Annotated in this window: 52 protein-coding genes (2 of these 52 cut by a window edge); 25 read left to right on the top strand and 27 right to left on the bottom strand. The window is 34.7% G+C overall.

Features of this window, described 5'->3' with window-relative positions:
* Nucleotides 1–514, top strand: the end of a protein-coding gene (locus ACRDEC_RS06495; protein WP_431497524.1) for a helix-turn-helix domain-containing protein. Its footprint begins 638 nt before the window's first position; 514 of the gene's 1,152 nt are visible here — the last part of the coding sequence; its start codon lies beyond the left edge, outside the window; the stop codon is at nt 512–514.
* 461 nt (nt 515–975) lie between these two features.
* Here the strand turns inward: ACRDEC_RS06495 and rho are convergent, their stop codons facing one another.
* Nucleotides 976–2,712: a transcription termination factor Rho gene (gene rho, locus ACRDEC_RS06490; protein ID WP_431497523.1), complete on the bottom strand. Its 1,737-nt coding sequence runs from the start codon at nt 2,710–2,712 to the stop codon at nt 976–978.
* Between the two features lie 185 nt (nt 2,713–2,897).
* Here rho and ACRDEC_RS06485 point away from each other — a divergent pair, with 185 nt between their 5' ends.
* From ACRDEC_RS06485 to ACRDEC_RS06470, 4 genes are all read left to right on the top strand, one after another.
* Nucleotides 2,898–3,308 (top strand): DUF4293 family protein, encoded by a 411-nt coding sequence (locus tag ACRDEC_RS06485; RefSeq protein ID WP_431497522.1) that lies wholly within the window; start codon nt 2,898–2,900, stop codon nt 3,306–3,308.
* Nucleotides 3,309–3,746: 438 nt separating this feature from the next.
* Nucleotides 3,747–4,409, top strand: coding sequence for a response regulator (locus tag ACRDEC_RS06480; RefSeq protein ID WP_431497521.1), 663 nt, complete (start codon nt 3,747–3,749; stop codon nt 4,407–4,409).
* Nucleotides 4,410–4,427: 18 nt separating this feature from the next.
* Entirely contained in the window at nt 4,428–4,712 is a 285-nt protein-coding gene (locus ACRDEC_RS06475; protein WP_431497520.1) for a hypothetical protein, read from the top strand.
* 12 nt (nt 4,713–4,724) lie between these two features.
* The gene (locus ACRDEC_RS06470) at nt 4,725–6,473 is read left to right on the top strand and encodes a tetratricopeptide repeat-containing sensor histidine kinase (RefSeq protein ID WP_431497519.1); all 1,749 of its coding nucleotides are present in this window, start codon (nt 4,725–4,727) and stop codon (nt 6,471–6,473) included.
* Nucleotide 6,474: 1 nt separating this feature from the next.
* Here the strand turns inward: ACRDEC_RS06470 and ACRDEC_RS06465 are convergent, their stop codons facing one another.
* Nucleotides 6,475–6,969: a metallophosphoesterase family protein gene (locus ACRDEC_RS06465; RefSeq protein ID WP_431497518.1), complete on the bottom strand. Its 495-nt coding sequence runs from the start codon at nt 6,967–6,969 to the stop codon at nt 6,475–6,477.
* Nucleotides 6,970–7,017: 48 nt separating this feature from the next.
* On the opposite strand from ACRDEC_RS06465, the gene ACRDEC_RS06460 reads away from it, so the two are divergent.
* Together ACRDEC_RS06460 and ACRDEC_RS06455 are read left to right on the top strand one after the other, a co-directional pair.
* Complete coding sequence (locus ACRDEC_RS06460) at nt 7,018–8,145, top strand: cysteine desulfurase family protein (protein WP_431497517.1); 1,128 nt, start codon at nt 7,018–7,020, stop codon at nt 8,143–8,145.
* A 3-nt stretch (nt 8,146–8,148) separates the two neighbouring features.
* The gene (locus ACRDEC_RS06455; RefSeq protein WP_431497516.1) at nt 8,149–9,042 is read left to right on the top strand and encodes a glycerophosphodiester phosphodiesterase; all 894 of its coding nucleotides are present in this window, start codon (nt 8,149–8,151) and stop codon (nt 9,040–9,042) included.
* Nucleotides 9,043–9,070: 28 nt separating this feature from the next.
* On the opposite strand, the gene ACRDEC_RS06450 is transcribed toward ACRDEC_RS06455, so the two are convergent.
* From ACRDEC_RS06450 to lpdA, 5 genes are all read right to left on the bottom strand, one after another.
* Nucleotides 9,071–9,355, bottom strand: coding sequence for a GlsB/YeaQ/YmgE family stress response membrane protein (locus ACRDEC_RS06450; protein WP_431497515.1), 285 nt, complete (start codon nt 9,353–9,355; stop codon nt 9,071–9,073).
* Nucleotides 9,356–9,540: 185 nt separating this feature from the next.
* Entirely contained in the window at nt 9,541–10,014 is a 474-nt protein-coding gene (locus ACRDEC_RS06445) for a YybH family protein (protein WP_431497514.1), read from the bottom strand.
* Nucleotides 10,015–10,173: 159 nt separating this feature from the next.
* Nucleotides 10,174–12,084: an SPFH domain-containing protein gene (locus ACRDEC_RS06440; protein WP_431497513.1), complete on the bottom strand. Its 1,911-nt coding sequence runs from the start codon at nt 12,082–12,084 to the stop codon at nt 10,174–10,176.
* Between the two features lie 357 nt (nt 12,085–12,441).
* Entirely contained in the window at nt 12,442–12,828 is a 387-nt protein-coding gene (locus ACRDEC_RS06435) for a cupin domain-containing protein (protein WP_431497512.1), read from the bottom strand.
* Nucleotides 12,829–13,163: 335 nt separating this feature from the next.
* The gene (gene lpdA / locus ACRDEC_RS06430; RefSeq protein WP_431497511.1) at nt 13,164–14,552 is read right to left on the bottom strand and encodes a dihydrolipoyl dehydrogenase; all 1,389 of its coding nucleotides are present in this window, start codon (nt 14,550–14,552) and stop codon (nt 13,164–13,166) included.
* Nucleotides 14,553–14,789: 237 nt separating this feature from the next.
* On the opposite strand from lpdA, the gene ACRDEC_RS06425 reads away from it, so the two are divergent.
* The 5 genes from ACRDEC_RS06425 to purL all read left to right on the top strand — a co-directional run bounded on the left by ACRDEC_RS06425 (nt 14,790) and on the right by purL (nt 24,297).
* Complete coding sequence (locus tag ACRDEC_RS06425; protein WP_431497510.1) at nt 14,790–16,004, top strand: RsmB/NOP family class I SAM-dependent RNA methyltransferase; 1,215 nt, start codon at nt 14,790–14,792, stop codon at nt 16,002–16,004.
* A 132-nt stretch (nt 16,005–16,136) separates the two neighbouring features.
* The gene (locus ACRDEC_RS06420) at nt 16,137–17,243 is read left to right on the top strand and encodes an endonuclease (RefSeq protein WP_431497509.1); all 1,107 of its coding nucleotides are present in this window, start codon (nt 16,137–16,139) and stop codon (nt 17,241–17,243) included.
* A gap of 50 nt (nt 17,244–17,293) precedes the next feature.
* Entirely contained in the window at nt 17,294–18,460 is a 1,167-nt protein-coding gene (locus tag ACRDEC_RS06415; RefSeq protein ID WP_431497508.1) for an endonuclease, read from the top strand.
* Nucleotides 18,461–18,646: 186 nt separating this feature from the next.
* Nucleotides 18,647–20,488: an endonuclease gene (locus tag ACRDEC_RS06410; protein ID WP_431497507.1), complete on the top strand. Its 1,842-nt coding sequence runs from the start codon at nt 18,647–18,649 to the stop codon at nt 20,486–20,488.
* A 119-nt stretch (nt 20,489–20,607) separates the two neighbouring features.
* On the top strand, nt 20,608–24,297 hold the full coding sequence (purL, locus tag ACRDEC_RS06405) for a phosphoribosylformylglycinamidine synthase (protein ID WP_431497506.1): 3,690 nt from the start codon (nt 20,608–20,610) through the stop codon (nt 24,295–24,297).
* Between the two features lie 63 nt (nt 24,298–24,360).
* Here purL and ACRDEC_RS06400 read toward each other — a convergent pair whose 3' ends face one another.
* The gene (locus tag ACRDEC_RS06400; RefSeq protein WP_431497505.1) at nt 24,361–24,660 is read right to left on the bottom strand and encodes a hypothetical protein; all 300 of its coding nucleotides are present in this window, start codon (nt 24,658–24,660) and stop codon (nt 24,361–24,363) included.
* A gap of 1 nt (nt 24,661) precedes the next feature.
* Nucleotides 24,662–24,946: a hypothetical protein gene (locus ACRDEC_RS06395; protein ID WP_431497504.1), complete on the bottom strand. Its 285-nt coding sequence runs from the start codon at nt 24,944–24,946 to the stop codon at nt 24,662–24,664.
* Nucleotides 24,947–25,216: 270 nt separating this feature from the next.
* On the opposite strand from ACRDEC_RS06395, the gene ACRDEC_RS06390 reads away from it, so the two are divergent.
* Nucleotides 25,217–26,080, top strand: a complete 864-nt coding sequence (locus ACRDEC_RS06390; RefSeq protein ID WP_431497503.1) for an EamA family transporter — start codon at nt 25,217–25,219, stop codon at nt 26,078–26,080.
* 42 nt (nt 26,081–26,122) lie between these two features.
* Here the strand turns inward: ACRDEC_RS06390 and ACRDEC_RS06385 are convergent, their stop codons facing one another.
* Nucleotides 26,123–26,707 carry a dual specificity protein phosphatase family protein gene (locus ACRDEC_RS06385; RefSeq protein WP_431497502.1) on the bottom strand — a complete coding sequence of 195 codons (585 nt, stop codon included), beginning with the start codon at nt 26,705–26,707 and terminating at the stop codon, nt 26,123–26,125.
* A gap of 3 nt (nt 26,708–26,710) precedes the next feature.
* On the bottom strand, nt 26,711–28,636 hold the full coding sequence (locus tag ACRDEC_RS06380) for an LTA synthase family protein (protein ID WP_431497501.1): 1,926 nt from the start codon (nt 28,634–28,636) through the stop codon (nt 26,711–26,713).
* A gap of 132 nt (nt 28,637–28,768) precedes the next feature.
* Between ACRDEC_RS06380 and ACRDEC_RS06375 the strand changes: the two genes are divergently transcribed.
* On the top strand, nt 28,769–30,193 hold the full coding sequence (locus ACRDEC_RS06375) for an L-serine ammonia-lyase (RefSeq protein WP_431497500.1): 1,425 nt from the start codon (nt 28,769–28,771) through the stop codon (nt 30,191–30,193).
* Between the two features lie 196 nt (nt 30,194–30,389).
* Here ACRDEC_RS06375 and ACRDEC_RS06370 read toward each other — a convergent pair whose 3' ends face one another.
* From ACRDEC_RS06370 to ACRDEC_RS06350, 5 genes are all read right to left on the bottom strand, one after another.
* Complete coding sequence (locus tag ACRDEC_RS06370) at nt 30,390–32,330, bottom strand: KUP/HAK/KT family potassium transporter (protein WP_431497499.1); 1,941 nt, start codon at nt 32,328–32,330, stop codon at nt 30,390–30,392.
* A 109-nt stretch (nt 32,331–32,439) separates the two neighbouring features.
* Nucleotides 32,440–33,123: a response regulator gene (locus tag ACRDEC_RS06365; RefSeq protein WP_431497498.1), complete on the bottom strand. Its 684-nt coding sequence runs from the start codon at nt 33,121–33,123 to the stop codon at nt 32,440–32,442.
* Nucleotides 33,116–34,228 carry a sensor histidine kinase gene (locus ACRDEC_RS06360; RefSeq protein ID WP_431497497.1) on the bottom strand — a complete coding sequence of 371 codons (1,113 nt, stop codon included), beginning with the start codon at nt 34,226–34,228 and terminating at the stop codon, nt 33,116–33,118. The genes ACRDEC_RS06365 and ACRDEC_RS06360 overlap by 8 nt, the downstream gene beginning before the upstream one ends.
* 147 nt (nt 34,229–34,375) lie before the next feature.
* Nucleotides 34,376–34,702: a hypothetical protein gene (locus tag ACRDEC_RS06355; protein ID WP_431497496.1), complete on the bottom strand. Its 327-nt coding sequence runs from the start codon at nt 34,700–34,702 to the stop codon at nt 34,376–34,378.
* Between the two features lie 139 nt (nt 34,703–34,841).
* Nucleotides 34,842–35,273, bottom strand: coding sequence for a nuclear transport factor 2 family protein (locus tag ACRDEC_RS06350; RefSeq protein ID WP_431497495.1), 432 nt, complete (start codon nt 35,271–35,273; stop codon nt 34,842–34,844).
* Nucleotides 35,274–35,373: 100 nt separating this feature from the next.
* On the opposite strand from ACRDEC_RS06350, the gene panB reads away from it, so the two are divergent.
* Genes panB through ACRDEC_RS06330 form a run of 4 tightly spaced genes read left to right on the top strand, consistent with a single transcriptional unit; the run spans nt 35,374 to nt 39,009 of the window.
* Nucleotides 35,374–36,192 carry a 3-methyl-2-oxobutanoate hydroxymethyltransferase gene (gene panB / locus ACRDEC_RS06345; protein WP_431497494.1) on the top strand — a complete coding sequence of 273 codons (819 nt, stop codon included), beginning with the start codon at nt 35,374–35,376 and terminating at the stop codon, nt 36,190–36,192.
* A 21-nt stretch (nt 36,193–36,213) separates the two neighbouring features.
* Nucleotides 36,214–36,909, top strand: a complete 696-nt coding sequence (locus ACRDEC_RS06340; protein WP_431497493.1) for an RluA family pseudouridine synthase — start codon at nt 36,214–36,216, stop codon at nt 36,907–36,909.
* Between the two features lie 29 nt (nt 36,910–36,938).
* Complete coding sequence (locus tag ACRDEC_RS06335) at nt 36,939–38,267, top strand: aldehyde dehydrogenase (protein ID WP_431497492.1); 1,329 nt, start codon at nt 36,939–36,941, stop codon at nt 38,265–38,267.
* Between the two features lie 13 nt (nt 38,268–38,280).
* Entirely contained in the window at nt 38,281–39,009 is a 729-nt protein-coding gene (locus ACRDEC_RS06330; protein WP_431497491.1) for a hypothetical protein, read from the top strand.
* Between the two features lie 71 nt (nt 39,010–39,080).
* Here the strand turns inward: ACRDEC_RS06330 and ACRDEC_RS06325 are convergent, their stop codons facing one another.
* A complete protein-coding gene (locus tag ACRDEC_RS06325; protein ID WP_431497490.1) occupies nt 39,081–39,962 on the bottom strand; it encodes a hypothetical protein in 882 nt (293 codons plus the stop codon).
* A gap of 109 nt (nt 39,963–40,071) precedes the next feature.
* Between ACRDEC_RS06325 and ACRDEC_RS06320 the strand changes: the two genes are divergently transcribed.
* On the top strand, nt 40,072–41,106 hold the full coding sequence (locus ACRDEC_RS06320) for a formimidoylglutamase (protein ID WP_431497489.1): 1,035 nt from the start codon (nt 40,072–40,074) through the stop codon (nt 41,104–41,106).
* A gap of 87 nt (nt 41,107–41,193) precedes the next feature.
* On the top strand, nt 41,194–42,444 hold the full coding sequence (locus ACRDEC_RS06315; RefSeq protein WP_431497488.1) for a DEAD/DEAH box helicase: 1,251 nt from the start codon (nt 41,194–41,196) through the stop codon (nt 42,442–42,444).
* Between the two features lie 75 nt (nt 42,445–42,519).
* On the opposite strand, the gene ACRDEC_RS06310 is transcribed toward ACRDEC_RS06315, so the two are convergent.
* The 4 genes from ACRDEC_RS06310 to ACRDEC_RS06295 all read right to left on the bottom strand — a co-directional run bounded on the left by ACRDEC_RS06310 (nt 42,520) and on the right by ACRDEC_RS06295 (nt 45,983).
* Nucleotides 42,520–43,017 carry a CAP domain-containing protein gene (locus ACRDEC_RS06310; protein WP_431497487.1) on the bottom strand — a complete coding sequence of 166 codons (498 nt, stop codon included), beginning with the start codon at nt 43,015–43,017 and terminating at the stop codon, nt 42,520–42,522.
* Nucleotides 43,018–43,152: 135 nt separating this feature from the next.
* Nucleotides 43,153–43,797: a pyridoxamine 5'-phosphate oxidase gene (gene pdxH / locus ACRDEC_RS06305; RefSeq protein WP_431497486.1), complete on the bottom strand. Its 645-nt coding sequence runs from the start codon at nt 43,795–43,797 to the stop codon at nt 43,153–43,155.
* Nucleotides 43,798–43,820: 23 nt separating this feature from the next.
* Nucleotides 43,821–44,726 carry a ribonuclease Z gene (locus ACRDEC_RS06300; protein WP_431497485.1) on the bottom strand — a complete coding sequence of 302 codons (906 nt, stop codon included), beginning with the start codon at nt 44,724–44,726 and terminating at the stop codon, nt 43,821–43,823.
* Between the two features lie 84 nt (nt 44,727–44,810).
* On the bottom strand, nt 44,811–45,983 hold the full coding sequence (locus ACRDEC_RS06295; protein WP_431497484.1) for a proline dehydrogenase family protein: 1,173 nt from the start codon (nt 45,981–45,983) through the stop codon (nt 44,811–44,813).
* A 96-nt stretch (nt 45,984–46,079) separates the two neighbouring features.
* On the opposite strand from ACRDEC_RS06295, the gene aroB reads away from it, so the two are divergent.
* The 5 genes from aroB (at nt 46,080) to ACRDEC_RS06270 (ending at nt 50,319) form a co-directional block, all read left to right on the top strand.
* Nucleotides 46,080–47,147: a 3-dehydroquinate synthase gene (gene aroB, locus ACRDEC_RS06290; RefSeq protein WP_431497483.1), complete on the top strand. Its 1,068-nt coding sequence runs from the start codon at nt 46,080–46,082 to the stop codon at nt 47,145–47,147.
* A 56-nt stretch (nt 47,148–47,203) separates the two neighbouring features.
* Nucleotides 47,204–47,380, top strand: coding sequence for a hypothetical protein (locus ACRDEC_RS06285; RefSeq protein WP_431497482.1), 177 nt, complete (start codon nt 47,204–47,206; stop codon nt 47,378–47,380).
* 53 nt (nt 47,381–47,433) lie between these two features.
* Nucleotides 47,434–48,831 (top strand): arginine decarboxylase, encoded by a 1,398-nt coding sequence (locus ACRDEC_RS06280; protein ID WP_431497481.1) that lies wholly within the window; start codon nt 47,434–47,436, stop codon nt 48,829–48,831.
* A 103-nt stretch (nt 48,832–48,934) separates the two neighbouring features.
* Complete coding sequence (locus ACRDEC_RS06275; RefSeq protein WP_431497480.1) at nt 48,935–49,906, top strand: deoxyhypusine synthase family protein; 972 nt, start codon at nt 48,935–48,937, stop codon at nt 49,904–49,906.
* A gap of 5 nt (nt 49,907–49,911) precedes the next feature.
* A complete protein-coding gene (locus tag ACRDEC_RS06270) occupies nt 49,912–50,319 on the top strand; it encodes a DNA primase (protein ID WP_431497479.1) in 408 nt (135 codons plus the stop codon).
* A 54-nt stretch (nt 50,320–50,373) separates the two neighbouring features.
* Here the strand turns inward: ACRDEC_RS06270 and ACRDEC_RS06265 are convergent, their stop codons facing one another.
* From ACRDEC_RS06265 to ACRDEC_RS06240, 6 genes are all read right to left on the bottom strand, one after another.
* On the bottom strand, nt 50,374–50,706 hold the full coding sequence (locus ACRDEC_RS06265) for a ribonuclease Z (protein ID WP_431497478.1): 333 nt from the start codon (nt 50,704–50,706) through the stop codon (nt 50,374–50,376).
* Nucleotides 50,707–50,715: 9 nt separating this feature from the next.
* On the bottom strand, nt 50,716–51,642 hold the full coding sequence (locus ACRDEC_RS06260; RefSeq protein ID WP_431497477.1) for an aspartate carbamoyltransferase catalytic subunit: 927 nt from the start codon (nt 51,640–51,642) through the stop codon (nt 50,716–50,718).
* A 1-nt stretch (nt 51,643) separates the two neighbouring features.
* Entirely contained in the window at nt 51,644–52,180 is a 537-nt protein-coding gene (pyrR, locus tag ACRDEC_RS06255; RefSeq protein WP_431497476.1) for a bifunctional pyr operon transcriptional regulator/uracil phosphoribosyltransferase PyrR, read from the bottom strand.
* A gap of 360 nt (nt 52,181–52,540) precedes the next feature.
* Complete coding sequence (locus ACRDEC_RS06250) at nt 52,541–53,914, bottom strand: T9SS type A sorting domain-containing protein (protein ID WP_431497475.1); 1,374 nt, start codon at nt 53,912–53,914, stop codon at nt 52,541–52,543.
* Between the two features lie 307 nt (nt 53,915–54,221).
* Complete coding sequence (locus tag ACRDEC_RS06245; protein WP_431497474.1) at nt 54,222–56,453, bottom strand: T9SS type A sorting domain-containing protein; 2,232 nt, start codon at nt 56,451–56,453, stop codon at nt 54,222–54,224.
* Between the two features lie 77 nt (nt 56,454–56,530).
* Nucleotides 56,531–57,671, bottom strand: partial view of a T9SS type A sorting domain-containing protein gene (locus tag ACRDEC_RS06240; RefSeq protein WP_431497473.1) — the final stretch only. Its footprint extends 1,382 nt past the window's final position; 1,141 of the gene's 2,523 nt are visible here — the last part of the coding sequence; the start codon falls outside the window, past its right edge; its stop codon occupies nt 56,531–56,533.

Below are 57,671 nucleotides of genomic sequence, written 5' to 3'. Positions count from 1 at the left end.
TTTTATCCTTACTTGTATCATACTGCTCATGTTCAAGCCGAAAATATTGTATGGATTAAGCCATTTGTATAGAGATAAGAGTACTGTTGAATTAAAAAAAGAGGAAGAGACGTTTTCAAAGACTTTTGAATTATCTCCTGTAAAGAGTAAAGAATATAAAGACAAAATTGAATTACTGATCCATGAAGAAAAGGCCTTTCTCATCAAAAACTATTTACTGAAAGACATGGCCCATGATTTGAATATTCCCCTGCATCATTTATCGCATGTTATCAATAAAGAATTCGGTACCAATTATACCAGTTTCATCAATAATTGCCGTATAGAGTATATCATCCGGCACCGATATGATGCCGAATGGTCACAATTTTCACTGGAAGGTATTGGAAATGAGGCAGGTTTTAATTCCAGAAATGCCTTTTTTAAAGCATTTAAAATTGCCACCGGAGAAACTCCTTCTGAATATTTTAGAAAAAAAAGCGATAACTGTTCAGCATCATTACGAAGGCCATAAATTCAATATCGCCAAAATCTCCATGATAATTTTAGGGGTTACATTGGCCTGTTTCGTTTAATTGGGCGTGATCTCGTTGGAAATAACGAGACTGTATCTTTTCTTCGTTCCTCAAAAAAGGATATCGCCTCTACCCCTCACGCAGCCTTTTGTAAAAACCACAAACCACTTTCCTAAACTTGTCATTCCGACGAAGGAGGAACCTCCACAATCCACTTCCACAATCCCAGCATAATCTCAATAACCAATATACCACTCCCAATCTTTTTTAAAATTGCCACGTCGTTCCTCTTCGCAATAACAAGAACAAAAAGGGGGGCTATCAGGGCTAGGAATTTTCTTTTCAATTAATGTTGTATCATTTCCAGTTACCACCAAACAAAAAAGTCCCAACTTTAATGAACTGCCCCCAAATTAGTGTCTAACTTTTTGGGTGCAGTCTAAAATAATGGGGATTTTTTTTAGTCATTCATCGAAATCAAGAATTCTTCGTTGTTTCTGGTTTTCTTGAATCTATCGTTTATAAATTCCATAGCTTCTACAGGGTTCATATCTGCAAGATATTTACGCATAATCCACATGCGCTGTATCGTTTTTTCATCCAATAACAAGTCGTCACGACGTGTACTTGATGAAGTCAGATCAACTGACGGGAAAATACGACGGTTGGCTATTTTTCTGTCTAATTGCAGCTCCATATTACCTGTTCCTTTGAATTCTTCAAAGATCACTTCGTCCATTTTAGAACCGGTTTCTGTTAATGCTGTTGCGATAATACTTAACGAACCACCGCCTTCAACATTACGGGCAGCACCAAAGAAACGTTTAGGTTTTTGCAGTGCGTTTGCATCTACACCACCACTTAAAACCTTACCGGAAGCCGGCTGAACTGTGTTATAAGCACGGGCTAAACGTGTGATCGAATCTAATAAAATTACCACATCATGTCCGCATTCTACCAAGCGTTTGGCTTTTTCAAGTACTATATTGGCAATTTTTACGTGTTCTTGCGGTTCTCTATCGAAAGTTGAAGCTACCACTTCCCCACGCACACTGCGTTGCATATCTGTAACCTCTTCAGGGCGCTCGTCAATTAATAAAACTAATAGGTATACTTCAGGGTGATTGGCAGCAATTGCATTAGCAATATCCTTTAAAAGCATTGTTTTACCGGTTTTAGGCTGTGCTACAATCATACCACGCTGTCCTTTCCCGATTGGTGAAAACAAATCGATAATTCTAGTAGAGATTGAGCTTCCTTTTTCTGCTAAACGGAATTTTTCTGTTGGGAAAACCGGAGTCAGGTGCTCAAAAGATACCCTGTCACGTACCACTTGAGGATCATGACCGTTGATTTTTAGAACTTTAACCAATGGAAAATATTTTTCTCCTTCTTTTGGAGGACGAACCACTCCTTTTACGGTATCTCCTGTTTTTAAACCAAATAATCTGATTTGTGATGTTGACAAATAAATATCATCAGGTGAAGCCAGATAATTATAATCTGAAGAACGAAGAAATCCGTAACCGTCAGGCATCATTTCTAAAACACCTTCACTTTCAATAATTCCTTCGAACTCGTAATCCGGTTCTCTGAAGTTATTATTCTTCTTGTGTTTTGCGTTCGGGTTATTATTTTGTTGGTTTGGATTTGTGTTAGGAACCGCTCTTTGATTAGTCTGATTTGGGTTTTGAACAGCGTTTTCGTTTCCTTGAACTGGAGCAGCTTCTACAGCTATTTCCTCGGTAGTTTCTACAGTTGCAGGCTTATTCTCTGTCTTATTGTGAACTTTATGTGATTTGTCAACCTGAGTGACATTATTTTCGTCTTTTTTAAACCTGATTACTTTTGGAGGACGCTGCTTTTGATTTGGAGCAACTGGTTTTGGTGTTTCCTCAAAAGTTATTTCTTGTTGCGGAACCTCTTTTTTTACAGGAGGTGTATCGTTATTGCTTGCTTTCGGTGGTTTACTATCGCTGATTCTGGCTCTTTTTGGCTTTTCAGCTTCTATTTTATTACTGATTTCAGGAGTAATTTTTTCGGGAGCAATTTTTTCAGGATTTGCCGCCTGGTAATCTAAAATTTGATAAACTAATTCATCTTTTTTAAGTGTTTTGAATTTAGCAATTTTAGCAACTTTAGCAATTTCTTGTAGCTCTGTGAGCTTCATTTCTTTTAAAACAGAAATATCAAACATAAATAGATGTTTATAGTATTAAGTTAATTTGGATGATAGATGTAAATGAGATTTTTTTTGAAACTTATGTTCCGAAGTATGAAGTGCTTACGGATTGTTATTGCAATATTACAAATTTTATTTAAGTAAACAATAGTTTTTTATGAAAAGAAAATATATTTTTGTTACATAATACTACTTTAATAATGATTCAGAGAATACAAAGTATATATTTACTGGTTGCAGTAATAACAACGGGCGCTTTGCCATTTGTTTTCCACCTATGGAAGCTTGAAAGCGGTGTTGTTTTTTATTTTATGCAAAGTATGCTGTATACCGTTCTTTTTGGGTTAAGTACTACCCTATCCATTTTGAGTTTATTATCATTCAAAAAAAGACAAAATCAATTTGTGATGAACAGATTGAATATAATATTGAACTTAATTTTACTAGGATTATTTGTGTATCGAACGCTAAACGTATCTGGAGAAACGGAAGTTTCCGAGAAGGGTATTGGGATGTTTCTTCCTATCGTGACTATCTTTCTGTTAGTTATAGCTAACAGAGCCATTAAGAAGGACGAAGATCTCGTAAAATCTGTGGATCGATTAAGATAAACCTTTCATCTTAGTTTATTAGTGCGAGAAAAAACCATTCCTGATTTAGGAATGGTTTTTTTGTTCCAAATGGTTTAAAGAATGTGTTTATACTGTAGATTTAGTTAATGCAGACGATTAACATACTACTTCATTTATTAATTATCAGGAAGAATTTGAAGATCTAAATGGGATTTTTAACGTAACTTTTAACCTCAATGTCAAAACAACAAAAAACCAACAACTCACTTATCATCTAATTATTTAATTTACAATATTTTATAAAAAAAATAACGGAATAGATTGTCTTTTTTTATTTTTGTTAATACCAATTTGCAATCTTCTTTTTCTCTTAAAAACAATTGTTTTCTAACTGAAATTAGTGAGGAAAAAATCATTAATTTTAGGTATTTCAAGTAACTTTATATTCTACTACATTTGAAACATCTTTTAGTCGATATGGAAAATAAAATAAAAATACATTTAGCAGATGACCATCAAGTACTTATTGATGGGATGCTAGCCGTCTTAAAAACAAACAACGATTTTGAAGTTGTTGGATTTTCATTAAATGGAGAAAATCTGGTAGACAGAGTAGCAAAAAACGGTACTGATATTTTAGTGATGGACATTAATATGCCTGAAAAGGATGGTATACAGGTACTGAGAGAGTTTAATGAAAAAGGATTTACCTGTAAAGTCATTATTTTATCAAGCTATGACGATGCAAAACTGATCAAAGAAGTCATCAAACTGGGAGCCAGTGGTTATCTGACTAAACAATGTGCTGGTGAAAACATCATCGATGCCATAAAAACAGTTGCTGATGGCGAGCAGTATTTCTCTTCAACCATAAAAGACAAGATTTTTAATATCTTCACTAACAATTCTCAAAATCATGCGATGAATCCTGAAGAAATTATTTCAAGTATAACTGCCAGGGAATTAGAAATATTAAATCTGATAAGTCAGGAGAAAAGCGGAAAAGACATCAGCGAAATGCTGGATATCAGCGTGAATACCGTTGAAACTCATCGCAAAAATTTGATGAAAAAATTAAACGTAAAAAGTTCTGTGGGATTAGTGATATTTGCTGCCAAACACAACTTAATTGAAAATTAACATTTAAATCCAAATATTATGACTTACGACATGTTAGGAAACTACTCTTTTGAACAAATGAATGCTTCTGATTTTAGAGCTGCATTTGAAATCCCAGATAACTGTTTTTATAACTTAACAGAAGCCAGCGGGGAATATACTATTGCAATAAAATTAAATCCGGGTGAAAAAGAGCCTTCAACCAGTTTTAAGAATGAAACAGCAACCGTGTCATTTATAAACAATACAATTGACACTATTTTCGAGCAATACGAAAAATCCGGTGCTGTAATCAGAAAACCAAGAGTGGTGATTAATGAATAAATTTTTATTTTCTTGAAAGAATTCGTAATCTTATTTTTAGTTACAGGTAATTTCTGTTTTGGCTTTCAAACCCCGAAAGCCAAAACAGATTCTATCTCTATATATTTAGAGAGCAATAATGCTGTTAAGGCATTTAATTATGTACGCGAAAAATCCGATTATTATCTAACAGATAAAAAATATGATGCCTACTGTGACATCATGATAAAAAAATCAGAATTATTCAGGAAATTTAATGACAATGAAAATGCTTTAAAAACGTTATTTGAAGCAAGAGATATAGCTGAGAAAAATAAATTATTAGCCGAACAGGTTTTGGTCTACAGAGCAATCGGTAATATCAATGGCAGTATATTTGAATATACCAAAGCTAAAAAATACCTTCATAAAGCTAAAAAAATAGCCGAACAACTTGGAAATAACGAGCTCATTTTAAAGTCATACCAGGGATTACTTAAAATCCATTATGATACTCAATCAGACAGTATTGAATATTACTTAAAAAAAATTGATTATTACAGTAAGAAATCCGGCAGTTTAATTGACAAGTACAATAATTACAGTAATTTTTCTAAATATTATATTGCGAAAAAAAACGACGAATTAACCAAGAAGTATTTAGACAGTACTATTGTTTTAGCCCGTCAAACCGGAAATAAGGACTACATCGCCACAACAAATAGCGACTTCGGTGTTTTTTATATGACAACCGAAAAAAATTACCGGAAAGCCATCCAGCAATATTTTGAAATTTTAAAATTATATCCTAAAATGGATAACCAGCAATTGGTGGGAGCTGCTTACCTGAACATTTCATACGCTTATGAAAAGTTAGGTGATTATAAGAATGCTTTGATTTATAATGAGAAATATATTGATGCCATTGAAGGAATCTCATCAGGAAGATTTGAAAAAATCAATCAGGAAATCGAAACTAAGTATGCTATTAATAAAGTAGAAAGCGAGTTTAAGGAAAAAGAGAAACTCATGTCTGAAAAACAGGCCAGAAATCAAAAAATATTATTATTATTTGCTTCCTTATTTATTCTCGCAGGCTTTATTTTTTATTTTTATTATCAAAACTTACTGCTAAAACAAAAAAACAGGCTTAAAGACATCGATAGTAATTTACAATTTAAAATTATCAGTGCCACGCTTGATGGCCAAGATCAGGAAAGAAATAAAATTTCAGGGATTTTGCACGATCATGTGAGTGCTCTTTTATCTTCTGTTGGTTTGCATTTATCAGCCTTTGAAAGCAATTTAAACAAAGATCAAATTGATGATTTAAAAAAGACCAGAACTTTACTCAAAGACGCTCACGATAAAGTAAGGGATCTGTCTCATGAACTGGTACCACCACTTTTAGTGAAGCTTGGACTGCAATTCGCTCTAAAAGATTTATGCGAAAACAATTCCAATTCGTTAATCAAATTTGAATTTTTCTCCACTTTACCAAAAGACAGACGGTATAATCCTGAATTTGAAACCAAAATGTATTTTATCGTTTCAGAATTACTCAACAATGTCATGAAACACAGTAATGCATCAAAATCTAAATTAAGTCTGGAAGAATTAACCAACAAGCTACACATCACTATCGAAGATAACGGTAAAGGATTTGAAGCAAAAAATATCAGTAAATCAAATGGTTTCGGTATTACTCAAATTCGTGCTCGGGTAAAAAACATGAATGGTGATATGAAAATTAAATCGAAGCTTAACGAAGGAACGAAAATCATGATAAAAGTAGATCTCTAAATCACTTTTTCCCTAATTCAATGATTTCCAAATCCTGAATTTTATCACCATCAATCGTAAATCTCAACATTGTTCTTACCGTGTGAAAACCACTTTTTCCGGCAGCTCCTGGGTTCATGTGCAGCAAATTTAATTTTTTATCAAACTGAACTTTTAGAATATGTGAATGACCGCAAATAAACAATTTTGGCGGATTCATCTGTAATTCTACTCTAATATTTGGATTGTATTTATTAGGATAACCGCCAATGTGGGTAATCCAAACATCAACATTTTCACACATAAAACGATTGTGCAGCGGAAATTCCAATCTGGCTTTTGCATCATCAATATTGCCATAAACGGCCCTAAGAGGCTTTATTTTTTTGATAACATCAGTAACTTCGAGGTTCCCAATATCACCTGCATGCCAAACTTCATCAGCCATAGCAACATATTTTAAAATAGCTTCGTCGATATGACTATGAGTATCAGACAATAAGAGAATTTTCTTCAAAACAGTAAATTTATCTCCAAATATATAAAATTAGTATCTTTGCCAACGATGAAAAAAGTATATCTGGATAACGCATCCACAACACAAATCAGAACCGAAGTGGTTACTGAAATGGCCAGAGTTTTATCGGAAGATTTTGGAAATCCATCATCAACCCACTCTTTCGGAAGAAATTCAAAAAATTTAATCGAACTTTCACGTAAAAGCATTGCTAAAAACCTGAATTGTTCGGCTCAGGAAATCATTTTTACTTCTTGTGCTACCGAAGCTAATAATTTTATTATTCAATCTTGTATTAAAGATCTCCATGTAACCAGGATAATCACCAGCAAAATTGAGCATCATGCCGTTTTGCATACCATACAGATACTTCAAAATCAAAATAAGATTGCTGTTGATTATGTCAATATTTTACCTTCAGGAGACATTGATGTGGTTCATCTTTCTGATTTACTTTCTGTGGAAGGAAAAACTTTAGTCAGCCTGATGCACGTTAACAACGAAATCGGAACTGTTTTAAACTTGGAAAGAATTGTCAAAATCTGCAAGCAATACAACGCTTATTTTCATACTGATACCGTTCAATCTATAGGAAAAACACCTTTTAATTTACAGGAATCTTCAATTGATTTTCTGGTGGCAAGCGCACATAAATTTCATGGTCCAAAAGGAGTTGGGTTTGCCTTTATTCGAAAAGGAATCGTCTTAACTCCATTATTACTTGGTGGTGAGCAGGAAAAAGGCCTAAGAGCCGGAACCGAAAGCGTGCATAATATTGTAGGAATGTCAAAAGCATTGGAATTGTCTTATTCCACTTTAGCTGAAGAAGAAAAATACATTACCGAACTTAAAGATTACACAGTTTCACAGCTTCTGGCACATTTTCCGGAAGTGAAATTCAATGGAAAACCTACTGAAACCTTTTATAACATCCTGAATGTTATTTTACCTTTTTCAGAAGATAAAACTTCGATGATATTATTCAATCTAGATATGAAAGGTATCGCTGTTTCCCGTGGAAGTGCCTGTCAGTCAGGAAGTATAAAACCTTCTCACGTTTTGGCAGAAATCTTAGACGCTGAGGATTTAAAAAAACCAAGTTTACGTATTTCATTCAGTCATTACAATACAAAAGAAGATATAGATTATCTAATAGAAAATTTAAAACTGATATAACCGATGAAAAACTTTCTTCCCTTTGCGTTGTTGTTCTGTATACATTCCTTTTCTCAGGATTTTGATATTGAAGGGCACAGAGGTTGCCGGGGACTAATGCCTGAAAACACTATTGAAGCCATGAAAAGAGCAGTAGATTTAGGTGTTACCACATTAGAACTTGATGTTGTTATTTCCGCGGATAATCAGGTGTTTCTTTCGCATGAACCTTTTTTATCACACGAGATTTGCCTGGATCAGAATGGGGATGAAATTTCGGAAGTAAACGAAAAAAATTTCAATTTATATCAGATGGATTACAATGAAATCCGTCAATGCGATTGCGGTTCAAAAGTACATCCCAAATTTCTTAATCAGACGAAAATTAAAACTTATAAACCCCTTTTAGCGGAAGTTATTGACAGCGTTTCGGATTATATCAAAAAGAAATATCCCAACAAGATTATTTATTACAATATAGAAACCAAAAGTGCTGTGGAAGGTGATGCTGTTTTTCACCCTAAACCGGAAACATTTGTCGATTTGCTTTTGAAAGTTATTGAAGAAAAGAATAGTAGCGACAGGGTTTTTATCCAGTCATTCGATGTCAGGACCTTGCAATATCTGCATAAAATAAGACCTAAATTTAAAACCGTTTTATTAGTCGAAAACAAACTTTCTATTGAAGAAAACCTAAAATTATTAGGGTTTATTCCGAATGTTTATAGTCCGGAGTTTGTTTTATTGGCTCCGAAAGCGATTCGGTATCTGCACAAAAAGAAAGTAAAGGTAATTCCGTGGACCGTAAACGAAACGGATGATATGAAAAAAATGATTGATTTAGGAGTTGACGGTTTAATAACAGATTATCCTGATCGGTATTTTGATATACAATCCAACAAAAAACCCGAAAAGTAGTCTTCGGGTTTTTATATATCTATAGCTGTTATTGTGGGCTTTGATCTTTAAAGAAGTTGGGCGCAATAAACTTTTTCCAAACATACAGAATCAATAAGGCTCCGAGGATTGCCCAAATAAGGCCCCAGCCTAATCCAGATCCTCCTGCGCTTTCAAATCCTAACGAATTCCCGACAAATCCGCCTATTACAGCTCCACCAATTCCTATTAGTGCCGTCACAATAAATCCTCCGGGATCTTTACCAGGCATAATCAATTTAGCAATTCCTCCTGCGATTAGGCCAAAAATAGCCCACCAAATGTAAGTCATCATAATTAATTGTTTTTAAGGTTATTACCTCAAATATAAGAATTTATTTATACAAAAAAGCCCCTTAAAACCCTTTTATAAGTCCATACTTTTTACTAAAAGTATAATGTGCCTAATTTTAAATATAAAAAAATCCGCGTTGCGTGAACAAAACGGATTATACATTATCGTTAAAGTCATTGTTAGTCTTATTTCGGGCAAGGCAGATCCGAATTATAACAATCACGGTACAATTTCCATACCCCATCCTCTTTCTTAAAAATCTCTATCGATTTTCCACTGTCAATAATTTTTCCTTCTTTGTCAGTCATAGTCCATTCTTCCTCAGCAGCCAACGCTTCTGCATTGCCCCAGACATCAATAGTTTTCATTGAGAATTTAGGGACTCCGGCCTTCATCCATTGACCAAAAAGCTTTTGAATATTTTCTCTCCATGCTATTGATTTTCCGTTAGGCTGCATGAATTTTGCATCTTTCGTATAACAATTTGCCAGACCAACTGAGTCACCTTTATTAAAAGCATCCACGAATACTTTACCTCTGGCTTCTATGCTCGCTTTAGCTTCTGCCGAATCAAATTTCTTTTTGGAAGAATTTTTACAGCCTAAAATTAAGAGAACAATAAAAACCAAAAGAATACCGATTAACTGATATTTTTTCATAATAAATAATGATTAAAACGTTACTAATAAAAAATTAAAGTACTGAATTTAAATGTATTACAAATATAATTCATTTATTGCAGATACATTATGAAATCTGTTTCGGCAAAAAAAATCCGCTCTGTTTTCACAAAGCGGATATCTTCTGTTCCTAAAAAATTACTTCTTTTTAGGTTCCGTTTTTTCACTATTGGTATCCATCATTTCCATCAGTTTCATACCTAGAAGACCACTGATACCGCCTTCAGAACCATTGGCTCCGGTAATTAATATTTCAGGAATTACTTTGATGTTTCCTTTACCGATTTCTTCTGTAATTTTGTACTTCGTAAAGTTGTCACCACCCATTGCAGAAACCTGTAACTGATAAGCTTCAGCAGTAGATTTACCGATTGCCATAATCTTTTCAGCTTCTGCTAAACCTGTTTTAGAAATTCTTTCCGCTTCGGCACTTGCTGTTAACTTAGTAGCTTCCGCCTGTGCTCCTGCTCTTGCTTTAGTTGCTTCGGCTTCGGCGTTAGCACGCATTTTAGTAGCTTCGGCTTCGGCATTTACATTCAATTTAAGACTGGTAGCATCACCTTCAGCTTTCTTAACTGTCGCATCAGCTGTTCTTTGTGCAATTTCAACACTTTGAGAAGCTCTAACGATTTCTTTCTGCATATCGGCAATTGCCGTTTCCTTTTCCATACCCTGACGTTGTTCCTGCGCCATTTTTTGTGTTTGGTAAGTTTTTTGCTCTTCTTCTGCAATCTTACGATCCGTTAGCGTTTTCATCAGTGAATCCGGAGGAACAATATCACCAATTAAAGTATCAACAGCGTTTACATTGTACTCATCCAAAACCGTTTTAATATGGTTTTTAGCCGATTCCTGACGCTCTTTTCTCGTACTTAAGAAAGAAATTACATCACTGTCTTGAGCTGAATTTCTGAAATAATTACCGATTGTTGGTTCCAAAACCTGAGAAACAAGATTATTCATACTTCCAAAACGGGCTATCACTTTTGGTGCTTCATTTGCTGGAACATGAATAATTTGTGCCACATCTAAATTGAAAGGGAAGCCATCTTTTGAGCGTACTGTAATTGTAGAAAGATTTTTATCTAAATCATGAGATTCGCTTCTTGCGTTAGCCCAATTTAAAACCAGATTCGTTGTTGGAACAGCTTCCAATTTTGTAGTGTATTTATTCAAAGCATATTTTCCGGGTCCAAAAGGTTCCATCCATACACCACGCTGACCTTTGGACACAATATTACCGTGTTTGAAAGTATCTCCAGTAACATCCAATCCGTCTTCTCCGATATAAGAAATCACAACACCAACATATCCAATTGGTACATCTGTCATTGGGTTTTGTTCGATTTGAATAGCCCAAATATTAATATAATAAGACCCCGCCAACATCACTTGTGGTTGTAAGCCTCTATTTCCTCCTTGATTTAAGAATTCATCACAATCCTGAAAATTGTTATGCCCCTCTATATATTTACCGGCAATTTGTCCTATAGGAATAGGCTCACCGTCAAGAGCTGTTACGATTCCAATCATATTTTCGAAAATCTTAACTTGTTCAGCAATCACAATCTCGAAAAGAAACGTATTAATACGATATGAACCTGTAGTAATGAAAGCTGTTTGACGCCCTTTTTGCCCACCATTATCCAGAAAAGCAGTAGCATCCTGAAAATTATCGGAACTCACTTTTCTTGCTAAAATTCTACCAGTAGGTATTTCTTTACCATCTTTACTTAATACCAATCCGATTTTTCCCTCCGGAATAATGGTAAAAGAAGTCATATCGACAGAATACTGCCAAATCCACATACCCCAATACAAACCTGGGGCTAATGTTTGTGCTTGGAAACCTGCTTCTCCTCTAGTTGCTATAATCCTACCATCCGGTAAAGATTTATTAGATCCAAAAAGCACAAATTTTTTGGTTATTAATCCAATTTTATCTTCGGGAACAATTACCATTCCAAAGAAAACCCGTAATACAAATTTGTAAAATAAGATGGATAATACAATTAAGATAATCCACCAATAAGAAGTAATTTCATTCATAGTTTTTAAATTTTTTCTTCAAAAGTAATATGAATATTACCTGCTAAAATGAAAAAAAATTAAAATTAACACTTGTTAATTTTAGCATAAAACTTTCAAAAAAACTCGATTTTAAAGCACTGAAATTGTCAATTTCTGACACTATTTTTTCTTTTGTCAACTATGATTGGTATTTTGGATTTTAACAATTTAAAACTGGATTTGCTTAATTTTGGATTAGGATTGAATGAAATTTTAAAAGTAGTGTTTCAATTTAACTTTACATTTACTTTATATGAGAACAAAAAAACCGTTTTGCTTTCACAAAACGGGCTCTTTACAATTAGAAATACTAATTCATTTTAATGTCTGAAAATGTTATTTTTTAGATTTTCCATGTTTTATCTCAGTAACTACCATTCTTATTGTGGTCGTTCCGATATTTTTTGCCATATGTGTCACAGCAGGAATAAAAAGAGCATCACCTTCTTTAAGGTCAATAGCAACAGGCGCTTTACCTTTGTCGGTTATCTCAATTTTTCCATCAGTTAAAGCACAAGCAACATGATCAGGATGATGATGCCAAACCGCTACATCTCCTGGAGCAAATTCAATTTGTATTACTCTTACTTTTTCATTATTAAGGAGTATTTTTTTATAAACATTTGGCGCTGCCATTACTGGATCCTGTGCATATGTATTACTACATAACATCAAGAACAATCCAACTAGAAAAATTTTTGAAATTAATTTAATTACTTTCATACCTGTACGATTTAATTATTTAAAAAAAGATTTGAATAACATCTACTTTTATTGAAAAGCCAATGTATTTACAATTTGAAAAACACAATCGTTTCTCAATTATTTAAAGTAATAATTTGTTTTTGGAGACTTCAAGTTTTTCTATTTTGGAATTTCAGAAGCTAGTACACCTCTTTTTTTTAAAGAAGGTAAATTTACAAAAAAACAAATCAAAAAGAGCATGGATTTTGAATTAATTAAACATAAATAGCTAACTACCAGTAATTTATATTAATTTCATAAAAAAAACGTCCCGACAAAATCGGGACGTTTTTCATATATAAAATTTGTAATAACTACAAGTGGATTACCTCACCATAAGCATCTGCAACGGCTTCCATTACCGCTTCACTCATCGTTGGGTGTGGATGAATAGCTTTTAGGATTTCGTGTCCAGTTGTTTCTAATTTACGTGCTACAACCGCCTCAGCAATCATATCAGTAACACCAGCACCAATCATGTGACAACCTAACCATTCGCCGTATTTAGCATCGAAAATAACTTTTACAAAACCATCAGGAGTTCCCGCAGCTTTTGCTTTACCCGAAGCTGAGAATGGGAATTTACCCACTTTGATTTCGTATCCTTTTTCTTTAGCTGCTTTTTCAGTTAAACCAACAGAAGCAATTTCAGGAGTTGCATAAGTACAACCAGGAACATTACCGTAATCGATTGGATCAACATGCATTCCAGCGATTTTTTCAACAGTATTAATACCTTCAGCAGACGCTACGTGAGCTAAAGCCTGCCCAGGCGTTATATCACCTATAGCGTAATAACCAGGGATATTCGTTTGATTGTAAGCATTTACTAAGATTTTATCTTTGTCAGTAGCGATACCTACTTCTTCCAATCCGATTCCTTCAATGTTCGTTTTGATTCCAACAGCAGAAAGTACGATATCAGCTTCCAGGATTTCTTCCCCTTTAGCCGTTTTTACAGTAGCTTTAACTCCTTTTCCTGAGATATCAACTTTTTCAACAGAAGCATTTGTCATCACTGTAATACCAGATTTTTTTAGAGAACGCTCAAATTGTTTAGAGATATCTTCGTCTTCAACAGGAACAACATTTGGCATAAACTCCACAATAGTTACCTGAGTTCCCATTGCGTTATAAAAACTGGCAAACTCTACTCCTATCGCACCTGAACCAACGACAATCATCGATTTTGGCTGTTCTGCCAGTGTCATCGCTTGTCTGTATCCGATAATTTTTTTACCATCTTGCGGCAAGTTTGGCAATTCACGAGAACGTGCTCCTGTAGCAATAATAATATGATCAGCAGCATATTCAGTTACTTTACCATCAGCAGCTGTAACATCAATTTTTTTACCTGGTTTTAATTTACCAAAACCTTCAATAACATCGATTTTATTTTTTTTCATTAAGAACTGAACACCTTTGCTCATACCTTCAGCTACACCTCGAGAACGAGAAACTACAGCTGAAAAATCTTTATCAAATTCTTTTACTGTCAATCCGTAATCAGAAGCATGTTTCAAATATTCAAAAACCTGAGCTGATTTCAATAATGCTTTCGTAGGGATACAACCCCAGTTAAGGCAAACACCTCCAAGATTTTCTTTCTCGATAACTGCTACTTTAAACCCTAATTGCGAAGCTCTGATTGCAGTAACATAACCACCTGGCCCACTTCCTAAAACAATAATATCGTATTTCATTTGTATGTATTTTTCTTAATTATTTCAGCGTACGAAAATAAGCAAATATTAAATAGTAGTGAAATATTCAATGCTTTTTTTATGGCGTTTTATCGGGCTGTCCGCTATATCTTTTCTGTTTCGTTTGTTATCACACGAAACAAAAAAGGATGCCGCTTCCATCCCGAACGCAAAAATTGACACATATCCTTCAAAATTTGTCTTTATATTGTACCTTTGCACCTCAATTTTTTTAACATGAGATTACATAGAAACTTGGTTTACACCACAATTGACTCTTTAAACGCTATTTTTAACGAAGGTGAATATGCTGATAAAGTAGTGGCACGAGCATTGAAAAAAGACAAGCGTTGGGGAAGCTCCGACAGAAAATTCGTTGCTGAAACCATCTATGAAATCGTACGTTGGAAACGTTTGTATTCAGAAATTGCAGAAGTAAAAGAGCCATTCGATCGTGATAATATCTGGAGAATGTTTGCCACTTGGGCGGTACTTCGCGGTTATCCAATTCCTGATTGGCGTCAACTGGAAGGAACTCCGGAAAGAAAAATAAAAGGACGCTTTGACGAATTATCAAAAATAAGAGCTATCAAAGAATCTATTCCTGATTGGATGGATGAATTAGGCGTAAAAGAATTGGGTGAAAAAGTTTGGGCTACCGAAATTGCAGCACAAAACCAACAAGCAAAAGTAATTTTAAGAACCAATACCCTTAAAACTACAAGAGACAAACTGCGTGCCATTTTAATGGATTTGAATATCGACACTGACACTTTAAAAGATCAGCCTGAAGCCTTAGTGCTTAAAGAAAGGGCTAATGTTTTCTTAACGGATGCATTCAAGCAGGGATTCTTTGAAGTACAGGATGCTTCTTCGCAGCTGGTAGCTCATTTTTTAGATGTAAAACCAGGTATGAGAGTCGTTGACACCTGTGCCGGTGCCGGTGGAAAAACACTGCACATTGCCTCGTTAATGGAAAACAAAGGCCAATTGATTGCAATGGATTTATATGAAAGTAAATTAAAGCAATTAAAATTAAGAGCTAAAAGAAACAGTGCTTTCAATATTGAATACAGAATTATTGATACTACTAAAGTTATCAAAAAACTGCACGAAAAAGCAGACAGAGTCTTAATTGATGCACCTTGCAGTGGTTTAGGTGTTTTGAAAAGAAACCCAGATGCAAAATGGAAACTGCAGCCGGAATTCATTGACAATATCCGTAAAGTACAAGCCGAAGTTTTAGAAAACTATTCTAAAATCGTAAAGCCGGGAGGCAAACTGGTTTATGCTACCTGTTCGGTCTTACCCTCTGAAAATCAGGAACAAATTAAGAAATTCTTAACCACTGAAATTGGTAAAAACTTTATCTTTGTAAAAGATGTAAAGATACTGGCTTCGGAGTCTGGTTTTGACGGGTTTTACATGGCTCAGCTGGAAAGAAAAGCATAAAACATAGTATTTTTCATACGTAAAGGGGCAATAAAATCAAAATTCATTAAAATTCTAATGCATATTAGAATATTAGTGTAAGTTTGCGGCCCTCAAAATTTTTAAAATACAAGCAATTAAAAAAGTATTACGATGAAAAAAATCTACATTGCATTTGCATTCCTTATTGTTTCGTTAGGATTTGCACAAAGCGGTGCTCCGGCGGCCCCTTATTACAACGGTTTCAACTGGACACTTACAGGAACTTCATTAAAAAGTGCCTTATCAACTAAAATTATAAACACACATACTAAATTTTTAACATACAGTAATGTGTGGGATTCTGATAAAATTGTAGATCTGGATCCAAACGATGGTACAAACACAAATGTGCTTTTGTTATATGGTTTCAGTGCCAATATGTGCCCAGCTTCAACTTCTGATGATAATGACCATAGAAGAAGAAATAAAGACAGTAACGGAGGAGGAACTTCTTGCGAATGGAACAGAGAACACACCTATGCAAAATCATTAGGAACACCTGCTTTAGATGATGGTGGTGCAAGTGATGCAGGAGAAGATGTTCATCATTTAAGAGCTGCAGATGTTCAGAGAAATGGAGCCCGTGGAAACAGAAAATTCGCGTCAGGAAGCGGTAATTCAGCAAATGTAGGAGCCGATTGGTATCCTGGTGACGAGTGGAAAGGTGATGTAGCCAGAATGATGATGTACATGTATTTACGTTATCCAACACAATGTTTACCAATTAATGTTGGAACAGGTACTACTGTAGCAACTGATACAAATATGATTAATCTATTCTTACAGTGGAATGCTGAAGATCCGGTTTCTCAATATGAAGACAACAGAAACACTTATATTGGAAATGCTTCTAATGCTTACGGACAAGGTAACAGAAACCCTTTTATTGACAATCCATACTTAGCGACTGTAATTTGGGGAGGTCCGGCAGCCGAAAATCGTTGGCCAACTATATTCTTGTCAACTGATGATTTCAATTTAGCTTCAAATGTCTCTATTTATCCAAATCCAACGAGCGATAATAAAGTTAACATTGAAACAAATTCAATTATTGATAACATTGAATTAATTGCTATCAACGGTCAAATAATCCAACAAATTAAAAACCCAAAGTTTGAAAGCAACCTATACACTTTAGATAACTTACCAAAAGGGTTCTATTTTGTTAAAATTTCTTCTGAAAACACAAATACAACTAAAAAAGTTATTGTTAATTAATATAATGTTTTATTTTTGACGCCCCATTTCAAAATTTTTTAAAAAATAAAATGAAAAAATTCTACTCAATTATTGCAATTCTTATTGCATCAATAGGTTATGCTCAGATTCCTGCCGGATATTATAATGCGGCTACTGGAACAGGTTATCCATTGAAAACACAATTAAAATCTATAATAACCGCTGGTCATGTTGACAAAGGTTACGGATCCGGCAGCAGTCAAACCAATAACGGTCTTTGGTCAGCGTACGGAACAACAGACAGAGACAATGGAATTGGTTATGAAAATGACAATACTATTGTTGACATTTATTCTGAAAACCCAACAGGTGTAGATCCTTATAATTTTAATTTCAATACAACTGTAGGCCTTAATGCAGGACAATGCGGTACTTATTCTGGAGAAGGAGATTGCTATAATAGAGAACACTTAATCCCACAATCGTATTTTGATAATATTGGGACTGCATTTATGAAGCACGACGTTCAGCACGTATATCCTACAGATGGAAAAGTAAACGGAATGCGTAATAATTATGGTTTTGGTAAAGTTAGTACAGCCAGTTATACATCTCAAAACGGATCTAAACTTGGAACAGCAAGTAACTCAGGATATGCGGTAGGTTATTCTGGAATTGTTTTTGAGCCTATAGATGAATTTAAAGGTGATATAGCACGTGTTTTCTTTTATTTTGCTACTCGTTATGAAGATCAGATGGATGATTTTTACGGGTCAGTAACAGATGCTCAAGTTCCATGCAGAGTAATGTTTGACGGTTCTATAAACAAAGTATTCAGTCCGACATTCTTAAATATATTATTAACCTGGAATGCTCAGGATCCTGTAAGTACTAAAGAAATTGTACGAAACAATGCGGCTTATGTACACCAAGGGAATAGAAATCCCTATATTGATAATAATGCTTATGTTACAGCAATTTGGGGTTCACCTACTTTAGCTGTCGAAGATTTCGATTTGCTTTCAAACATCAATATTTATCCAAACCCTGCAAACGATCACCGTGTGAATATCGAAACGCTGGCTGAACTTGATGAAATCCAGTTAATCAGCGTAAACGGACAGGTGATGCAACAGATAAATCAGCCAAAAGCAAATCAGAATGTTTATACGTTGGAAAATTTACCCGAAGGATTTTATTTCCTCAAGTTAAACTCTGATAATCAGACAATTGTTAAAAAGATTGTTATCAACTAATTATAAAGCGGCAAATTTGCCGCTTTTTTTATGCCTAGTTTTATGTAAACGATTAATTGTCAGCGATCAATAGCATAACAATTAATTAATATTGTCTAAAAAGCAGTTGTTTTGTTTCTGAATATTTTTGCAAGAATTTTAAAATTTTACTCAAAAAAGAAATACTAACCAACAAACAATAACTACATGAAGCTAAGACTACTATTTCTCGCACTGTTATTTTCAGTTGTTTCATTGGCCCAAATCCCTTCAGGCTATTACAACACAGCAACAGGAACCGGTTATACTTTAAAAACCCAATTGTACAATAAAATAAAAGGACATTCCGATAAAGGATATGCAGGACTTTGGACAACTTTTGGCACTTCTGACAGAGACAATCAATATGAAAATGACAATACAATAATCGATATCTATTCTGAAAATCCATCAGGCGCGGATCCTTACGAATATACCTATAGCACTGATCAATGCGGAACATATAGTGTTGAAGGAAATTGTTATAACAGAGAACACATTGTTCCTCAATCTGTTTTTAACGAATCTGCCCCAATGGTATCCGATGCGCATCACATTACTCCTACGGATGGAAAAGTAAACGGAATGAGGGCTAATTACCCTCATGGAAAAGTGGCAACTGCAACATGGACTTCTTTAAATGGAAGTAAATTAGGCTCCAGTGCTGTTTCTGGATATTCAGGTACTGTTTTTGAACCTGTAAGTGAATTTAAAGGAGATATTGCCAGAATGTATTTTTATTTTGCCACTCGCTACGAGAATACCGTTGCAGGTTACTCCTATGCTATGTTCAACGGAACAAGCAATCAGGTTTTCACCAATGCTTTCAGAGATATGTTGTTGGCATGGCACGCTCAAGATCCTGTGAGTGCCCGCGAAATAGCTCGTAATAACGCCATTTATGTACGTCAGGGAAATAGAAACCCTTATATTGACCATCCGGAATATGTAAATGCTATTTGGGGAACTGTGACTCCTCCTGCTGATACTCAGGCGCCAACTGCTCCAACAAATTTAGCAGCATCGAACAGCACTCAAACAACGATTAATTTAAGTTGGACAGCTTCTACAGATAATGTCGCTGCAACCGGTTACAATGTATATATGAATGGAAGCCTGAAAACATCCGTTACTTCAACAAGCACTACGATAACAGGATTAACTGCTGCAACAACCTATTCTTTTTATGTTAAAGCCAAAGACGCAGCCGGAAATATTTCTGCTTCAAGCACAACAACAAATGCTACAACGACAGCTGCAACATCAGGCGCAACCGATTTGTATTTTTCAGAATACTTAGAAGGTTCTTCAAACAACAAAGCTATTGAAATTGCAAATACAACCGGAAACTCAATCAGTCTTTCTGTTTATAGCATTAAAAAACAAACCAATGGTGCCGGAGCATGGAGTACCGGATTAACATTGTCTGGAACAATTGCAAACGGAGCAAAATTTGTTCTTGTTAACAGTCTGATTTTATCTGCATGCTATCCAACGTCATCTGCTAATGTTTCAACTTCAGCAACAGAATTAGCTTTTAATGGAAATGATGCTCTTGGCTTATTCAAAAATGGCGTTCTAATTGATATTATTGGAACATTTAATGGAGGAACAGCTGATTTTTCAATAGATGAAACCTTAAGAAGAAAAACAACCGTTACAGTTCCCAAAACGACATTTAACAAAACAACTGATTGGACAGTTTATACAACTGATACTTGTTCAGGTATTGGAAATCGGTCGAGCCAAAAGTCAGAAATCAAAAAAATAAGTATTGAAAATGATTTCAAAGTATACCCAAATCCATCTAACGGGCAAATCACAATCGATTTTGATACCGAAAGCAACAATAATTCGATTGAAATTTACTCCGTTCTTGGAGAAAAAGTATTTGAAACACTAAATAACACGAGCGCTTCCATTACGATTTCCAATCTGAAGACAGGAATATACTTTATAAAACACCTCAAAAATTCTAAAACAATTATTAAAAAAGTAATAATTAACTAAAAATAAAGCGGCAAAATTGCCGCTTTATTTTTTTAATGCTAAATTTGCACTTTCAATACAACAACACACCCGAGGCGAGCCGAACTGTATGGAGCGCAGCGGAATAAAACTACACAACAATGATTTATTTCTTCGGAAACCAAACCAACGCGGTTTTTGCAGTACACACGAGCGAAAACGAATTGGCGAAGCAATCGCAAAACGGACTATCAACAGAAGATATCAACAAATTAAACTGGCTTTTTGGCAACGCACATAAAATAGAAAAATCCGTAATAACGGATTTTTTTGTTGGTCCCCGTGCCGCTATGGTAACGCCTTGGAGCACTAATGCAGTTGAGATTACCCAGAATATGGGAATTTCCGGTATCATCCGAATTGAGGAATTTGAAAAATCGCCTTCTGAGTTTAGTGATTTCGATCCAATGATTTCACAAAAATATGCGGAATTAAATCAAGACATTTTTACCATCAATATTCTTCCTGAGCCTATTTTAGACATCGAAGATATTGCAGCTTACAACAAACAAGAAGGTTTAGCTTTAAGCCCGGAAGAAGTAGATTATTTGAATAATCTTTCTGCTAAATTAGGCCGAAAATTAACCGATTCAGAAATTTTCGCTTTCTCACAAGCCAATTCAGAACACTGCCGTCATAAAATTTTCAACGGTACCTTCGTTATAGATGGAGAAGAAAAACCTACTTCTTTATTCAAATTAATCAAAAAAACATCTCAGGAAAACCCGAACGATATTGTTTCGGCTTACAAAGACAATGTTGCTTTCGTAAAAGGGCCAAGAGTAACTCAATTTGCTCCAAAAACGGCCGATAAACCTGATTTTTATACCGAAAAGGAATTTGATTCAGTACTTTCATTAAAAGCAGAAACTCACAACTTCCCTACTACCGTAGAGCCTTTCAATGGAGCTGCAACAGGTTCTGGAGGAGAAATCCGCGACCGTTTAGCTGGCGGACAAGGTTCCTTACCATTAGCAGGAACTGCTGTTTACATGACTTCCTATTCCCGATTAGAAGGAAATCGACCTTGGGAAGAGAAAATGAATGAAAGACCTTGGTTATATCAAACACCAATGGATATTTTAATCAAAGCTTCTAATGGAGCTTCAGATTTTGGTAATAAATTCGGACAACCGTTAATCACAGGTTCTATTTTAACTTTTGAACACGAAGAAAACAACCGTAAAATAGGTTACGATAAAGTAATCATGCAAGCTGGTGGAATTGGATACGGAAAATTAGATCAAGCCATTAAAAAGAAACCGCAAGAAGGTGATAAAATTGTGATTCTTGGTGGCGAAAATTATAGAATTGGAATGGGTGGTGCTGCCGTATCTTCTGCTGATACAGGTGCTTTCGGTTCCGGAATCGAATTAAATGCCATTCAACGTTCAAACCCCGAAATGCAAAAACGTGCTGCCAATGCTATTCGTGGTTTGGTAGAAAGCGATAACAATCCTATTGTGTCTATTCACGATCACGGTGCAGGAGGACATTTAAACTGTCTTTCTGAATTAGTAGAAGAAACCGGAGGATTAATTGACTTAGACAAATTACCTGTAGGCGATCCTACCCTTTCGGCTAAAGAAATTATTGGAAACGAATCTCAGGAAAGAATGGGATTGGTTATAGGACAAAGTGATATTGATACATTACAGAAAATTGCAGACAGAGAGCGCTCTCCAATGTACCAGGTTGGAGATGTAACTGCCGATCACCGTTTTACTTTCGAATCAAAATCAACCGGATTGAAACCCATGGATTATGCTTTAGAGGATTTCTTCGGAAGTTCCCCTAAAACAATCATGACCGACAAATCAATTGCAACTAACTATTCAGATTTAGGTTACACAACTGAAAACATACCCACGTATTTAAACCAAGTTCTTCAATTAGAAGCTGTTGCTTGTAAAGACTGGTTAACCAATAAAGTAGACCGTTGTGTGGGTGGACGCGTTGCCAAGCAGCAATGTGCCGGCCCGTTACAATTACCTTTGAATAATGTTGGAGTTATGGCTTTAGATTTCAAAGGGAAAGAAGGAATTGCCACAACAATTGGCCACTCTCCTATTTCTGCATTAATTGATCCTGTAGCAGGTTCAAGAACGGCTATTGGAGAAGCATTATCCAATTTAGTTTGGGCTCCTTTAAAAGAAAATTTAAAATCAGTTTCATTGTCAGCTAACTGGATGTGGGCTTGTAAAAACGAAGGTGAAGATGCAAGATTATACGAAGCGGTAAAAGCATGTTCTGATTTTGCCATCGAATTGGGAATCAATATTCCGACAGGAAAAGATTCGCTTTCCATGAAACAAAAATACCCCAATGACGAAGTAATTGCACCAGGAACAGTTATTATTTCTGCTGCAGGAAATTGTTCTAACATCACTAAAGTGGTAGAACCGGTTTTACAACGAAACGGAGGGAATATTTACTATATCAATTTATCTCAGGATACTTTCAAATTGGGAGGCTCTTCTTTTGCACAGGTTTTAAATAAAATCGGTACTGAAGTTCCAACAATTAAAGATTCTGAATATTTCAAAAAAGCATTCAATATTCTACAGGATTTAATCAAAGAGCGAAAAATCAAAGCGGGACATGATATTGGAAGTGGCGGTTTAATTACCACTTTATTGGAAATGAGTTTTGCTGATGTAAATTTAGGAGCTTCTTATGATTTATCTTCTTTAGGTGAAAATGATACGGTTAAAGCCTTATTCAACGAAAATATTGCAGTGGTTTTCCAAGCGGATGCTTCGGTTGAAAGTGTTTTTAATCAACATAATATCAAAATTTTCAACATTGGTTCAGTTGTGGAAGGAAATACCGTTTCAGTTAAAAACAATGATAACGAATTTACTTTCGATGTTTCCGAAACAAGGGATACATGGTTCAAAACATCTTTCCTTTTAGATTCAAAACAAGCGAAAAACGGTACTGCAGCAGCACGTTACCAGAACTATAAAAATCAGCCACTAAACTATACTTTCCCTTCTTATTTTGATGGAAAAGCACCGGTTATAGACCATTCAAAACCAAAACCGAAAGCAGCTATTATCCGTGAAAAAGGAAGTAATTCTGAGCGTGAAATGGCAAACGCAATGTTCTTGGCAGGTTTTGATGTAAAAGATGTCCATATGACCGATTTAATTTCGGGTCGTGAAACACTTGAAGATATTCAGTTTATAGGAGCTGTGGGAGGATTCTCAAATTCTGATGTTTTAGGTTCTGCCAAAGGTTGGGCCGGAGCATTTCTATACAATGAAAAAGCAAACACTGCTTTGAAAAACTTCTTCAAACGCGAAGACACCTTATCTGTGGGAATCTGTAATGGCTGTCAGTTGTTTATGGAATTAGAATTAGTTAATCCTGAGCATGAATTACACGGTAAAATGCTTCATAATGAAAGTCATAAACATGAAAGTATTTTTACATCTGTAACTGTTCAAAAAAACAATTCAGTAATGCTTTCAACATTAGAAGGGACTACTTTAGGTGTTTGGGTTTCTCATGGAGAAGGTAAATTCCAATTGCCATACTCAGAAGACAAGTACGAAATTGTTGGAAAATATGGTTACGAAGGTTATCCAGCAAATCCAAACGGTTCTGCTTTTAATACCGCTATGATGTGCGATAAAACAGGACGCCATTTGGTAACTATGCCTCATATTGAGCGCTCTACTTTTCCTTGGAACTGGGCGCATTACCCAGATAACGGATATAAAGACGAAGTAACACCATGGCATGAAGCTTTTGTAAATGCCAGAAAGTGGATTGAAAATAAATAATCCGGAATTTCTATACTATTAAAAAAGCAATCCTTTCATTATTTCGAAAGGATTGCTTTTTTATTATACGCCTCTATTTATTTTAGCCGAAATCAATCCTGTTACAATATTTGAAGCCGCAAAACTAAATAGGCCTGAAGCTATCATACCTTGCCCGGCAAATATCGTGTCATTTTCAATGGCATTATTAAAAACCGTTCCGCTTGCTACACCAATTCCAACTCCAAGAACTACCAAAATAAGGTATTTCCAAGGATCAGGTCTTGGTTTCCAAGGATCTGGCTGTGGTTTTCTTGGTCCACGCCACCATCCGGGATACTTTGTCCCACACCAGCCCATAGCTGCAAAAAATAAAGTTCCCATCTTATTCTCTTCCTGCCTCCATACCCATCGAAATCAGCCCTGTTACAACATTTGAAGCAGCAAAACTAAATAACCCGGAAGCTATCATACCTTGTCCGGCAAATACTGAATCATTTGCAATGGCATCGTTAAAAAACATACCGCTTGCTATACCAATTCCAATTCCGATTACTGATATTACTGCAAATTTCCACCATGGTTCCGGATCCGGTTTTTTTGGCCCACGCCACCATCCTGGATATTTTGTTCCACACAAACCCATAGCTGCAAAAAATAAAGTTCCCATACTATTATTGTTTAATTAATGCCTACTCTAGCTTTTCGGCTTACGCTTATTAATTTAACAAATCTAAAAACAGTAGAATTCATTTTAGTGAGGGAATACCTTATACTTATAGGGTAAAATCACCCTTTTTCTCTTAAAATTCCTTAATTAATATCGCTCACATACTTTCTGCTTAAGTGCTTTTTTTGTATCATTGTGCCGTTTTTGTTTACTATTAAAGAAAAGCTTTTAAAACTTATAAAAGATAAATAACCCTAATCAAACTATGCCATGCTCTATGTAATCCTCAGTATTATCTGCAGTGTCATGGTTGGTGTTTTACTAAAAATAGCCAAGAAGAATGACCTTAGTTTTTACCAAATCATTACATGGAATTATGTATTTGCTCTGTTCCTGACTTATATTGTTTACAAGCCGGAATATAACGTTGACTTTAGTTTATCAACTGGAGCAATCCTTCTGACGCTTTGCTTTCTGCTTCCCGTCATTTTCATTTTCCAGGCAAAAGCCATCAGATACAATGGAATCGTCAAAACAGATATCGCCCAAAGATTATCGTTGTTTTTATCCATAGTTGCTTCTTATTTTATTTTTCAGGAAGAATTCGGCTTCTATAAAATCATTGGGTTATTATTTGCCTTTACTGCTATTTTTTTTACTCTTTATAAGAAGAGTAAAGCAGATACAAAAAAGAAAAACAAATGGCATTTTCTCTTACTGGTCTTATTTGGTTTTGGAATTATTGATGTTTTATTTAAGAAAATCTCATCGTTAAGTGAAATGACATTCACAGAAGTGCTTTTTTTCATTTTCTTTGGAGCATTAACCATTTCTGCTACAATCTCAGGTTATTATATTCTTAACCGAAAAGAAAAATTCGGTTTGAATAATATCCTTTGGGGATTGGGTGTTGGTGTGCTCAATTTTGGCAACATTTCATTCTATATCAAAGCACATCAGGCACTTTCAGCTAATCCATCAACTGTATTTGCAGGAATGAACATGGGCGTAATTTTATTGGGAAGCTGCATTGGAATTTTTGTTTTTAAAGAGAAAATGACCCAATTAAATTATGTAGGGATTGTACTTTCCATCATTTCCATACTTTTTATTACTTACGCACAGTTACACTAAATTTTAGGATACAAAAAAAGCCCAATTAAGGGCTTTTCCATTTTATTTTTGTGTTTCTTCCGCTTTTTCTTTTCTTGTTTTATAATTATGAAGAAAATCTCCTTTTGGTTTTCCCAGATCGAATGAACTGAATTTAGTTAGAAACCTCGTGCTTGTTCTGGCTTGGTCTCTGTTCATATTTTCATATTCAATTCGGTATAATGCAGAATACATCTCTGCCCGCCCAACTCCATGATAGCAATGAATCAAAACAGGATAATTATCTTTATTATCCATAATTTTAAAAAAAGCATCCAAATTATGCTGCTGCGGAACCTGATCTGAACCGTTATTGAAGTAATTTACACCCGGTATTTTAGCTACTGCCACTTTTTCTGCTGTCAATTCTGTTGGAATCTCAGGATTATTTACCAAATCTGCCGTTCCCGGAAAACGCAAATCTACAATACTTTTGATGTGGTATTTTTTTACATAATCAGCAATTTCATCCGGAGGGATTACACCGCTTTTGTATACTTTTCCTTCAGTAATAGTCTCAAAATTGTGGTTGATATTCATGTCATAGACATATTTTCCACCAAAGAAAGCCACAATTAAAAGTACCAATATTCCTATTTTCTTTTTCATATTCTATTTTTTATAATACAAATTCTGATCAATAATTCTCTTCATATAGTCCTGAACAAAAGCTTCACAAGCCTTACCTGATTCAATCATTTCTTTATTCGGTTTTGCAATCAGATTCTTCTCCAAACCTTTGTCATTTTTATTATAATAACCGGTAATCTTCTTTCCGTCAAAAGTACAAATATAATTTCCTCTTTGAAATTGGTATTGATTTCCGTTAAAATTAATCGCATAAGGAACAATCTTTTTATCCCCTATCAAACTTCTTCCCCAACTTCTGAAAGGCTTATCATAACCCACTAAATCTAATACTGTCGGATAAATATCGATTTGTTGTGCCAAATCATGTACTTCTCCTTTTAAACTTCCGTCTGGTTTGTAAATCAAAATTGGCACTGCCTGACGGTTAATAATCTTATAATATTCATCATAGGCAGTAATATTTCCATGATCTGCAGTAATGATAAAAATAGTATTCTTAAACCAAGGCTGTTTTTTTGCCGATTCGAAGAATTTTTTAAATGAATAATCCGTATAACCTATACATTGGTGCATTGGTATGGTTCCTTTAGGAAATTTTCCTTCAAATTCTTTAGGAACAATATAAGGCTCATGAGATGAAATCGTAAAGATAGTACTGAAAAAAGGAGCTTTCTTCTTATCTAAAGTCTGCTTCATGAACTGCAGGAACGGCTCGTCCCAAATTCCCCAAACACCATCATATAAACTGTCATTATTAAATTCTGTTTTTCCGTAATAATGATCAAATCCTAAAATATTTCCAAAACCAAGAAAACCCATAGAACCGTTTGGAGCACCGTGAAAGAAAGAAGTATCATAACCCATTTCTTTCAGACAGGAAACCAAAGATTGTATTTTCTGTTTAGGATAAGGTGACGATGTAAAAGCATCTCTAAATGACGGAATACCTGCTACAATAGATGACATTCCGTGAATAGACTTGCTTCCGTTAGCATAGGCATTAGTATAAATCATACTGTGCTGTGCCAGCGAATCGATAAATGGCGTATAGCTTACAAAATCCTTTATCGTAGAATTAGGATTGAATGCGCCCAAGTATTCCCTCCCAAAACTTTCCGTAATAATCAATACAACATTCGGAGTAGTTTTCGGGTTATTATGGTACTGTTTTATAGGCTGAAAGTTTTCTTCCACCATTTTTTCAGGAACAATATTGATCTTTTTGAAACTTGTTTTTCCAATAGTTCTGATAATTGAAAAAGGAGTATTCAAAACAATGTCTGCATGCTGTGGTTTCGAAACATATCTGTTAGCATCAATTATATTTAATGGTCTTGTGCTTTTTTTGAAATCACCTCTAATACCTCCTACCGCTAAAGTAGCAAAAACTAAAACACCAATAAAAGAAGAGATAGAATAAGCTGGTTTGCCATTGGGTACTTTCTCTGCAACTTTAACTTTTTTATACAAATAAACCCAAAAGAAAGCCAACACAAAGAACAACACATATACATGCCAGTAACTCACAATAAAACGGAAAAACATATTTCCTTTATTGGACTCATTCTTAATGATATCCATGAAAGCTACAGTCGTTCGAGCGTAAGTAAACTTATAATAGATAAAATCTACAAAGTTTGTCGCGTACGCTATCAAGTTGAATGTAAAATATATATAAAACAGAAACTTCTGATAATTTTTACTGGTGTTTATCCAAAAAGGAAAGATGGAACAAAGAAGAAATAAAGCATTTACATAAAGTATTGCCGTAGTATCGAAAACCAATCCGTGGTACGCCAATATCAAGAATTCGGTAACCGAATCCACCTTCAATAACTTGCTGTTGTATATAAAGAATCCTATTCTTGCTAAAAAGTAAAACAAATAGGCTAATAAAAATCTGTAAAAAAGAACTTTATATTCTTGTAACCTGAAGTATCTAGACATTGAAATTTTGTTTTGAATGCATTTGTAAAAGTAGAAAAATATAATCTTTGGAAGTAATTTTAATACATAATATTTCTTCCCGATTTATAAAACAAAAACTATATTTGTCCTAATTAATTACACTGTAAGTTTATGGAAGAATGTATTTCGGTTTTTGATATGCTCAAAATTGGTGTTGGACCTTCAAGTTCCCATACGCTGGGACCTTGGCGTGCTGCAGAGCGTTTTTTGAAAGAATTAAAAGAAGAAAGCATTTTAGATAAAATTACACGTGTAAAAGTAGACTTGTATGGTTCGCTTTCCTTAACAGGTACAGGCCATGCCACAGACCTTGCCGTAATGCTCGGCTTGAGCGGTCAGGATCCGGAATATATTCCTGTACAGGATATTGACGGTATCATAAAAAACATCCGTACAAGCCATAAACTCCATTTAAACAATGAGTTTCCTATTGATTTTACTATCGAAACAGATATCGTTTTCAACAAAAACTTTCTGCCTTTTCATGCTAACGGACTGACATTTACAGCGTATGCTCCGGGTAAAACATACGAATCTACTTTTTATTCCATCGGAGGTGGATTTGTAGTGAAAGAAGAAAGAGATAACGCTAAAAAGAAAACAGAAATAAAGTGTGCTTTTCCTTATCCTATCAACCTCGCTTCTGAACTGCTGGTATATTGCCAGGAACAAAACAGAAAGATATCGGAAATTGTATATGACAACGAAAAATCAATGCGTTCCGAAGAAGCTATTGACCATGAGTTAATGCGTATTTGGGAAACAATGCTGGAGTGCATGTACATAGGCTGTCATAGTGAAGGAATCCTTCCGGGCGGATTGCATGTACGCAGACGTGCATTCGATATGCATCAGAACTTAATCGGACTGGCTAATTATTCGAATCCGCAGGAATGGCTCGAATCTATCCGAAAAACAGAAGTAAAATTCCGTCAGATATTAAAATGGGTAAGCTGTTTTGCTTTGGCAGTTAATGAAGTGAATGCTTCTCTAGGCCGTGTAGTTACTGCTCCAACAAATGGTAGTGCCGGTGTAATTCCTGCCGTTTTAATGTATTATATGGTGATTGAAAACCACGAAGCCGATAAAAACCATGTCAAGCAATTTTTAATGGTCGCTGGAGAAATAGGAAGTATCTTCAAAAAAGGAGCTACCATCTCTGCAGCTATGGGAGGCTGTCAGGCAGAAATAGGTGTTTCCTCAGCAATGGCTGCTGCAGCGCTTTGTGAAGTAATGGGAGGAACTCCGGAACAAGTTTTAATGGCTGCAGAAATTGCTATGGAACATCATCTTGGACTAACCTGTGACCCTATTGGAGGTTTAGTGCAGATTCCTTGTATTGAAAGAAATACGATGGGTGCCATAAAAGCCATCAATGCAGCTGAATTAGCAATGGAAACCGATCCTAAGAATGCTAAAGTGCCTTTAGACAAAGTAGTCAATACCATGTGGCAAACAGCCAAAGACATGAACAATAAGTACAAGGAAACTTCCGAAGGAGGTCTTGCTATTGCCGTAAATATGGCCGACTGTTAATTTACTTATCAACGAGTAATCAAAGATTAGAAACGAGTAAACGTTACTAATCTTTGAATAAACAATTCTAAATAACAAAAAGAGATACTTTAGATTCATACATCAAAGGAATTTTCGAATGAGGAATCTGTTTGCGAAAAATTAAGTGTCGAATATAAAGTTGATGCTAATACAACTATTTTTTTCATGATATGCTTTAATTTTCTCTTCTGCACAATTCACGGCTGGAAGCCGGACTATAAATCATTGGAACATTCTCGATAGCGACATCGCTTTTATCTAAACCGAAAGCTTTTTCGTCAGAAAGGGACAAGCGTTTCAGCCAGAAGTACGAAGTCAGTAACCAACCATCTTTCAGTTCAAAATCATTTTCTACGGAAAGGAATTTCTCGATAATGATAAATTTGAAATCCGGTTCTGCATTGTATTTAGTGGAACCGTCCGGACGAATGTGCAGGCTGAGTTCTTTTCTTTCTACCAACTCCTGAACGATTTTCTTGAAATACAATTCGACCTTCGGCTGTACTCTAAAACCAAGATTTAAAATCACTTTGATTACCTTATCATCTACTATTTCTACGACTTCATAATTTAAAGTAAACGGATCATTGACTCTATTGATGTGTAAGAACCAGTATACATCGGCTCTTTTAGGTTTTTTAGCGAAGATGGATTTCATGATCTTCTCTTCTATCTCGTATGTTCTGTCTGCTTTGGATAAATAAATCAGATGGGTTGAATATTTTGGAATGGTATCGTCTTCACTCAGTTCGCTTAACAAAGGCGTTTGTTCAATTAAATTGGTAAATTTCAGGAAGCGATTGTTGATTTTTCGGGAATAATACCAAACGTACATCACCATGAAGATGAATAATTCGAAGAATAAAAACATCCATCTTTCTTTTATTTTAACCACATTGGCAATAAAAAAAGAAATTTCAATCACTGAAAAGACAAAGAGCATAATGGCAACCCATCCCATTTTCATTTTCTTGATGAACAACAAGTAATACGACAATAGTAACGTGGTCATTAACATCGCAATCGTGATAGAGAATCCGTAGGCTGCTTCCATATGTGCCGAGTTCTTAAAGTACAGAATCATTAATATACAACCCACCCAAAGTATCGTGTTTACAGAAGGAATGTAAATTTGCCCTTTGAGGTTTGTTGGGTTTTTTAAAGCCACCCTTGGCCAGAAATTAAGCGAAATTGCCTCATTGATTAAAGTAAATGAACCACTTATTAAAGCTTGGGAAGCAATAATAGCCGCCAATGTTGCAATTACAATCCCGATGATTAAAAACCACTGTGGCATAATGGTGTAAAACGGATTTTTTCCTCCTAAGAAATCGGCCCCCTGATGCATAAGCCAAGCTCCTTGACCTAAATAATTGGTAATTAAAGCAGTCTTTACGAAAATCCAGGTAATGCGAATATTGGATCTTCCGCAATGACCTAAGTCACTGTATAAAGCTTCAGCTCCTGTTGTACATAAGAATACAGCTCCTAAAAGCCAAAAACCATGAGGATATTCGACTAATAATTTGTAGCCGTACATTGGATTTAGTGCTTTCAGAATATCCGGATGATGTACAATTTGGGAAACACCCAAAACCAAAAGCATTGTAAACCAAACTACCATTGCAGGACCAAAAATAGAACCTACTTTTTGTGTTCCGAAACGTTGAAAAATAAACAATCCGGAAAGAATGGCAATTACAATAGGAACGGTAGGCAAATTAGGAACTATTGTCTCCAGTCCTTCCACAGCTGAAGCTACGGAAATTGGTGGTGTTATAATACCGTCAGCCAATAATGTGGTTGCACCTAAAATAGTCGGGATAACCAGTTTTCCTTTTCCGAAGCGTTTCACCAAGGCATACAAGGAAAACACGCCGCCTTCTCCTTGATTATCAGCTGACAATGTAAGAAAGATGTATTTGAAAGTTGTTTGGAAAGTTAAGGTCCAAAACACACAGGAGATTCCTCCATACACTAATAATTGGGTTATCTGCCTATCTCCTACGATAGATTTCATTACATATAGCGGACTTGTTCCGATGTCACCATAAATAATACCGAGAGCAACTAAAAGAGACGCGGCACTGACTTTTTGTATGGTTGATTTATTCATTTTGTATTTAATTTTAAATTTAATTTGAGTTCACTTTAGAGCATAGAAAAGCCGGATCACGATGAAATGGTTATTCGTAATAGCAATTATTTTTTATGTGTGTGATTAATTATCCGGAATTGAAGCGGTAGCCTACACCCGATTCGGTTAGTATGTATCTTGGATGATTGGGATCGTTTTCTATTTTTTTTCTTAGTTGTGCTATGAAGACTCTTAAATATTGTGTTTGGTCAAGATAACCCGGACCCCAGACTTCTTTTAGAATATATTGGTGTGTAAGCACGCGTCCTTCGTTTTTAATTAATAATGACAATAAAGAATATTCGGTAACTGTGAGTTTGAGTACCTCATCATTTACTTTAACAATCCTTGCAGAGAAATCAACAGTTATAGCATCAAATATAACAATAGGTTCGCTGGAAGTTCCGTTCAGGTTACGCAAAGCTGTTCTTATCCGGGCCAGTAATTCCTGTGTACGGAAAGGTTTTGTCAAATAATCATTGGCACCATTATCCAATGCTTTTACGATTTCGTTTTCAGCACTTTTAACCGATACAATTATAATAGGATTCAGGTACCATTCTCTAAGATGAAGTAATACGTTTTGCCCGTCATCATCAGGCAATCCTAAATCAAGTAGAATCAGATCCGGCGGATGATTGGCCGCGAAGAGTAAACCTTCTTTGGCGTTAGAAGCGAATGCCGTTTTATAGCCATTGGATTCCAGAGTAATTTCCAACAGTTTTCTGATTTGGCTTTCATCATCAATCACTAAAATGGTGGCATTATTCATTGCTTATCGAATTAGTTTGCATTACTGTTGCCGGAAATGCGATGGTAAATACGGCACCTCCTTCTTCTTTACTTTCCAGAAAAACTTTTCCTTTTTGAGCTTCAACAAATCCTTTCACTATAGAAAGTCCAAGACCGGTTCCTCCTGTTTTTGACTGTTGCAAACGATAGAATTTATCGAAAACCTTGTTGATTTCTTCTTCTGGAAAACCGTCTCCATCATCGGCAATGACTATTTTACAAGTCATTACCTCATCTTCTTCTAATTCGAAATTTACTTCAGGATTGTACTCAATTTCTATTTCAATTAAAGCACCTTTTGGAGTATATTGAGAAGCATTGAAAACCAAATTGTAAATGATCTGTTCTGTCAATCCATAATCCAGCTTAAATAACGGAAGGTAATCCGCTATTTTAACTTTTATCCTGTGATGGATTAATTCTTCTTTCAGATTATCCAAAACATTGTAAACTAATTCTTTTACATCACACCAGTCCATTTTTGGCTTAATATAACCTGATTCCAAACGTGACATATTTAATAGATTTTCTACCTGATGGTTTAACCGTAATGAGGCTTTTTCCATTTCAGACAAAAGCTTTACATGGTTCTCTTCTGACAAATGAGTCGATTTTTCCTGAAGCGTTCCCACGGCTCCCATAATAGTAGCAATAGGAGTTCGCAATTCATGTGATAAGGAATCCAATAGTGTGTTGTACAGCTTCATCGTATGCAGTTTGGCTTCTTTTGCATGAGCTAATTGGTTTGCCTTTCTTATCTTATACGTTAAAACGGCATTGATCAGTGCAATAATAAAGAAAAGGAGAAGTAATAATGTATCTTTCGCAGTTTCGACATGCAAAGTATAATAAGGTTTGATAAACAAGAAATCCATGATTAGAGCACTCAAGACAGCCGCAAGTAAAACTGCATAAATATCAAGGAATATTGCCAATATCGAAACCAATACAAGCAGCAAATAACCAATAACGGTATAGTCCAGGTAGCTTCTCGTAAATAGAAACAATACCGATACAATACCCACGGAAAGGACGCTAAATACGTATTGGTTTTTAGTTCCGGTATGTTGAATTAACTTTTTCAATTTCTTAGGACTTAATTACACTGCAAAGTTAAATCATAAGTTGTAAGTATTTTATAATATGAAATAGCGTAAGTATAAAGATTTTATAAAGAAATCACTCCTATCTTACACACGATATAGATCTGCAAATAAAAATTGTATATAAAGTTAAGCTACATTTTTCAAATTTAATTTTTGATTGTTAAATTCTTCTATTGTCTTGTTGTTTAGAGTAGAATGCTTGCGTTTTCTGTTGTACCGAATTTCAATATATTCAAATAAATCGAGCTTCATTTCTCCTTTAGCTTTCAGTAAATAAGTATTCGGATAAATGTAATTATTCTTATAATTGAATTTATGTTTAACAATTTTGTTATTCAAATCCTCATAACTATACTCTTTTAATGAATCAGGTATTTCTTTAAAATTTTGTGATATAGATAAATTAAAGAAAAGCAGACAGCTACATAAATTGAAAATTGGAAATTTTCCCATAAAATATTGAGCTTGTATTTTTATGTTCTTTTTCGAAGTGAGGCTAACAACCTTTCGAATCTTTTATTTTATAACGAATAAAGTCTTATAAATATAACTAAAGCAGCAAAAACAATAAAATAGCGCTAAGTAAAAAAAACTACTTCCGTCTTGTATCAATAATATAAATGATTTTCCAGGTATCGTTTTCTTTAAAAAGTGTAAACGCATTTACTCCAGAGTGGCTTAGTTTGCCATTAATGTAGAATTCATAAGGTGTCCAGGCGTGAGCCATTGCGCCATCAATTTGAATAGTATACCCAAAAATCTTTTCTTCAAACTTTAAATCCGGAGGAAATTGAGCAAATGATTTATAAAATTCCGATGTCTTTTCTTCTGCAAGCCTGTTGCTTTTTACACCTTCAACAATAGATTGCAGAATCATTTTGTCATGACAAACTGATTTAATCTTGACAGTATCTTTTGCGTGAAAACCATCAAAAAAAGTAGTTATAGTTTTTTTAATATCAGTCTGTTGTGCATTTCCATTTAAACTAAAACAGAAGATCAGTAACAATGTAATTTTTCTCATAATTGCAAAATTTAAAAACTCCTTTATTGGTGTGAATAATCTAATTATTGTTACACATTTATAGAATTTGTAGTACTTTTACACTCTAAAAATTTGAGCTATGTCAACTGCAAAGAAAGATTACAAAAGAATTACAACAAAATCACTAATTGATATGAAAGTCAATGGTGAAAAGATTTCAATGCTGACTGCATATGATTTTACTATGGCGAAAATTGTTGACACGGCTGGTGTAGATGTAATATTAGTTGGAGATTCTGCCAGTAATGTTATGGCCGGACACGAAACAACCTTACCTATTACATTGGATCAAATGATTTATCATGCTTCTTCAGTAGTCCGCGCTGCAGAAAGAGCCTTGATTGTTGTCGATTTGCCTTTTGGTTCTTACCAATCGGATTCGAAAGAGGCCTTGCGTTCTTCTATCAGAATTATGAAAGAAAGCGGAGGACACGCTGTGAAACTGGAAGGCGGAAGCGAAATCAAAGATTCGATTAAAAAAATATTAAATGCCGGAATTCCAGTTATGGGACATTTAGGTCTTACACCACAATCCATTTATAAATTCGGAACTTATACTGTTCGTGCCAAAGAAGATGCTGAAGCCGAAAAACTATTGGAAGATGCCAAAATGCTGGAAAGAATTGGTTGTTTTGCCCTGGTTTTAGAAAAAATACCAGCACATCTGGCGCAAAAAGTAGCCGAAAGCATTTCGATTCCTGTTATTGGAATTGGGGCTGGTAGCGGAGTCGATGGCCAGGTTTTGGTTTTACATGACATGATTGGGATGACGCATGAATTCAGTCCGCGTTTTTTACGCCGCTATATGAATTTGTATGAAGACATGACCAAAGCCATTGGAAATTACGTAACTGACGTAAAATCGGTTGATTTTCCTAATGCTAACGAACAATACTAGTTTGCAGACAGCAGATTTAAGATGGCAGAAAAAATAATTTCGAATAAAAACAACCTACAGGTTCTTCACGAAGACAATCATATTATTGTTGTAAATAAACGTGTGGGCGATATAGTTCAGGGTGATAAAACCGGTGACAAACCATTATCTGACGTCGTAAAAGAATACCTCAAAGACAAATACAGTAAGCCCGGAGAGGTTTTTCTGGGTGTTGTACACCGATTGGACCGGCCTACAACCGGCATTGTGGTTTTTGCACGAACCAGCAAAGCGTTGACCCGTCTGAATGATTTGTTTAAAAATCGTGAAACCCAAAAGACCTATTGGGCTGTAGTCAAAAATCAGCCTCCTAAAAAAGAAGACAATCTGACTCATTTTCTTAAAAGAAATGAAAAAAACAATACTTCAAAAGCTCATATAAAAGAAGTTCCTGAGAGCAAAATAGCCAGTTTGGATTATAAAGTAATAAAGGAGCTAACCAATTATTTTGCCCTTGAAATCAATCTCCATACAGGAAGACACCATCAAATCAGAGCGCAATTATCTGCTATCGGATGTCCTATAAAAGGCGATTTAAAGTATGGTTTCGACCGAAGCAATCCTGACGGAGGTATTCATCTTCATGCCAGAAAATTGAATTTTATCCATCCTGTAACTAAAGAAAATATAACAATTACGGCTCCGGTTCCCGACGATGCAATTTGGCGCGCCATTTAATTTTATATCTTTAGAAAAAAAATATTTTTATGAGAAACTTTCCTTCTGTATCTGAAAGAAAAGAAGTCTTGAAAAAACTTCTGAAGAACGTTATCATTCACGAGGAAGAAATACTTGAAGCTTTGTACAAAGACTTCAAAAAACCAAAATTTGAAGGGGTTATTTCGGAAACAGCCTATATCATTTCCGATTTAAAAAACACAATCAGCAATATTGATTCCTGGGCAAAGCCAAAAAGAGTTTTTCCATCCTTGCTCAATTTCCCTTCATCTGATTATATTTATAGCGAACCTTACGGAAGAGTATTGATTATTGCGCCCTGGAATTACCCTTTCCAATTAACTTTTTCTCCTCTTATTGCTGCTGTTGCTGCTGGAAACAAAGTAACGGTTAAGCCCTCGGAACTTACACCTTACACATCGGCAATTATTTCTAAAATTGTAAGAGAAACGTTCGACATAAAGCAAGTGGTTGCTGTCACTGGTGATTATACCATCGCTCAGGATTTACTTCAAAAACGATGGGATTATATTTTCTTCACAGGAAGTGTTGCTGTTGGAAAAATTGTTGCTAAGGCTGCAGCCGAAAATTTAACGCCGGTTACTTTAGAATTAGGTGGAAAAAACCCATGTATTGTAGATGAAACGGCTAATTTACCTTTGGCAGCAAAAAGAATTATCTGGGGAAAAATACTGAATGCCGGTCAAACGTGCATTGCACCCGATTATATCCTGGTTCATTATCGCGTGAAAAAGAAACTGGTTGGATTTCTGATTCAGGAAATTGAAAATGCTTTGGGTGAAAACCCGGAATTATCAGAAGATTTTGCTCGTATTGTAAATCTTAAAAACTGGAGAAGACAAATCAGTTTATTGGAATATCAGACTATTTTATCAGGAGGAGAAAGCAATCAGGAAACATTATACCTCGCCCCTACACTGCTCGACGAACCCGACTTGGATAGTTTGGTAATGCAGGAGGAAATTTTCGGTCCTATTTTACCTATCAAATCTTACGAAAACAAGTCAGATATTGAAAGAATTATTTCAAAACATGAAAAGCCCCTTTCGATGTATTTATTTTCGGAAAACAAGCCTTTTATGAAGGAGTTTATGAGAAAATATTCATTTGGTGGAGGCTGTATAAATGATACTATTGTTCACTTTTCGAACAAACGACTGCCTTTCGGAGGTGTTGGCCATTCCGGAATGGGTGCTTATCATGGAAGCCGTGGTTTCGAATCCTTTTCCCATAAAAAAGCGATTGTAAAAAAGGGAAACTGGCTGGATATTCCTATACGATATGCGCCTTATAAAGGCAAATTAGGCTTACTGAAAAAAATACTAAATTGGTTATAATTATAAAATAAGAATGGAAGAATTAAATAAAAAAAGAAACTCTTTAGAAATAGGAGAAGTCATTAATAACACCCTTGAAATTTATAAAAAAACAGCTTTACAAGCTGGTATGGCTATCTTAAGCATGTATTTTGTTCTTGTGCTTTTATTTTTTATTGGAAGTAATTTTTTCTTTAAAATGGAAGAAATTCCGGAACTGATGAAAAATTTCAATCCTGAAAAATTCAGTTTAAACGGCAGAATGATATATCTTACAATTATCACTGTTTTTCTTTCTTTAGTAGCTCCTTTTATGGCAGGGATTTTTAAGATGTTCCAAGACGCAGACCATGAAGAGGAAATCGCATTTTCATCTATTTTTGCTTACATCAATAGTCCAAAGTACATTCATATTGTTTTAGCGACGGCAACTATTTCAGTTTTATCTAATGGGTTTAATCTGTTTTTAAAGGATTTCTTTTCGGAACCCTTCGGTACGCTTATTGGAGTAGTAATTTCTCTGATTGTTGGCATCCTTACTTATATTGCCATTCCGCTGATTCTTTTTAAAGACTTCAACTTTATCAACGCAATTAAGGAAAGTTCAAAACAAATTGGAGCTAATTTATTTTCTGCGATAGTTCTGATGATAATTGCTTTTGTTTTATCCTTTATTGGGATTTTTGCTTTTTGTGTTGGTATATTTTTTACTATTCCTTTCTTATATGCTATGCAATACAGCATTTATAAAAGATTAAATTAAGATCTGTATAGTCATAAAAAACCCGTCTCGTTTTAAAAAGGAGACGGGTTTTTAATTTTATTTAAAATATATTATCTCAGCGTGAAGCTGGTTTTAGAAACTAATACATCTTTGTCAAAGATATTTACGAAGTAAGATCCTCCTTGAATATCAGCCACAGATAAATCTTTCTCTACTTTTACTGTTTTATTTTCATATTTTACAGTAGCTATAAAACTATAGGTTAATGATTTTTCGCCAAAAGCTTCGGTTTTTTTCTCACCAAGAACATTGTTTTTGCTATCAATCACCTGAACATAATACGCTTTATCTCCTGATTTTGCAATTAGGTTTTCAGCAATCATAAAACTGATTTTCAAAACGTCAGCTTTACTTGCTTTATCAGTTGCAATCTGTTTTCCTGAACTACGTTGTTTAACAGCAGATGTTTGTAAATTTAAAACGGTTAACCTTGATCCTTTTTCAACTGTTTTGGATAAATTATCATTATGTGCAGTTAGCGTATCATTGACTTTTCTTGCATCTGTAAGAACTACAGCTGTACTGTCTCTTTCTACAGTTAAGCGTTCGTTTTGTTTTTTTAGTACAGTAACCTGTTTCATTAAGTTATCTACACTGCTTCTTAATTTTATTGCTTCTGTTTTGTACTTTGACATAGAAGCTGCATCGCCTTTCGATTTTTCAACATCAGCCATTAATTTCTGAACACGATCTCTTTCTACGATCAGTTCTTCAGACATTGAAGTGTTTGAGGCAATAGCCGCACTAAGGGAATCATTGGCAGCGTGTAAATCTTTTAAAACTGAGTCTTTTTCACTCATTAATACTTTTTCAACGGCTTTAGAGTCACTAGTTAGCTTGTACATATAACCCAAACTTCCTAATAATAATAAAGCTAAAATTACGATAATTGCTTTAAGACCAGAGTTGCTTTGTTTTTGGTTTTCTTCCATTTTTTTTGGTTTTTAATAGGTGCTAATTTAATTTTTTATTTGAGACTTTCATAAACTATAACGCAAGTTTACATAAAAATAGTATTTTTGATTTATTATAAATACAAATATGGAGAATTTAATCCGTTTTAAACAATCTGATTTAGCCAAAATTACCAATTTCAGAAACGGTGAAGTAAAATTTGGAGAGAAAATTATCACTGTTCCAAAAGACGAAGATGCGGCGGATTTTATGTCGAGATGTGAAGCCAAATATGTTATTATAGGCATTCCGGAAGATGTTGGGATTAGAGCAAATTTAGGTCGTCCCGGAGCTAAAACAGCTTGGCAGAGCGCGATACAAAGCATTGCAAATATTCAACATAATAAATTTTGTAAAGGAAGTTCGATATTAATTTTAGGTCAGGTAGATGTTTCGCAGGAAATGGATTTGGCTAAAGATCTCGATGAAAATATCCCTGAAGACCGCAAAAAACTGTTCAAAATTGTAGAACAGATTGACAAAGAAGTTTCCCATATTATTTTTTCAATCGTAAAAGCCGGAAAGAAACCTATTATAATTGGCGGCGGACACAACAATGCCTACGGAAACATAAAAGGTACTGCTCTCGCCAAAGGAAAGCCTATAAATGCTATAAACTTTGATGCCCATTCTGATTTTAGGATTTTGGAAGGAAGACACAGTGGTAATGGTTTCTCCTATACTTATGACGAAGGTTTTCTTAAAAAGTATTTTATTTTTGGGCTTCATGAGAGCTATACTTCCAAAAGTGTTTTGGATACCATCAAAAAATTAGACGACAGGGTTCGTTACAATACCTACGATGAAATAAAAATCAGAGGTCAGAAAAACTTCTATCAGGAAATGCAGCAATCTCTGGACTTTATCAAAAGTGATTGCTACGGAATTGAGATTGATCTAGATGCCATTCCAAATATTGCATCAAGTGCCATGACATTAAGTGGTTTTTCAGTCGAAGAACTGCGTCAGTTTGTATACTATTGCAGTAAACATCAAAACGCCAGCTACATTCATATTTGTGAAGGTGCTCCTTCATTAGGCGAAGAAAAAAACAATCACTTAATTGGTAAATTAATTGGTTATCTGGTAACCGATTTTATAAAAGGAAACAACGAAGTATAATCCTACAATGGTTATTTTTCGTTTCTAACTTCAAAAGGTTATCTTTGTACCGAATTGCGAATTTATGCAATTCTAAAATTTGACTTTATGTTATTCGAAGATTTATCACTTTCAAAAAGTATCCAAAGAGCCGTTTTTGAAGAAGGTTATACAAACCCAACCCCTATACAGGAACAAGCTATTCCTATCATACTGGCAGGACAGGATTTAATAGGCTGCGCACAAACAGGAACAGGAAAAACAGCAGCATTTGCTATTCCTATTATCCACAACCTGCACCGTATTGTAGGTTCCTCAAAAAAAGAAAAATTAATCCGTACTCTTGTTGTAACTCCAACACGGGAATTAGCAATTCAAATTGGCGAAAGTTTTGACACTTATGGCAAATATACCAATTTAAGACAGTTGACCGTTTTTGGAGGTGTTTCACAAGTTCCGCAGGTAGATCAGCTAAAAAAAGGAGTTGACATCCTTATTGCTACTCCCGGGCGATTATTAGATTTACACAAGCAAGGATTTATCGATTTAAATCATTTGCATCATTTGGTACTTGATGAAGCGGATCAAATGTTGGATATGGGCTTTATCAATGATGTGAAAAAGATTATAAAGCTGACGCCAAATAACAGACAGACATTATTATTTTCGGCAACAATGCCAATAGCAATACGCGAACTGGCCGAAATGTTCCTTACTGATCCTCAAACAGTTCAGGTAGCACCTGTATCATCCACTATTGATACTGTTGATCAGCGCATCTATTTTGTAGATAAATCAGATAAAAGACAATTACTTTACCATATAATCCGAAATGAAAAGTTAAGCAACATTCTTGTTTTTTCCAGAACAAAACATGGTGCTGACAATGTTGTAAAAGCATTAAGAAAACAAGGTTTAAGTGCCGAAGCTATTCACGGTGATAAATCGCAGAATGCAAGGCAAAGAGCCTTAGACGGCTTTAAGAATAAAGAAACAGATATTCTTGTTGCTACTGATATCGCTGCTCGCGGAATTGATATTGAACAATTACCGTTTGTAATCAATTTTGATTTACCGAATATCCCTGAAACGTATGTTCACCGTATTGGAAGAACCGGTCGTGCCGGAAATGGCGGTGTAGCTATATCTTTTTGCGGTAAAGACGAAGAACCCTACTGGAAAGATATCATCAAGCTGACTAAAGCCAAAGTAACAACTATCGAAGAGCATCCGTATCCTTGGAAAAACAGTGCAGGTGAACCGATAAAAGCTGAAAGCAATTCAAACAGAAGTGATGGGCGTCACAAATCATCCAGAAAATCAGATAATTCTAAAAAGAATAAAAAACGCTGGTATTAATACAAATAAAAAAAGTCTTAGTTGGGGAGCTAAGACTTTTTTTCAATCAAATAAACAAACTAAACAATATACTAATTACTTTTTCATAAAAATATTAGTATAATACTTTTTACCTGCGGCATTCGCACGTATGGATATTCCAAAATGGGTATAATCTCCTTCTAAATTTACTTTGTGGCTTTCGCTGTTTAACCAAGCATTCACTACGCTTTGTGGGGAAGAATAATTGTAAGCTAAATTTTCGCCTACTGTTTTAGCGCCTAAACCATTCACTATTTTCTCATATCTGTCCTGAAAAAAATTGTGGCTCATTTCACCTGTTGAGATCATATAATTATCATGTTCTTCAGATACAAATGAAATATAATCTACTGTTATTAATTTATTTAAACCGATGCTTGCTCTGTGGTCATTAATTAATTTCAGAACCTGTTCTTCTTCGGTAACGTAATCGTATTTGGCATCCAATTTGGGATCTTTAACAACTGCTTCTTCATCATTTCCTGCTGAACATGAAATAAACGAAATTGAAATCAAAACTAAAAAAACAACCTTCGATAAAATCTTTTTCATATTTAATAATTTGTTAGTGAGTTAACATCGATATTGGAAATTTCGACGTCGCAACATTACAAACTATCCGATGAAATGCCAAATAAAATCGATAAACTACACAAAATCAGCTTATTGATGAAATAATTCTTACGATTAAGGTTCTAGTCTTTCTTTTTTCCAGGAGAAATCACCTTGCAATTGAAAACGGATTCGATCATGAAGTCGATTAGGACGACCTTGCCAAAATTCAATTTCTTGCGGCTCAACAATATAGCCTCCCCAATGTTTAGGTCTTGGAATTTCTTTTCCTTCAAAATCTGACTCTAATTGTTTTAATTTTTCTTCTAAAATTACTCTTGAAGAAACGACTTCACTTTGGTTTGAAGCCATTGCGCCCAATTTACTTCCATCCGGTCTGGATTCAAAATAACCATCAGATAAATTCTCAGCAATTTTTTTTGCCACTCCTTTTATAATAACCTGACGTTCAATTGAATGCCAAAAAAACGAAAGACAAACATTTGGATTGTTTGCAATCGCTTTTCCTTTTTCCGAATTGTAATTGGTATAAAAAATAAAGCCTTCATAAGTAAACTGTTTGAGCAGAACAACTCTGGCTTTAGGAAATCCATCCAAACCAATTGTAGCAACTGTCATAGCATTTACTTCATCAACGCCTCCAAAATCTTCTACTTCATGGAACCATTGCTTAAAAAGTGTAATTGGATCTTCTGGGAGGTTTGTTTCCAGCAGTTCACTTTTTTCATATGATTTTCTGTAATTACTCAAATCTTCCATGGCTGTTATTTTAATTAATCGGTTTATAATTCAAAAACAACCCCATCATCACCTAAAACCGTATTCTCGAAAATAGTTTTGGCTTCTTCCTGAAATAGCTGAATCGAATCATATCGGGTTGAATAATGTCCCAAGATCAATTGCTTACAATTGGCTTTTTTCGCAATCATTGCCGCTTGTTTTGCAGTTGAATGCATCGTCTTTTCTGCTAATTGTTCTTCCGAATCTAAGAAAGTGGTTTCGTGATATAACACATCTGCCTCTTTTATAATTGGAATAATACTTTCGTGATACATGGTATCCGAACAAAAAGCATAACTTTTAGCTGCCGGAGGATCAAAAGTCAAATCTGCATTTGAAATTACACGTCCATCATCCAGCGTAATGTCTTTCCCGTTCTTTATGTTTTGAAAGTAGCATTTATCAATTTCATAATGCTGAACTGCCGCTACATTCAATTTGCGTTCTTTCGGTTTTTCCTGAAATAAAAAACCATTGGTATACACTCTGTGTTTCAACGGAATAGTTTTCACTATCACTTTTTCATCTTCAAAAACAACCTCAGATTCTGTTGAAGTTAATACTACAAAATGCAATTCATATTGCGGCCAGGAATTAGATAATTTCAATTGGAGTCTGATAATTTCTTCAACTCCTTTCGGGCCATAAACCGTTAAATCATTATTTCTGTTCAATAAATTAAATGTCGAAATCAATCCAATCAATCCATAAAAATGATCTCCATGCAAATGAGAAATAAAAATATGATTGATGGCCGAAAACTTGATTTTGTTTTTTCTCAACTGCACCTGAGTCCCTTCACCACAATCTATCAGAAACAACCTGTTTCTGATTTCCAATACCTGTGATGTAGGGTTTGTAAACGTTCGGGGAGTTGCTGCATAACAACCAAGTATGGTCAGATTCATCTGTTTGTATTTATTGCATTTTTATAGGTCAGATGGAATCCGCCAAAATACTTTAATTGGATTGAGCAGTTATAGCTCATTTCATTAGTTTTTGTTCTTTCTTCTGTCGCGTTCGGTTTTTATCAAGGTCAATTCACGACTCGTTTGTCCTGCAACTGATGTATTTTCTTCTGCACGTCTAATTAAGTAGGGCATCACATCTTTTACAGGACCAAAAGGCAAATATTTAGCTACATTGTAACCTGCAAATGCCAAATTATAACTGATATTGTCACTCATTCCATATAATTGTCCGAACCAAACTCTGAAATCGTTTTTTGCAATTCCTTTATAATTCATTGATTCCATTAACTTATAAGAACTGTCTTCGTTGTGGGTTCCTGCAAAAATGGCCATTTGGTCGATATGTTCAATCATATAAGCTACGGCATCATCAAAATTATAATCTGTTGCTTGTTTTGAAGCACAGATTGGCGATTTATATCCTTTTTCCGCAGCACGGTTGTTCTCTTTTTCCATGTAAGCACCACGAACGAGTTTCATACCTATATAAAATCCTTCTGTTTTAGCCTGCTCGTGTAATTTTTTCAAATAATCCAATCGGTCCCAACGATACATTTGTAATGTGTTGTAAACTACTGCTTTTTGCTTGTTGTATTTTTGCATCATTTTGGCAACTAAATCATCGGCTGCATCTTGCATCCAGCTTTCTTCCCCATCAATCAGCAAGGCAATATCGTTATCGTATGCCGCTTTACATACTTTATCAAAACGAACTTCCACCCTATTCCATTCTTCTTGTTCTTCTTGATTTAAAGTTTGTCCTTCTCCTAATTTTTCATACAATTCGAAGCGTCCAAAACCTGTTGGTTTAAAAACAGCAAAAGGAATAGCATTCTTTTCTTTGGCAAATTCAATTGTTTTTAAAGTCATCTGTAAAGCATCATCAAAATGAGCTTCATCTTCTTTTCCTTCCACAGAATAATCCAAAACCGAAGAAACTCCTTTGGTAAACATTTTATCAACAACCGGAATACAGTCATCTTCTGAAACACCGCCGCAAAAATGATCAAAAACCGTAGCTCTGATAAGCCCTTCAACAGGCAGATTTGCCTTTAGAGCAAAATTGGTCACTGCTGTTCCGATTCTGACCAAAGGCTGAGAATCAATCATTTTAAATAAAAAATAAGCTCTGTCGAGTTCTGTATCACTTTTAAGTGAAAAAGCATTTTGTGTATTATTGAAAATTTTATCCATGTGAAATTATAATGTTATGCAAATATACTACTCAAGCGCATTTTTTTAAATAAAAAATACTTTATTTTGCGGAACGAATTAAACTTTTACACCTATATGGTTCCTATAGTCTCTAACGGATATTCAATTTATTTTAACCAAGAAGGTTATGTAAGTTTAAATGCTTACCTGAAAGAAAATACATTTTCCAAAATTTTTATTTTGGTGGATGAAAGCTCGAATGAATTCTGCCTGCAAAATCTTCTTCCTCAAATTGAAACCGAAACGGTTATTGAAATTATCGAACTTGAATCAGGTGAAGAAAATAAGACCATAGAAACTTGTGCTCAGGTATGGAATGTGCTAATCGAATTGGGTGCTGACAGAAAAAGTCTTATGATTAATCTGGGTGGCGGTGTCATTACAGATTTAGGCGGATTTGTGGCCTCAACATACAAACGAGGTATCTCTTTCATTAATATTCCAACCACTTTATTATCAATGGTTGATGCTTCTGTTGGCGGAAAAAACGGCGTCGATTTAGGCGGATTAAAAAACCAGATCGGAACCATTACAAATCCGGCAATGGTCATTATAGATTCCAGTTATATTGAGTCGCTTCCGCAGAATCAGATGCGCTCCGGCTTGGCAGAAATGCTCAAACACGGATTGATTGCAAAAAAATCACATTGGGAAAAGTTCAAACAGATGCAAGTCATTGATTTTGCCGATTTTGATGATTTAATTCGGGAATCAGTAGAAATAAAAAGCGATATTGTTACTCAGGATCCTACGGAAAACGGGATTAGGAAGGCGCTTAATTTCGGACATACGCTGGGTCATGCCATAGAAACTTATTTTCTGGAAAATCCGGATAAGACTTCCTTATTACACGGTGAAGCAATTGCCGCTGGAATGATTATGGAAAGTTTCATTTCTTTGGAACAAAATCTAATTTCCGAAAATGAATTCAACGAAATAAAATTTGTTTTAAATAGTGTTTTTGATAAAATCAATATTGACCAATCTGAAGAAAATTCGATCATCGAATTACTCATTCACGACAAAAAAAATGAGTACGGGAAAGTACAATTTGCCCTTTTAGATGGCATTGGAAAAATAAAAATAAATCAAACAGCTGAAAACGAAACTATTAACAGAGCATTTTTAAATTATAAATCGTAAAGATTTTTTAATAAAATGTTTTTTAATCCGATATATAATTTTTTAAATTTGCCCTCATGGATAAGCGCAAAAAGTGGTCTAAAAATACAACATATCAAAAAGTGATTCTTGATATGCCGTATGCCATTTTGAAGTCTGTAAAAAAATACAAAACCGCATTTTTACAGTTTTTATCTACCAATACTTTTATTAATAAAGAATTAGAAATCATTTTTGCAAATATTAGAGTTTGAATAAATTGTATGATTTTTTTTTATACTTTTAATTCTAATTTACTGATAAATAAATGAATACAAAATATTCTGACTTAATAAATCAAACATATTATTTTCCTCAAGAGGAATTTAACTTAAACAAAGACAATCTGGAGTTTCATAAAATTGATCTAATGAAATTAGTTGAACAATATGGAACACCTTTAAAATTTACTTATTTGCCTCAAATTTCCAATAACATTAAAAGAGCCAAAACATGGTTCCGAAATGCAATGGAAAAAAATGATTACGAAGGAAAATATTACTATTGTTATTGCACAAAAAGTTCTCATTTTGAGTACATTATGAATGAGGCTTTCAAAAACAATATTCATATTGAAACATCATCGGCTTTTGACATTAATATTGTTGAAAATTTGATGGAATCAGGTAAAATCAACAAGAGCACTTATGTAATCTGTAATGGTTTTAAACGAGATCAATACATTGAAAACATTGCCAGAATTATCAATAATGGACATAAAAATACCATTCCAATCATTGATAATTATGAAGAACTGGATTTGCTTCAGGCAGAAATAAAAGGGAAATTCAAAATTGGAATCCGGATTGCAGCCGAAGAAGAGCCTAAATTCGAATTTTATACTTCCAGATTAGGAATTGGATATAAAAATATTGTTGCTTTTTACAAAAAACAAATTCAGGAAAATAAAAAACTGGAACTTAAAATGCTTCACTTTTTTATCAATACCGGAATTAACGATACAGCTTACTATTGGAACGAATTGGTAAAATGTATCAAAGTTTATATTTCGCTTAAAAAAGAATGTCCAAGTTTAGACAGTTTGAACATTGGAGGTGGATTCCCAATTAAGAATTCATTAGCATTTGATTACGATTACCAATATATGATTGACGAAATCATCAATCAGATTAAAATTGCCTGTGAAGAAGCTGAAGTTGATGTTCCGCACATCTTTACAGAATTCGGTTCGTTTACTGTTGGGGAAAGCGGTGGCGCTATCTACCAGGTTTTGTACCAAAAGCAACAAAACGACAGAGAAAAATGGAATATGATTGATTCTTCTTTCATTACCACTTTACCGGATACCTGGGCTATAAACAAGCGTTTTGTAATGCTTGCCGTAAACCGGTGGAATGAAACGTACGAAAGGGTTTTATTAGGAGGAATGACGTGTGACAGCGATGATTATTACAATTCAGAGCAGAATATGAATGCCATTTATCTGCCAAAATACAACAAAGAAAAGCCATTATATATTGGTTTCTTTAATACCGGAGCCTATCAGGAAACGATTGGCGGTTATGGCGGATTGCATCACTGCCTGATTCCACAGCCTAAACACATCCTGATTGACAAAGATGAAAACGGAATTATTGCCACAGAAGTTTTTTCTGAAGCACAAAAAGCTGAAGATGTTTTAAAAATATTAGGATACAATAAATAAAATTATATTTTTGAAACAATTTCCAGACTCATTTTAAAAAGAGAAAACTGAAGACAAATATTAACTATTCGAATAAACGGATAAACGCATAAACAAACAAACAATGAAAGGACCTATAAGTCAGTTTATAGAAAAGCACTACCTGCATTTTAATGCGGCAGCGTTAGTAGATGCAGCAAAAGGATACGAAGAACATTTACTTGACAACGGTAAAATGATGATTACACTTGCTGGGGCAATGAGTACTGCCGAACTTGGGAAATCATTAGCTGAAATGATCCGTCAAGATAAAGTGCATATTATTTCTTGTACCGGAGCCAATCTTGAAGAAGATATTATGAACCTTGTAGCTCATAATTCGTATAAAAGAGTACCTAATTATAGAGATTTAAGTCCACAAGAAGAATGGGATTTACTAGAAAATCACTACAACCGTGTAACGGATACCTGTATTCCTGAAGAAGAAGCTTTCCGTAGATTGCAATCTCATTTATTTGATATCTGGAACAAAGCTGACAAATCAGGTGAAAGATATTTTCCTCATGAATTTATGTACCAAATGATCAATTCGGGCGTTTTAGAACAATACTACGAAATTGACCCTAAAGATTCATGGATGGTTGCAGCTGCAGAAAAGAACTTACCAATTGTAGTTCCAGGTTGGGAAGACAGTACAATGGGTAATATTTTCTCTTCTTACTGTATTAAAGGTGAATTCAAGCCTACAACAATGAAGAGCGGTATAGAATATATGATGTGGTTGGCTGACTGGTATCCAAAGAACTGTTCCGGAAAAGGAATTGGTTTCTTTCAAGTTGGTGGAGGAATCGCTGGTGACTTCCCTATTTGTGTTGTACCGATGTTGTATCAGGATATGGAAATGCACGATGTGCCGTTTTGGAGTTATTTCTGTCAGATTTCAGATTCAACTACAAGTTATGGTTCTTACTCAGGGGCAGTTCCAAATGAAAAAATCACCTGGGGTAAATTAGACATTACCACGCCAAAATTTATTGTTGAATCAGATGCTACAATTGTAGTTCCACTTATTTTTGCTTACATTTTAGATTTATAATATTTATGAAAAGAGTTATCGTTGATTATTCAAAACTTACGGGTGAAATTTTGAACCTTTTAGTAGAAAAATTTCCTGACGGATATGATGATTCCGATATTGTTCGTTTTAAAAACGCCAGAAACGAAACTATCGAAGCCGTGGAAGTCCGAACCGAAGACACTATCTATCTTGTAAAAGTAAGTACAAAACTTGCTGACAGAATAGAGAATTATGACGAAGATGATGAATTAGAAACAGAAGGAGAAGACTCATTGGACGCATTGAAAGAACTGGAAATCGATGACGATGCCGATGATGACGAAGTTGATTCAGACAAAGCAGACGATGATACTGAAGATTCTGAAGATGCCGAAGATTCTGAAGACAGAGATATCGAAGATGATGAAGATGATGATACAGAAGAAGATTAATAAAAAAGGAACTCAATGAGTTCCTTTTTCTTTTTTATATACAACAATTCGTTTTTAGAACCCTAAATCCCGTTCTATTTCTTCCATTTCAATCAAATCATGAGCTTCCAGTAAGGTAGGCACCACATGCAAAGAAGATGGCACATCATTAAAATCAATAGCTGAAGTTACCAATACAAATGATTTTTTAGCTTTTTTAAATTTTTTAGCCAAATCCAAAAACGATTTTACCGCTTTTATATCGATAGATTTGTCATGAGAGATATCTAGAATCAGATTAGCGTCTTTGAATGTAGCAATCTGACTGGTTACTTTTTCCAAAAAAGCACCCGAATTACCTTCCGTATCCTTAATTATTGTAGTATGTCCTTTATGCTCTACTTTCATAATACAAATTTACTTAATTTTTGAAGCCAATAAATAAATTACTGCCATTCTTATAGCTACTCCGTTTTCAACCTGATTCAATATCACTGATTGCTTTGAATCAGCAACATCTGACGTAATTTCAACACCACGGTTTATCGGACCCGGATGCATAATTACTATTTCTTTATTAAGCGAATCCAATAATGCTTTATCCACTCCATATTGCATCGCATATTCACGGGTTGATGGGAAATAACTAATATCTAAGCGCTCATTTTGTACGCGAAGCATATTGGCCACGTCACACCATTCGAGTGCTTTACGCAAGTCGGATTCGACGCTGACACCTAATTCTCCGATATATTTCGGAATCAATGTTTTTGGTCCGCAAACTTTTACTTCTGCACCCAGTTTTTGTAAAGAATATATATTGGAAAGTGCTACTCTCGAATGCAGGATGTCACCCACAATCACTATTTTCTTTCCGGCTACATCTCCAAATTTTTCACGAATCGTATAAGCATCGAGCAAAGCCTGAGTAGGATGCTCGTGTGCACCGTCACCAGCATTAACAATACTTGCTTTTACATTTTTAGATAGAAAAACCGCAGCTCCCGGTGATGAATGTCGCATGACCACCATATCCACCTTCATTGAAAGGATATTATTTACCGTATCTATTAGGGTTTCTCCTTTAGTTACGGATGATTGTGATGCTGCAAAATTAACTACATCTGCCGAAAGGCGTTTTTGTGCCAATTCAAACGAAAGCTTTGTCCTGGTACTGTTCTCAAAAAATATATTGGCAATGGTAATATCTTGTAGTGAAGGAACTTTTTTAATAGGTCGGTTAATAACTTCTTTAAAATGATCGGCGGTTTCAAAAATGAGATTAATATCGTTCTCATTAATGTATTTTATCCCTAGTAAATGATTTACGCTTAATTCCTTCATTTTATTTTGTAATTAATTCTACTGAATCCTCTCCTGCTGTTGTTGCCCATTTTACCACTACTTTCTCGTTATTTATAGCATCAACCTGCCTGCCTCGATAATCAGGCTGTATAGGCAAATGACGGCTAAAACGCCTATCGATAAGCACCAGCAGTTCTATTTCTGACGGTCGGCCAAACGATTGAATTGCAGTAAGTGCTGCACGAATGCTTCTTCCTGTGTAAAGTACATCATCAATAAAAATGACTTTTTTATTTTCTACCGGAAAATCAATCTGGGTTTTATTGGCTTCCAATGTTTCTCCTCTTCGAAAATCATCTCTAAAAAAAGTGATATCCAAAAAACCTAAAGAAATGGCAGGAATTTGGTACTCATCTTCTAAAATTTGCTTTAAACGACTGGCTAATTGCACTCCCCGAGGTTGGATCCCTATCAAAATGGTGTTGGAAAAATCAAGGTGATTTTCAATTAACTGACAGGCCAAACGATGAAGTATGATGGTAACTTCTTTTTGATTGAGCAAAATTTTTTGACTCATAGTTGCATGTTGTGTTTGGATTGTAAAATTAATTAAAAAAATGAATTAAAATACTATTGCCAATAAAAAGCCTCACATTTCTCTTGTTATTAAGCAAAACTTCAGTAAATAGGTTTGTAATGTGGTATTTGGCGTTATAGGACGTGGTAATTGGGGTTCGCAACGTCATTGACCACATTATAGGACGTGGTGTTTGACGTTATAGGACGTGGTAATTGGGGTTCACAACGTCATTGACCACATTATAGGACGTGGTGTTTGGCGTTATAGACGTGGTTGACCACGTTACCTAACATGGTAATTGGCTTCATAATGTCAGAACATAAAAAAGCCCCATAGTATTGTGAGGCTCTTGTATATTTAATTTTTGATAAATTTTATATTGGATATTCCCCTATCAGAACTGACTTTAATAAAATAATTACCCGAAGCCAAATTCGAAACATCAACTGTTTTGGAATTTTGTGCATTTGGAATGTTATAAACCAATTGTCCTAAAGTATTGTAAATATGAATTGAAGTAAATTTGATTGCATCATCTCCATCAATATTCAAGACATCATGTGTAGGATTTGGATACACACTAAAGACTGGTGCGGAAGCAAAATCATCCGAGTTTAATACTGTACAAGAAGAGCCAACAGCACAATTCACATAATTATACTGATTTACAATGTTCTGTACCAGGCTTATTTTACTGTCATTGGTGCATACCAATACTAAATTCGGGTTGTTGGAAAAAGTAAAAATGTCATTAACTCCTCCAGTATAGCCAGTATCTTTAAATAAGATGGCTCCCAAATTATTATTATCACATGCTAAAGTAGTAAGATTGCTTAATCCATTTACATCCAAATTAGTCAATTGATTACTGCTGCAATACATATCAGTCAAATTTGTAAGTCCGCTTACATTCAAACTAGCCAATTGATTCAAATGGCAGTATAAATATTCCAAATTGGTTAATCCAGATACATTCAGATTGGTAATATGATTATTTGTACAGTATAAATATTCCAGGTTATGCGAACCTGTTGCATTTAAACTAGTCAACTGATTGTTCCCGCACGATAATGATTGAAGACCAGTCAGTCCTGTTAAATTGAGTGTAAGGAGCTGATTATTTGTACATAAAACCTCATTGAGATGGCTTAAGCCTGTTATGTCCAAACTAAGCAGCTGGTTGTTATTGCAATGCAGATATTTAAGGTTTGATAACTGACTAACATTCAGGTTTGTCAATTGATTATTGTCACAACTCAATCGTTCCAAACCACTCAAACCGGTTAGATTTAAATCATGAAGCTGATTCTTGTCTACAAGTAATTTCTTAAGATGGGTTAAGCCTGTTACGTTTACAGATTCCAAATCGCAAAAAGTGAGTTCCAATTCTACAAGATTGGTTAGTGAAGTAACGTTTGCACTGCTTAATGCTAAATTATAGCAATACAGGTTTCTTAGATTCGCAAAACTTCCAACTCCGGTAAGATCATGCATAGCCGGCATGTGGAACACAAAAAGGGAAGTTACATTTAAAGTTTCACTAACTTCAATCTCTCCATTATGGTTCATGTCAATTGTGATGTTGTTTCCGTGGATGTCTTTGGCAATGCCCTGGCTTGGGCTCGCTTCTAACAATCTTGTCTTAAAAGCTGCATCGGGAATAGTAATAACCTGTGCTCCAGCTTCTGTAAAAAGGCCTAAGGCCAATACTAAAAAGTAAATCTTCTTCATTAGGGTTAATTTTTTGCAAATATAAATTGAAATAGCGGGTTAATCCGGTTTCTGCTTATAAAATTTTGAGGAAGAATTAGGGGATTTTCTTCATAGCAAAAACAAACTATTATAAAAGTAAGAAATATTTTCGTAAGAATAAACTTATATGTAAAAAATTATAACGAAGAATTCATTTTTTCCATAGTAACCTGATTCGTTTCTTGTGGCAAGAAAATAATTTTCAGAAAATCTGCCACAAAATTATTTACAGTCGCAAATAAACCAATTGCTAAAAAAAGCCCCGCATTACTACAGGGCTTCTAATTTAATTCTTGATGAACTTCGTATTCGATATTCCCTTATCGGAATTGATTTTGATAAAATAATTGCCTAAAGTCAATGCGGAAACATCTATCGCTTTTGTATTTTGGGCATTTGGAATCACTAAAACCAATTGCCCTAAAGTATTATAAATACTAATTGAAGTAATCTTGATAGTCTCTTTTACATCGATAGTCAATATATTATGAACCGGGTTCGGATACAATTTAACATAATTTGAAAACTCAAAATCCTGAACATTTAATACTTGTTGTATCGTTGTTGTAGCTGTATTGGTCACAATTGGAAAATTGTAATCGAAATAAATATTGGCATTTTTAGAGAAAGTATCTCCAGCTATTAAAGTTGATTTGGTTTTGATTTTAAATGACACATACCCATCGTTATTGGCATCATCAAAAGGCAGATTGATGTTCTCAAAAATAAATTCTATTTTATTCCCTTCGGAAACTTTCGTGACAAACGAATGACTTCCTTGTATTGGTACAATTGAATTTACATCATATTTAGCCGCATCAACTACATCCTTTACCACAATATTTGTTGCACTCGCCGAACCTGTATTTTCAAAGCGAATCATGTAATGCACATAATCGCCAATTTTAGCAGTTGAAACCGATGCACCTTCTAAACAAGTAATGTCGTTTGGATCGTATGAACCTACCACGATTTGGTGGAATTCAAATGTATTGTCATTTGGTGTTTCATCAGTATTTCCAGAAGTAATAGTTGCCGTATAATTTAAAACATCTCCTCCGTTTACCGCTGGAGATTCCATAGGAGAATTGATATTCAGAATAACACCCATAGTTCTTGTTTCAAACGGTTGCATGTTCGTGTAATTCCATGTTAGTGATCCTGATGATTGTGTTGGAGCATTACTAGCTGAAACAAAATCTATTTTTGAGTCATCAAAAATTACATTTATTGAGCCATTTTCAACTTGGTTTCCTTTGTTTTTGAATACTATTTTATACTTTGCATCAAATCCTGGTCTTGCAGCATTTAATGGTAATAAATTAACTTCTATATCAGAATGCACACCATTAGGCGTTATGCAAAAATCTTGGATAAATGGAGTTGTTTGTGCTGGAAAAGAAACATTTACAGATGAAGGGGAAATTGCAAAATAAGTCGGATTTTCAATAATTGGAGTTAAAACAACATCACCAGATTGAACTAATGTTTTATATTCCCCTGATGAATTAGAAATTATTGTTTCAGGGTTAGTTCCATTAGTGATTAACTTCAAGTTTGGGAATATCCTATCATATTCATCACAACCATTATTATTAGTATCAAATTTATTTTTCCCTTTTATAGTATAGTACTGCCCTCCTGGTTCAAAACTACAATAACTGTTAACAACAGTATTTGGACCTACTAATCCTGAATCTAAAATTTGCTGCAATTCTTGTTGATTATCATCAATACAAATAAATTTAGCCTTTGGATATCCCGAATCGAAAGGAATAACTATAGAGTTCAATAAAGAACCGTTTTTTAATATTAAAACATCCATCCAATTATCCCCTATTGTTAGTGTTTCTAATTTTTCAAGGCAACTAAAATCAAAAATACCATTAGATGGCTCACCTCCTTCAAGATAGAAACAATTTAGATTTTTTAAATTAGGAATTTGACAAAAGTCAAAACTCATAAAACTATTATAATAAGTCAAATCATTAAGATTTAAACATCCTGCCAAATTAACACTTGTATTATAGCCATAACTATTGGCTCTGTTGAAGTTTAAATCTAAAAAAAATAGATGACTCAAATTGGAAAGATTAATTGAGTCAACATGACTAAAGTCAGGAAGCATGTTATTAATTTTGATATATTCTAAAAGTTCGAGTTGGGATAAATTAATTACTGAAATATTAAAATTTATATATTCAAATGATATTCTTTTCAGATTAACAAATGAGTTTATTCCTTCTAAACTTGAAATTACAAAATACTGATATTCATAATCTATTGAATCATATGAATCTATAATACTTAATTGTGTAACATTTTCAGCTTCATTTTGTTGAACTTCTCCATCATCATTAACATCAACATCCCCGTCGAAGATTCCATCATTATTAAAGTCCGCACAATTTGACCCTATCAACTTCGCTTTAAAATTAGCATCCGGAAAATTAATAATCTGAGCATTTACAGAAGTAAAAAAGCTTAAAGCCAATACTAAAAAGTAGAATTTTTTCATTTTGAAAATTTAGTTGCGCGAAGATAAGAAATTAATACTACAAAAAAAGCCCCGCATTACTGCAGGGCTTTTAAAATTTAATTCTTAATGAACTTCGTATTGGAAGTCCCTTTATCGGAATTTATTTTGATAAAATAATTACCTGAACTCAAGCTTGACACATCAACTGATTTCTCTTTTTGCGCATTTGGAATCACTAAAACCAATTGGCCCAAAGCATTATAAATACTGATGGAAGTAATCGTAATCGTATCTTTTGCATCAATATTCAACACATTGTGTGTCGGATTTGGATACAGATTGAAGTAGTTTGAAAATTCGAAATCCTGACGTTGTAAAGCGGCAATAGTTGTCGTAACCGTATTAGTTACAATTGGGAAATTGTAATCAAAATAAATGCTGGCAGAATTGCTGAATGTATTTCCTAAAACTAATGTTGGTTTTGTTTTAATCTTGAAAGCTACATAGCCATCATTATTCGCATTATCAAAAGGGAGGTTGATGTTTTCAAAAATGAATTCTACTTTATTGCCGGTAATTTTTGTTACAAACGAATGGCTTCCTCTTATTGGAATTAAAGAATTAATATCAAATTTTGCCGTATCAATCATGTCTTTCACTACGATATTCTGAGCTGGGAAAGTTCCTGTGTTTTCAAAACGGATCATATAATGCACATACTCTCCTACTTTACCCGGAGCAATTGTGGTTCCTTCCAAACATGTCTTATCATTAGGGTCGAAAGAGTTTACTACGCTTTGATGCAATACAAACGTATTATCATTTGGCATGTCATCGGTTGCTGGAGAAGTAATCGTTGTTGTATAATTTAAAATATCTCCGCTATTTACCGCTGGGGTTTCCATAGGGGAATTGACTTTTAGCGTAAAAGTAATTTCCCTGATTTCGAATGGCATTAAATTAGTGAAGTTCCAGGACAAATTATTAGTAGTCGCTGCAGCTGCAGGATTTGAAGAAATTAAATCTAAAACAGCATCATTGAAATTTACATTTATTGTTCCGGACTGTATTGTGTTTCCTTTGTTTTTATACACCAATTTATATAATGTATAAAAACCTGGCCTTGCTGCCTGTAAGGGCATCATAGTTATTTCCAGGTCAGGATGGTTTCCATTGGCAGAAACACAGAAACTTTGAGTGAATGGGCTTGCTTGTGTTGGAAAAGTAACAGTTACATTACTTGGAGAAACAGTAAAA

It is taken from the genome of Flavobacterium sp., assembly GCF_050696275.1.
In the GTDB taxonomy this organism is placed as follows: domain Bacteria; phylum Bacteroidota; class Bacteroidia; order Flavobacteriales; family Flavobacteriaceae; genus Flavobacterium.
This window is presented reverse-complemented; position numbering and strand designations above follow the sequence as displayed.

Coding starts and splice junctions, on each gene's coding strand:
- rho (WP_431497523.1), bottom strand. CDS start 2,712: ATGTTTGATATTTCTGTTTTAAAAGAAATGAAGCTCACAGAGCTACAA.
- ACRDEC_RS06485 (WP_431497522.1), top strand. CDS start 2,898: ATGATTCAGAGAATACAAAGTATATATTTACTGGTTGCAGTAATAACA.
- ACRDEC_RS06480 (WP_431497521.1), top strand. CDS start 3,747: ATGGAAAATAAAATAAAAATACATTTAGCAGATGACCATCAAGTACTT.
- ACRDEC_RS06475 (WP_431497520.1), top strand. CDS start 4,428: ATGACTTACGACATGTTAGGAAACTACTCTTTTGAACAAATGAATGCT.
- ACRDEC_RS06460 (WP_431497517.1), top strand. CDS start 7,018: ATGAAAAAAGTATATCTGGATAACGCATCCACAACACAAATCAGAACC.
- ACRDEC_RS06455 (WP_431497516.1), top strand. CDS start 8,149: ATGAAAAACTTTCTTCCCTTTGCGTTGTTGTTCTGTATACATTCCTTT.
- ACRDEC_RS06450 (WP_431497515.1), bottom strand. CDS start 9,355: ATGATGACTTACATTTGGTGGGCTATTTTTGGCCTAATCGCAGGAGGA.
- ACRDEC_RS06445 (WP_431497514.1), bottom strand. CDS start 10,014: ATGAAAAAATATCAGTTAATCGGTATTCTTTTGGTTTTTATTGTTCTC.
- ACRDEC_RS06440 (WP_431497513.1), bottom strand. CDS start 12,084: ATGAATGAAATTACTTCTTATTGGTGGATTATCTTAATTGTATTATCC.
- ACRDEC_RS06435 (WP_431497512.1), bottom strand. CDS start 12,828: ATGAAAGTAATTAAATTAATTTCAAAAATTTTTCTAGTTGGATTGTTC.
- lpdA (WP_431497511.1), bottom strand. CDS start 14,552: ATGAAATACGATATTATTGTTTTAGGAAGTGGGCCAGGTGGTTATGTT.
- ACRDEC_RS06425 (WP_431497510.1), top strand. CDS start 14,790: ATGAGATTACATAGAAACTTGGTTTACACCACAATTGACTCTTTAAAC.
- ACRDEC_RS06420 (WP_431497509.1), top strand. CDS start 16,137: ATGAAAAAAATCTACATTGCATTTGCATTCCTTATTGTTTCGTTAGGA.
- ACRDEC_RS06415 (WP_431497508.1), top strand. CDS start 17,294: ATGAAAAAATTCTACTCAATTATTGCAATTCTTATTGCATCAATAGGT.
- ACRDEC_RS06410 (WP_431497507.1), top strand. CDS start 18,647: ATGAAGCTAAGACTACTATTTCTCGCACTGTTATTTTCAGTTGTTTCA.
- purL (WP_431497506.1), top strand. CDS start 20,608: ATGATTTATTTCTTCGGAAACCAAACCAACGCGGTTTTTGCAGTACAC.
- ACRDEC_RS06400 (WP_431497505.1), bottom strand. CDS start 24,660: ATGGGAACTTTATTTTTTGCAGCTATGGGCTGGTGTGGGACAAAGTAT.
- ACRDEC_RS06395 (WP_431497504.1), bottom strand. CDS start 24,946: ATGGGAACTTTATTTTTTGCAGCTATGGGTTTGTGTGGAACAAAATAT.
- ACRDEC_RS06390 (WP_431497503.1), top strand. CDS start 25,217: ATGCTCTATGTAATCCTCAGTATTATCTGCAGTGTCATGGTTGGTGTT.
- ACRDEC_RS06385 (WP_431497502.1), bottom strand. CDS start 26,707: ATGAAAAAGAAAATAGGAATATTGGTACTTTTAATTGTGGCTTTCTTT.
- ACRDEC_RS06380 (WP_431497501.1), bottom strand. CDS start 28,636: ATGTCTAGATACTTCAGGTTACAAGAATATAAAGTTCTTTTTTACAGA.
- ACRDEC_RS06375 (WP_431497500.1), top strand. CDS start 28,769: ATGGAAGAATGTATTTCGGTTTTTGATATGCTCAAAATTGGTGTTGGA.
- ACRDEC_RS06370 (WP_431497499.1), bottom strand. CDS start 32,330: ATGAATAAATCAACCATACAAAAAGTCAGTGCCGCGTCTCTTTTAGTT.
- ACRDEC_RS06365 (WP_431497498.1), bottom strand. CDS start 33,123: ATGAATAATGCCACCATTTTAGTGATTGATGATGAAAGCCAAATCAGA.
- ACRDEC_RS06355 (WP_431497496.1), bottom strand. CDS start 34,702: ATGGGAAAATTTCCAATTTTCAATTTATGTAGCTGTCTGCTTTTCTTT.
- ACRDEC_RS06350 (WP_431497495.1), bottom strand. CDS start 35,273: ATGAGAAAAATTACATTGTTACTGATCTTCTGTTTTAGTTTAAATGGA.
- panB (WP_431497494.1), top strand. CDS start 35,374: ATGTCAACTGCAAAGAAAGATTACAAAAGAATTACAACAAAATCACTA.
- ACRDEC_RS06340 (WP_431497493.1), top strand. CDS start 36,214: ATGGCAGAAAAAATAATTTCGAATAAAAACAACCTACAGGTTCTTCAC.
- ACRDEC_RS06335 (WP_431497492.1), top strand. CDS start 36,939: ATGAGAAACTTTCCTTCTGTATCTGAAAGAAAAGAAGTCTTGAAAAAA.
- ACRDEC_RS06330 (WP_431497491.1), top strand. CDS start 38,281: ATGGAAGAATTAAATAAAAAAAGAAACTCTTTAGAAATAGGAGAAGTC.
- ACRDEC_RS06325 (WP_431497490.1), bottom strand. CDS start 39,962: ATGGAAGAAAACCAAAAACAAAGCAACTCTGGTCTTAAAGCAATTATC.
- ACRDEC_RS06320 (WP_431497489.1), top strand. CDS start 40,072: ATGGAGAATTTAATCCGTTTTAAACAATCTGATTTAGCCAAAATTACC.
- ACRDEC_RS06315 (WP_431497488.1), top strand. CDS start 41,194: ATGTTATTCGAAGATTTATCACTTTCAAAAAGTATCCAAAGAGCCGTT.
- ACRDEC_RS06310 (WP_431497487.1), bottom strand. CDS start 43,017: ATGAAAAAGATTTTATCGAAGGTTGTTTTTTTAGTTTTGATTTCAATT.
- pdxH (WP_431497486.1), bottom strand. CDS start 43,797: ATGGAAGATTTGAGTAATTACAGAAAATCATATGAAAAAAGTGAACTG.
- ACRDEC_RS06300 (WP_431497485.1), bottom strand. CDS start 44,726: ATGAATCTGACCATACTTGGTTGTTATGCAGCAACTCCCCGAACGTTT.
- ACRDEC_RS06295 (WP_431497484.1), bottom strand. CDS start 45,983: ATGGATAAAATTTTCAATAATACACAAAATGCTTTTTCACTTAAAAGT.
- aroB (WP_431497483.1), top strand. CDS start 46,080: ATGGTTCCTATAGTCTCTAACGGATATTCAATTTATTTTAACCAAGAA.
- ACRDEC_RS06285 (WP_431497482.1), top strand. CDS start 47,204: ATGGATAAGCGCAAAAAGTGGTCTAAAAATACAACATATCAAAAAGTG.
- ACRDEC_RS06280 (WP_431497481.1), top strand. CDS start 47,434: ATGAATACAAAATATTCTGACTTAATAAATCAAACATATTATTTTCCT.
- ACRDEC_RS06275 (WP_431497480.1), top strand. CDS start 48,935: ATGAAAGGACCTATAAGTCAGTTTATAGAAAAGCACTACCTGCATTTT.
- ACRDEC_RS06270 (WP_431497479.1), top strand. CDS start 49,912: ATGAAAAGAGTTATCGTTGATTATTCAAAACTTACGGGTGAAATTTTG.
- ACRDEC_RS06265 (WP_431497478.1), bottom strand. CDS start 50,706: ATGAAAGTAGAGCATAAAGGACATACTACAATAATTAAGGATACGGAA.
- ACRDEC_RS06260 (WP_431497477.1), bottom strand. CDS start 51,642: ATGAAGGAATTAAGCGTAAATCATTTACTAGGGATAAAATACATTAAT.
- pyrR (WP_431497476.1), bottom strand. CDS start 52,180: ATGAGTCAAAAAATTTTGCTCAATCAAAAAGAAGTTACCATCATACTT.
- ACRDEC_RS06250 (WP_431497475.1), bottom strand. CDS start 53,914: ATGAAGAAGATTTACTTTTTAGTATTGGCCTTAGGCCTTTTTACAGAA.
- ACRDEC_RS06245 (WP_431497474.1), bottom strand. CDS start 56,453: ATGAAAAAATTCTACTTTTTAGTATTGGCTTTAAGCTTTTTTACTTCT.